General features: G+C 71.7%; 52 protein-coding genes and 2 pseudogenes. 30 read left to right on the forward strand and 24 right to left on the reverse strand.

The features are described from left to right. Positions 1–371 precede the first annotated feature (371 nt). The 4 genes and pseudogenes from ABZ117_RS29115 (at position 372) to ABZ117_RS29130 (ending at position 6,242) form a co-directional block, all read left to right on the forward strand. Positions 372–2,228, forward strand: coding sequence for an NACHT domain-containing protein (locus ABZ117_RS29115; RefSeq protein WP_356824978.1), 1,857 nt, complete (start codon positions 372–374; stop codon positions 2,226–2,228). Continuing rightward, positions 2,185–2,874 (forward strand): annotated as a pseudogene (locus ABZ117_RS29120) (ATP-binding protein); the annotation flags it as partial. The gene ABZ117_RS29115 and the pseudogene ABZ117_RS29120, both read left to right, overlap by 44 nt. A 410-nt stretch (positions 2,875–3,284) precedes the next feature. Further along, positions 3,285–4,433 carry a hypothetical protein gene (locus ABZ117_RS29125; protein WP_356824839.1) on the forward strand — a complete coding sequence of 383 codons (1,149 nt, stop codon included), beginning with the start codon at positions 3,285–3,287 and terminating at the stop codon, positions 4,431–4,433. A gap of 745 nt (positions 4,434–5,178) precedes the next feature. Next, a pseudogene (locus tag ABZ117_RS29130) lies at positions 5,179–6,242 on the forward strand (site-specific integrase). Between the two features lie 73 nt (positions 6,243–6,315). On the opposite strand, the gene glnA reads toward ABZ117_RS29130, so the two are convergent. Continuing rightward, positions 6,316–7,677, reverse strand: a complete 1,362-nt coding sequence (gene glnA, locus ABZ117_RS29135; protein WP_121791281.1) for a type I glutamate--ammonia ligase — start codon at positions 7,675–7,677, stop codon at positions 6,316–6,318. A gap of 329 nt (positions 7,678–8,006) precedes the next feature. Between glnA and ABZ117_RS29140 the strand changes: the two genes are divergently transcribed. Continuing rightward, entirely contained in the window at positions 8,007–9,191 is a 1,185-nt protein-coding gene (locus ABZ117_RS29140; protein ID WP_356824841.1) for a globin domain-containing protein, read from the forward strand. A gap of 33 nt (positions 9,192–9,224) precedes the next feature. Here the strand turns inward: ABZ117_RS29140 and ABZ117_RS29145 are convergent, their stop codons facing one another. Then, entirely contained in the window at positions 9,225–9,668 is a 444-nt protein-coding gene (locus ABZ117_RS29145; protein WP_356824843.1) for an Rrf2 family transcriptional regulator, read from the reverse strand. Positions 9,669–9,806: 138 nt separating this feature from the next. On the opposite strand from ABZ117_RS29145, the gene ABZ117_RS29150 reads away from it, so the two are divergent. The 3 genes from ABZ117_RS29150 (at position 9,807) to ABZ117_RS29160 (ending at position 13,292) form a co-directional block, all read left to right on the forward strand. Continuing rightward, positions 9,807–10,484 carry a DUF3105 domain-containing protein gene (locus ABZ117_RS29150; RefSeq protein ID WP_356824845.1) on the forward strand — a complete coding sequence of 226 codons (678 nt, stop codon included), beginning with the start codon at positions 9,807–9,809 and terminating at the stop codon, positions 10,482–10,484. After that, the gene (locus tag ABZ117_RS29155) at positions 10,481–11,113 is read left to right on the forward strand and encodes a DUF305 domain-containing protein (RefSeq protein ID WP_356824847.1); all 633 of its coding nucleotides are present in this window, start codon (positions 10,481–10,483) and stop codon (positions 11,111–11,113) included. The genes ABZ117_RS29150 and ABZ117_RS29155 overlap by 4 nt, the downstream gene beginning before the upstream one ends. Before the next feature lie 235 nt (positions 11,114–11,348). Further along, positions 11,349–13,292: a S53 family peptidase gene (locus tag ABZ117_RS29160; RefSeq protein ID WP_356824849.1), complete on the forward strand. Its 1,944-nt coding sequence runs from the start codon at positions 11,349–11,351 to the stop codon at positions 13,290–13,292. A gap of 63 nt (positions 13,293–13,355) precedes the next feature. On the opposite strand, the gene ABZ117_RS29165 is transcribed toward ABZ117_RS29160, so the two are convergent. After that, positions 13,356–13,616 (reverse strand): DUF397 domain-containing protein, encoded by a 261-nt coding sequence (locus ABZ117_RS29165; RefSeq protein ID WP_356824851.1) that lies wholly within the window; start codon positions 13,614–13,616, stop codon positions 13,356–13,358. Further along, complete coding sequence (locus ABZ117_RS29170) at positions 13,609–14,469, reverse strand: helix-turn-helix transcriptional regulator (RefSeq protein WP_356824853.1); 861 nt, start codon at positions 14,467–14,469, stop codon at positions 13,609–13,611. Before ABZ117_RS29170 ends, ABZ117_RS29165 begins: the two co-directional genes overlap by 8 nt. Before the next feature lie 115 nt (positions 14,470–14,584). Between ABZ117_RS29170 and ABZ117_RS29175 the strand changes: the two genes are divergently transcribed. From ABZ117_RS29175 to ABZ117_RS29185, 3 genes are all read left to right on the forward strand, one after another. After that, complete coding sequence (locus ABZ117_RS29175) at positions 14,585–14,806, forward strand: hypothetical protein (RefSeq protein WP_356824855.1); 222 nt, start codon at positions 14,585–14,587, stop codon at positions 14,804–14,806. Next, positions 14,806–15,177, forward strand: coding sequence for an ATP-binding protein (locus tag ABZ117_RS29180; protein ID WP_356824857.1), 372 nt, complete (start codon positions 14,806–14,808; stop codon positions 15,175–15,177). The genes ABZ117_RS29175 and ABZ117_RS29180 overlap by 1 nt, the downstream gene beginning before the upstream one ends. Positions 15,178–15,348: 171 nt before the next feature. After that, positions 15,349–16,563, forward strand: a complete 1,215-nt coding sequence (locus ABZ117_RS29185; protein ID WP_356824859.1) for a cytochrome P450 — start codon at positions 15,349–15,351, stop codon at positions 16,561–16,563. On the opposite strand, the gene ABZ117_RS29190 is transcribed toward ABZ117_RS29185, so the two are convergent. The 5 genes from ABZ117_RS29190 to ABZ117_RS29210 form a co-directional block, all read right to left on the reverse strand. Further along, entirely contained in the window at positions 16,553–16,972 is a 420-nt protein-coding gene (locus ABZ117_RS29190) for a hypothetical protein (RefSeq protein WP_356824860.1), read from the reverse strand. The two genes, ABZ117_RS29185 and ABZ117_RS29190, sit on opposite strands and share 11 nt — an antisense overlap. A gap of 93 nt (positions 16,973–17,065) precedes the next feature. Then, entirely contained in the window at positions 17,066–18,283 is a 1,218-nt protein-coding gene (locus tag ABZ117_RS29195) for an MFS transporter (RefSeq protein ID WP_356824862.1), read from the reverse strand. Positions 18,284–18,425: 142 nt separating this feature from the next. After that, a complete protein-coding gene (locus ABZ117_RS29200) occupies positions 18,426–19,463 on the reverse strand; it encodes an endonuclease/exonuclease/phosphatase family protein (protein ID WP_356824864.1) in 1,038 nt (345 codons plus the stop codon). Positions 19,464–19,654: 191 nt separating this feature from the next. Then, positions 19,655–20,281 (reverse strand): TetR/AcrR family transcriptional regulator, encoded by a 627-nt coding sequence (locus tag ABZ117_RS29205; protein WP_356824866.1) that lies wholly within the window; start codon positions 20,279–20,281, stop codon positions 19,655–19,657. A 76-nt stretch (positions 20,282–20,357) separates the two neighbouring features. After that, positions 20,358–21,944 (reverse strand): MFS transporter, encoded by a 1,587-nt coding sequence (locus ABZ117_RS29210; protein ID WP_356824868.1) that lies wholly within the window; start codon positions 21,942–21,944, stop codon positions 20,358–20,360. Positions 21,945–22,114: 170 nt separating this feature from the next. On the opposite strand from ABZ117_RS29210, the gene panB reads away from it, so the two are divergent. The 6 genes from panB to ABZ117_RS29240 all read left to right on the forward strand — a co-directional run bounded on the left by panB (position 22,115) and on the right by ABZ117_RS29240 (position 27,834). Beyond that, the gene (gene panB, locus ABZ117_RS29215) at positions 22,115–22,981 is read left to right on the forward strand and encodes a 3-methyl-2-oxobutanoate hydroxymethyltransferase (protein WP_356824870.1); all 867 of its coding nucleotides are present in this window, start codon (positions 22,115–22,117) and stop codon (positions 22,979–22,981) included. 223 nt (positions 22,982–23,204) lie between these two features. Beyond that, the gene (locus ABZ117_RS29220; protein ID WP_356824872.1) at positions 23,205–24,740 is read left to right on the forward strand and encodes a zinc ribbon domain-containing protein; all 1,536 of its coding nucleotides are present in this window, start codon (positions 23,205–23,207) and stop codon (positions 24,738–24,740) included. 37 nt (positions 24,741–24,777) lie between these two features. Continuing rightward, the gene (locus ABZ117_RS29225) at positions 24,778–25,161 is read left to right on the forward strand and encodes a hypothetical protein (protein ID WP_356824874.1); all 384 of its coding nucleotides are present in this window, start codon (positions 24,778–24,780) and stop codon (positions 25,159–25,161) included. A gap of 15 nt (positions 25,162–25,176) precedes the next feature. Continuing rightward, on the forward strand, positions 25,177–25,881 hold the full coding sequence (locus tag ABZ117_RS29230; protein ID WP_356824876.1) for a hypothetical protein: 705 nt from the start codon (positions 25,177–25,179) through the stop codon (positions 25,879–25,881). 109 nt (positions 25,882–25,990) lie between these two features. Further along, a complete protein-coding gene (locus tag ABZ117_RS29235) occupies positions 25,991–27,016 on the forward strand; it encodes an ATP-binding cassette domain-containing protein (RefSeq protein ID WP_356824878.1) in 1,026 nt (341 codons plus the stop codon). Then, positions 27,013–27,834, forward strand: coding sequence for an ABC transporter permease (locus ABZ117_RS29240; protein WP_356824880.1), 822 nt, complete (start codon positions 27,013–27,015; stop codon positions 27,832–27,834). The genes ABZ117_RS29235 and ABZ117_RS29240 overlap by 4 nt, the downstream gene beginning before the upstream one ends. Positions 27,835–27,847: 13 nt before the next feature. On the opposite strand, the gene ABZ117_RS29245 is transcribed toward ABZ117_RS29240, so the two are convergent. Further along, positions 27,848–31,102, reverse strand: coding sequence for a BTAD domain-containing putative transcriptional regulator (locus tag ABZ117_RS29245; protein WP_356824882.1), 3,255 nt, complete (start codon positions 31,100–31,102; stop codon positions 27,848–27,850). Between the two features lie 22 nt (positions 31,103–31,124). Beyond that, positions 31,125–31,652, reverse strand: a complete 528-nt coding sequence (locus ABZ117_RS29250; RefSeq protein ID WP_356824884.1) for a DUF6578 domain-containing protein — start codon at positions 31,650–31,652, stop codon at positions 31,125–31,127. Positions 31,653–31,759: 107 nt separating this feature from the next. Here ABZ117_RS29250 and ABZ117_RS29255 point away from each other — a divergent pair, with 107 nt between their 5' ends. After that, positions 31,760–32,560 carry a site-2 protease family protein gene (locus tag ABZ117_RS29255; protein ID WP_356824886.1) on the forward strand — a complete coding sequence of 267 codons (801 nt, stop codon included), beginning with the start codon at positions 31,760–31,762 and terminating at the stop codon, positions 32,558–32,560. Here the strand turns inward: ABZ117_RS29255 and ABZ117_RS29260 are convergent. From ABZ117_RS29260 to ABZ117_RS29270, 3 genes are all read right to left on the reverse strand, one after another. Next, positions 32,550–32,741, reverse strand: a complete 192-nt coding sequence (locus tag ABZ117_RS29260) for a hypothetical protein (protein WP_356824888.1) — start codon at positions 32,739–32,741, stop codon at positions 32,550–32,552. The two genes, ABZ117_RS29255 and ABZ117_RS29260, sit on opposite strands and share 11 nt — an antisense overlap. 64 nt (positions 32,742–32,805) lie before the next feature. Next, the gene (gene npdG, locus ABZ117_RS29265) at positions 32,806–33,510 is read right to left on the reverse strand and encodes an NADPH-dependent F420 reductase (protein WP_356824890.1); all 705 of its coding nucleotides are present in this window, start codon (positions 33,508–33,510) and stop codon (positions 32,806–32,808) included. A gap of 37 nt (positions 33,511–33,547) precedes the next feature. Continuing rightward, positions 33,548–34,621, reverse strand: a complete 1,074-nt coding sequence (locus tag ABZ117_RS29270; RefSeq protein WP_356824892.1) for a sialidase family protein — start codon at positions 34,619–34,621, stop codon at positions 33,548–33,550. 108 nt (positions 34,622–34,729) lie between these two features. On the opposite strand from ABZ117_RS29270, the gene ABZ117_RS29275 reads away from it, so the two are divergent. Then, a complete protein-coding gene (locus tag ABZ117_RS29275) occupies positions 34,730–35,332 on the forward strand; it encodes a hypothetical protein (protein ID WP_356824894.1) in 603 nt (200 codons plus the stop codon). Between the two features lie 588 nt (positions 35,333–35,920). On the opposite strand, the gene ABZ117_RS29280 is transcribed toward ABZ117_RS29275, so the two are convergent. After that, positions 35,921–36,154 carry a hypothetical protein gene (locus tag ABZ117_RS29280; protein ID WP_356824896.1) on the reverse strand — a complete coding sequence of 78 codons (234 nt, stop codon included), beginning with the start codon at positions 36,152–36,154 and terminating at the stop codon, positions 35,921–35,923. 58 nt (positions 36,155–36,212) lie between these two features. Here ABZ117_RS29280 and map point away from each other — a divergent pair, with 58 nt between their 5' ends. After that, positions 36,213–37,070: a type I methionyl aminopeptidase gene (gene map, locus ABZ117_RS29285; protein ID WP_356824898.1), complete on the forward strand. Its 858-nt coding sequence runs from the start codon at positions 36,213–36,215 to the stop codon at positions 37,068–37,070. Between the two features lie 97 nt (positions 37,071–37,167). Here map and ABZ117_RS29290 read toward each other — a convergent pair whose 3' ends face one another. Next, a complete protein-coding gene (locus ABZ117_RS29290) occupies positions 37,168–37,365 on the reverse strand; it encodes a hypothetical protein (RefSeq protein ID WP_356824900.1) in 198 nt (65 codons plus the stop codon). Positions 37,366–37,481: 116 nt separating this feature from the next. After that, positions 37,482–38,129 carry a PhzF family phenazine biosynthesis protein gene (locus tag ABZ117_RS29295; RefSeq protein ID WP_356824902.1) on the reverse strand — a complete coding sequence of 216 codons (648 nt, stop codon included), beginning with the start codon at positions 38,127–38,129 and terminating at the stop codon, positions 37,482–37,484. A 133-nt stretch (positions 38,130–38,262) separates the two neighbouring features. On the opposite strand from ABZ117_RS29295, the gene efeO reads away from it, so the two are divergent. From efeO to ABZ117_RS29315, 4 genes are read left to right on the forward strand one after another with little or no spacing between them, the layout of a single operon-like run. After that, positions 38,263–39,408 carry an iron uptake system protein EfeO gene (gene efeO, locus ABZ117_RS29300; RefSeq protein ID WP_356824904.1) on the forward strand — a complete coding sequence of 382 codons (1,146 nt, stop codon included), beginning with the start codon at positions 38,263–38,265 and terminating at the stop codon, positions 39,406–39,408. Between the two features lie 16 nt (positions 39,409–39,424). Next, a complete protein-coding gene (gene efeB / locus ABZ117_RS29305) occupies positions 39,425–40,684 on the forward strand; it encodes an iron uptake transporter deferrochelatase/peroxidase subunit (RefSeq protein ID WP_356824906.1) in 1,260 nt (419 codons plus the stop codon). Positions 40,685–40,687: 3 nt separating this feature from the next. Continuing rightward, positions 40,688–41,560 (forward strand): iron uptake transporter permease EfeU, encoded by an 873-nt coding sequence (gene efeU, locus ABZ117_RS29310; RefSeq protein ID WP_356824908.1) that lies wholly within the window; start codon positions 40,688–40,690, stop codon positions 41,558–41,560. Beyond that, complete coding sequence (locus ABZ117_RS29315) at positions 41,520–42,512, forward strand: hypothetical protein (RefSeq protein WP_356824910.1); 993 nt, start codon at positions 41,520–41,522, stop codon at positions 42,510–42,512. The genes efeU and ABZ117_RS29315 overlap by 41 nt, the downstream gene beginning before the upstream one ends. Before the next feature lie 45 nt (positions 42,513–42,557). Here the strand turns inward: ABZ117_RS29315 and ABZ117_RS29320 are convergent, their stop codons facing one another. The 5 genes from ABZ117_RS29320 to ABZ117_RS29340 all read right to left on the reverse strand — a co-directional run bounded on the left by ABZ117_RS29320 (position 42,558) and on the right by ABZ117_RS29340 (position 47,591). Continuing rightward, entirely contained in the window at positions 42,558–43,295 is a 738-nt protein-coding gene (locus ABZ117_RS29320; protein ID WP_356824912.1) for a bifunctional DNA primase/polymerase, read from the reverse strand. 152 nt (positions 43,296–43,447) lie between these two features. Beyond that, entirely contained in the window at positions 43,448–44,062 is a 615-nt protein-coding gene (locus tag ABZ117_RS29325) for a TetR/AcrR family transcriptional regulator (RefSeq protein WP_356824914.1), read from the reverse strand. A gap of 31 nt (positions 44,063–44,093) precedes the next feature. Next, complete coding sequence (locus ABZ117_RS29330; protein WP_356824916.1) at positions 44,094–45,095, reverse strand: small ribosomal subunit Rsm22 family protein; 1,002 nt, start codon at positions 45,093–45,095, stop codon at positions 44,094–44,096. 85 nt (positions 45,096–45,180) lie between these two features. Further along, the gene (locus tag ABZ117_RS29335) at positions 45,181–46,350 is read right to left on the reverse strand and encodes a serine hydrolase domain-containing protein (RefSeq protein WP_356824918.1); all 1,170 of its coding nucleotides are present in this window, start codon (positions 46,348–46,350) and stop codon (positions 45,181–45,183) included. After that, a complete protein-coding gene (locus ABZ117_RS29340; protein ID WP_356824920.1) occupies positions 46,302–47,591 on the reverse strand; it encodes a multidrug effflux MFS transporter in 1,290 nt (429 codons plus the stop codon). Before ABZ117_RS29340 ends, ABZ117_RS29335 begins: the two co-directional genes overlap by 49 nt. Positions 47,592–47,678: 87 nt before the next feature. On the opposite strand from ABZ117_RS29340, the gene ABZ117_RS29345 reads away from it, so the two are divergent. Both ABZ117_RS29345 and ABZ117_RS29350 read left to right on the forward strand, forming a co-directional pair. Further along, positions 47,679–48,767: a Gfo/Idh/MocA family oxidoreductase gene (locus ABZ117_RS29345; RefSeq protein ID WP_356824922.1), complete on the forward strand. Its 1,089-nt coding sequence runs from the start codon at positions 47,679–47,681 to the stop codon at positions 48,765–48,767. Between the two features lie 56 nt (positions 48,768–48,823). After that, a complete protein-coding gene (locus ABZ117_RS29350; protein WP_356824924.1) occupies positions 48,824–49,582 on the forward strand; it encodes an SDR family oxidoreductase in 759 nt (252 codons plus the stop codon). 253 nt (positions 49,583–49,835) lie between these two features. On the opposite strand, the gene ABZ117_RS29355 is transcribed toward ABZ117_RS29350, so the two are convergent. Beyond that, positions 49,836–51,035 carry a serine hydrolase gene (locus ABZ117_RS29355; protein WP_356824926.1) on the reverse strand — a complete coding sequence of 400 codons (1,200 nt, stop codon included), beginning with the start codon at positions 51,033–51,035 and terminating at the stop codon, positions 49,836–49,838. Positions 51,036–51,190: 155 nt separating this feature from the next. Beyond that, on the reverse strand, positions 51,191–51,517 hold the full coding sequence (locus ABZ117_RS29360; RefSeq protein WP_356824928.1) for a nuclear transport factor 2 family protein: 327 nt from the start codon (positions 51,515–51,517) through the stop codon (positions 51,191–51,193). A 136-nt stretch (positions 51,518–51,653) separates the two neighbouring features. Between ABZ117_RS29360 and ABZ117_RS29365 the strand changes: the two genes are divergently transcribed. The 4 genes from ABZ117_RS29365 to ABZ117_RS29380 all read left to right on the forward strand — a co-directional run bounded on the left by ABZ117_RS29365 (position 51,654) and on the right by ABZ117_RS29380 (position 54,872). Beyond that, positions 51,654–52,199, forward strand: a complete 546-nt coding sequence (locus ABZ117_RS29365) for a DoxX family protein (protein ID WP_356824930.1) — start codon at positions 51,654–51,656, stop codon at positions 52,197–52,199. Positions 52,200–52,252: 53 nt separating this feature from the next. After that, the gene (locus tag ABZ117_RS29370; RefSeq protein WP_356824932.1) at positions 52,253–52,591 is read left to right on the forward strand and encodes a MazG-like family protein; all 339 of its coding nucleotides are present in this window, start codon (positions 52,253–52,255) and stop codon (positions 52,589–52,591) included. Positions 52,592–52,848: 257 nt separating this feature from the next. After that, positions 52,849–53,862 carry a hypothetical protein gene (locus ABZ117_RS29375; protein ID WP_356824934.1) on the forward strand — a complete coding sequence of 338 codons (1,014 nt, stop codon included), beginning with the start codon at positions 52,849–52,851 and terminating at the stop codon, positions 53,860–53,862. A gap of 179 nt (positions 53,863–54,041) precedes the next feature. After that, positions 54,042–54,872, forward strand: a complete 831-nt coding sequence (locus tag ABZ117_RS29380; RefSeq protein WP_356824936.1) for an SDR family oxidoreductase — start codon at positions 54,042–54,044, stop codon at positions 54,870–54,872. Positions 54,873–55,667: the final 795 nt, after the last annotated feature.

The raw sequence follows: 55,667 nt of genomic DNA on the forward strand, positions 1-55,667 counted from the left end.
CCCGCTGAACCTGGTGCCGGCCGCCGCGGGCATCATCATCGGCGTCGGCAACGTCACCATGAAGTTCACCGGCACCTTCAGCCTCAGCGGCATCGAACAGCCGGAACGCCGATCGACTGATGGAAGACGCTGCATTTGAAGAGAGATATCTCGCCTATGTGGCGCATAAACATTCCCAGCTTACGATTTACGGGATCGACCTAACTGAAGCTCCGGGACAGTGGCCGATCGACACTGCCTACTTGACCCTGCATGCCGGGTCGAGGCAGCTCCATGCCGCAGGCAGCGACGATGCGTCGACTGATTCGCGTTACGTTACAGTTCACACTGATGTTCCCTCGGATCAAGTGCTCGCGGAAAAGCCTCGGGTGATGCTGCGGGGAGTGGCAGGGTCAGGAAAGACCACGTTGATTCAGTGGCTCGCCGTCACCGCCGCCACTCAACAATTGGATGGTCCGCTTGAATACCTAAGAGGGCGAATCCCTCTCGCACTGTCGCTGCGTAGCGTTAGTCGTGCGGGGAAGGATTTGCCGCTGCCTAGTCAGTTCCTGTCTTCAGTGAACTGCCCCTTGTCAGGCATGCAGCCCGATGGGTGGATGGAGAGGGTTTTAGCGGCCGGCCGGGCGTTAGTAATGATTGACGGGGTCGACGAAATCCCGGAGGCGGAACGCGACAAGACGCATACCTGGATCAATGATTTGCTTGGTAGCTTCCCTGGGAACCTCTGGTTAACAACGTCGCGCCCTTCAGCCGTTCCGGAAGACTGGCTGAAGGCTCAGGGTTTTGCCGAGCTGATACTGGCCCCTATGGGATACAGCGATGTTGCTTCATTTATTCAGCGGTGGCATGCGGCAGCGGGCGCCTCGGACTCGTTCAGAGATTCGCTCCTTGCGGCCGTAAGGTCTAAACAGGACTTGAGTCGCCTTGCAACCAACCCGCTGATGTGTGGTCTCATTTGTGCGCTCCATCGCGACCGGCGCGCCTTTCTTCCCGAAGGGAGGAAGGAGCTCTACGAAGCCGCGCTCTCTATGTTTTATCGGCGAGACCGAGAGCGCAACATGGGCGAGCCAGACGGGATCCACCTCAGAGAGGAGCCGAGGATTCAGCTCCTTCAAAAGCTCGCCCACTGGCTGATCCGCAATAATCGCGCTGAAATGGATCGCAGTTTAGCTGAGCGGATCATTTCAGACGCGCTGCCCTCTGTCGCCTCAGCTGCCGCCCAAGGGGACGCTCAACAAGTTTTTCGTCACCTGCTTATGCGCAGCGGACTTCTCCGTGAACCGAGTGCTGGTCGCATCGATTTTATTCATCGCACATTTCAGGACTACTTAGGGGCGAAAAGGGCCGTAGAGCAGTGGGATATTGGCCTTCTTGTCTCCAATGCTGGCGCCAGTCAGTGGGAAGACGTTCTTCGAATGGCGGTGGCGCACGCTCGTCCGCATGAGCGAGCCGAGCTAATCGGGCACATAATTGCAGACGGAGATGCCAGTCCCTCTCGGGCCGCCCGGGCTCGACTTCATCTCTTGGCAATGGCCTGCCTTGAGCACGCAACTGAACTGGATCCACGAGTGCGCAGTGCTGTGGAGAAGAGGGCCGCCGCCCTATTTCCGCCTCAGGACATGGATGACGTAATGGCGCTTGGCGAAGTCGGGCCGATTGTGCTTGAGTTCCTGCCTGTCGACTCTCACGACGTCGGTGAGCAGGCTCGCTACACTATTGCGATTGCTTCCACGGTTGGAACCGATCAGGCAATCCCTATCATGGCTGCATATCGCCGTTCGCGCGATGTAGTGATTCGCACGCAACTCGCTAACTCGTGGCATCGATTCGACACGAAGCGGTATGGCGAAGAGGTGATTTCACACCTGAGTGTGGAGGATCTTTTCTTCTCTGTGTCAAGCTTGCAAGAAGTTGAGGTGCTAAACCGCATGGGTGGTAGACCTATGATCCGCGTTGACGCCCCGATGTCGGCCGAGCAATTGAGCGAGAATATTGATCCTTCGACGCTTTGGCAGCTATGGCTCACTAGAGATACTTGGGGAGGCGACCTGGGTTGGCTCACATGCTTCAATAATCTAAGAGTGCTGCACCTGACCGATAAGGATGCCGAGGTGGACGTTGCAGGCCTTGCCGGAATGGACAGACTCCGCACCATTCACAGCAACTGTAGACTTGTGGTAGGCGTCGACAAGCTCCCGCCTTCGGTTGCGTTTCGTGCATATTCTTGACGGGGAACGCAGGTTTTCAGGTCGGTGGAGCGGATTTAGGGCCATGATCTGCGAGGCTCGCGCCAAAGTGGCTCGCGCTCTCTTCACCGACGGGGACGTCGTCCGCTCCCGCTATCGGCGCCCCATGCTCCTGACCGGCATCGACGTCGGCATCATCCGGCCCGACCTCGCCGAACGCCTCCTCCCGCTCCGCCTCGTGCGGCCCCGGGTACGGCGAACCGAGGCAGAGCTATGGAGGGAATACGCGGAGATCCTGCCGATCGTTCTCGGCTCCCTGCTGGACCTGACAGTGAAAGTGCGGGCCGCGCACGCGGACACCCCCACCGACCTGCGGATGGCCGACTTCGCCCACCTATGCGCAGACCGTCCTTCGGCACGCCGCAGACATCGAACCGGGCGCAGAGCAGCGGATGACCTCACGGAGTGGCTGCACTGCCTCACCCGCCTCTACACCGGCGAGGACTTCCACCCCCTGCCCAAAGGCTGGCCCACCACCGGCAAAGTCCTCTCCGACCGCCTCAAGCGGCTACAGCCGACCCTGGCCGCCCGCGGCGTCCTCATCGATTCGGGCCGCACCAGGGAGGGCCGCTACATCGAGATGACCCGGTCGCCGGCCCCCACTCCATACGAGCAGCAGGCGTTCTGACCGACGACCGGCACCGCCCCGAACGCACGAGCAATAGGAGCACCCCCGGCCAGGCGTGCTGCTCTTGCTGTTCGGCGGCGGCGCCGCCCGCGAGGTCGCGCCGCGAAGCGGCTCCTTCTTCACGCCCTGAGCCGCACTACACCACCACTGACCGGTGACAGCGAACCTGGACCGATTGCCATCGAAGTCGGACCACTGCCGTCGGGCGACATCAGGATGTCAGTGGTTCCGACACCAGGGGTGCCAGTAGTAGGTAAGCGCCTCGTCGGAATCGGGGAGACGAAGGTCGTAGTGGACGTCGTCGGTGAGAACGGCAGTGACCTACGCGTGGCCGATGCGGCTGCCCGAGGCGTCTAGCGCGGCTGGCGGCTGCTGTGGTTCTCTCAGTGCCCGGACACGCAGGGGGACGCATGGACGCAGCGGGCAGCATGGCGTTATCGGCTGTACAGGTACTGACCGCCATGGCGACAGGGGCAGGCACCGAGGCAGGCCGAGCGTTGGGAGACGTGGTACGGGCACGGTTGGGCACTTCGGAGGAAGGCCGGGCCGCTCTGGCCAGGGTGAGCGCTGCCCCGGCGGATCCAAATGCAACACAAGGGCTCCAGGAAGCGATCCGCGAGGCCATTGAAGCCGACCCCGACTTCCAACACCGTGTGGCTGCAGCATTGGCCGGGTCGTCTCAAGCCGCTCCCCCCGCCTACACGATCAGCCACTCGTATGAGGACAGCATCGTCATCGGCGCTGGCGCCAAGGTGCGGCGGAGCCAGATCTCACTGGGCCCGCTGACGATCAACAACACCCGGAGCGCTCGCGTATCTCTCACCGCGGCCGCGGCGCTGCTGCTTGCGCTGCTAGCCCTGGCCGCATACGGCGGGGCGCAGGTGATTGCCGGCGACGACTCTCCGGGGGTGGTGTCCAGCGGTACTTCTCCGCGAAGTCCCCGCACGGCGTCCTCCGCCCCATCGGCGCCGTCCGGTGGCGCGCCCGTCCCGGTAGTGAGCGACGCGGCCCTGGCGGAGCAGATCCTTCCCGGTCCGGAAAGCCTGCCGGACGGCTGGACTTTCGCCAGCGGCTCACCACAGAAGGAAACATGCCTTAACGGCCGTGTGGGCGTCGAGAAGGACGGGACGCTCCGCGACATCTGCAAGCACTCGCTGCTAGACCTGACAGCGTGGTACAACGCGGGACCTGAGGCCGGTTTCGACAAGGTGCACATCGAGGTCGTGACGTACTCCAGCCATGACGCCAGCGCGCAGGGATACCTCGGCCAGAGAGCAGAGGAGGCCAGCAGCCCGCCCAGCGGCGTGACGGAAGAAACGCTGCCCTCCTACTGCGAGGATTCAGCCTTCTTCAGCGTGATCTATCCCGGCATCCTCACTGGCGTGGACAAAGGGGAGGCACGGAGCGTCGTCCACTGCGGGACCGTCATGTTCAACATCTACGCCCGGAACGAGCACGGGACCAGCGTCGATCTCGACACGCTCAGCAACCTCACCCACACGGTTGCCACCCGAGCCCAGCAGGCGCTGAAGGGCGAGACCCCTACCGCTGCCTACTGACAACGTCCACGTCGCCGGGCACTGACATGTCCGTATCATCGACAACTGTGCGGTTCGTGACAGCGAAGATGCACCGGCGCAGGTCAGCGCACTGCCGGAACCTCCATTGAATCGGCCGGCGCTCAGACGGCCCCGGAGCGAACCGCTGAATCGCCCTCATCAATGGGGGTCTGCACCGTCCGTGACCTCTCGCGACAGCCGCACACCCGACCTGCGGCGGCCCATCTTCGTTGTCGCGAACTGTGTTCGGTCCAGCTTCGATGACATTCGGTCCAAGTTCGGTGACACGGGACAACCACAGACGCCTCCTCCTTTTCCTTAAGTAGGAAACGCTGCGTCACCTGCGTCACAGAGCCCCGAAAAACGGTGGGTGACCTGGGCATACAGCCGTGACGCAGACGGCCGCTCGCTGCGTCACCCCGCGTCACCCGTGACGGACAGCCTGCGTCACCGGTGACGCACCCCCACCCCGCTGCGTCACCCAAATCCGCAGGTCAGGGGCCTGAATGACGCAAATGACGCGGTGACGCAGAAATCCGCGCTTCGGACGGACGCGGTCCCTTCGCCCCATGACCAGCCCTGACTACCGGAGGGCGTAGTGGCCCCACCTCGAGTCCTTTGATACGGCACGGGCATGCGGTACCGCGCTCGGTACATCGGCCCCGACGGAACCGAGAAGAGCAAGTCGTTCCCTGACGGTCAGAAGCGTCTCGCTGATCAGTAGCTGGCTCACGTCGAGGCAGACATGTCGCGCGGCCAGTACGTGGACCCCGCCGCCGGCCGCGTGACGTTCCGGCAGTACGCCGAGAAGTGGCTGAAGACCCAGACCACCGACATGACAACGCGGGAATCGGTCGAGTCTGCGATTCGGGGGCACGCCATTCCCTACTTAGGGCCGCGCCCCTTGGGGTCCTTCAAGCCGGAGCACATCCGGGACTGGCTGAGTGAACTGGAACGGATCGTCCCTGCATCGTCGTATCGGCGCGTGATCTATAACAACGTCTCGTCTATCCTCAGCGCGGCCGTCGATGATGGTCACCTGTCGAAGAACCCATGCCGCGCTCAGTCCGTTCGGCCCCCTGCCCCTGGCACGGGACGGGTTGTCCCTGGAGTGCGGAACACGTCTTTGCCGTCCGGGCAGCCCTGCCAGAGCGATTTCGCGCGATTGTTGATCTGGGCGCCGGGTGCGGTCTTCGTCAGGGGGAGATCTTCGGACTCGCCGCTGATGCCATCGCCTTCGACTCTGGATGGCTGCACGTCGGGAACCAGGTGAAGGTGACCAGGGGACGTCTCGTGTTCTCGCCGCCGAAGCGAAACAAGGTGCGCGACGTCCCCCTACCGGACCGCTTGGCACACCTCCTGAAGAGGCATATGGAGGCGATTCCCCCGGTACAGGTCGCTCTTCCGTGGCTTCGGCCCGACGGGCCACTCATCACGAAACGACTCTTGTTCACCCGGCCGGATGGTGCCGGCGCCATTCGGCGAACCGACTTCAACGTCCACGCGTGGAAACCCGCTCTCGTGGCGGCCGGTGTGATCCCGCAGCCGGAGCCGGGCCAGAGGCACCAAGCCGCCCGCGAGCACGGCATGCACGCCCTGAGGCACTTCTACGCCTCGGTCCTGCTGGATGCCGGCGAGAACATCAAGGCCCTGAGTCACTACCTGGGACACACCGACCCGGGCTTCACACTCCGGGTCTACACCCATCTCATGCCGAGCAGCGACGCACGGGCCCGGAAAGCCGTGGACAGCCTCTACGAGGGCGCCGACCCGGCGCCGGACGGCCCAGAGACGGCCCAGAGGCGCTGAGACGCCGTGTGGCCGACCACGACGAGCGGTCGGCCACACGGGTGTCAGAGCCTGATATCGGTCTGACCTGCTGCTACAGCACCGGCAGGTTCTTGCGCAGCTCGAAGGCCGTGACCTCGGAGCGGTACTCCTCCCACTCCGACTTCTTGTTGCGCAGGAAGAAGTCGAAGACGTGTTCGCCGAGGGTCTCGGCGACCAGGTCGCTGCTCTCCATGAGGGTCAGGGCCTCGCCGAGGTTCTGCGGGAGGGGTTCGATGCCCATGGCGCGGCGCTCGGCGTTGGAGAGGGCCCAGACGTCGTCCTCGGCGCCCGGCGGGAGTTCGTAGCCCTCCTCGATGCCCTTCAGGCCGGCGGCCAGCAGCACCGCGTACGCCAGGTACGGGTTGGAGCCGGAGTCGATGGAGCGGACCTCCACGCGGGCGGAGCCGGTCTTGCCGGGCTTGTACATGGGGACGCGGACGAGGGCGCTGCGGTTGTTGTGGCCCCAGCAGATGTACGAGGGGGCCTCGCCGCCGGCGCCGGCGGTGCGCTCGGAGCCGCCCCAGATGCGCTTGTAGGAGTTCACCCACTGGTTGGTGACCGCGGAGATCTCCGCCGCGTGCCGGAGCAGGCCGGCGATGAAGGAGCGGCCGACCTTGGAGAGCTGGTACTCCGCGCCGGACTCGTAGAAGGCGTTGCGGTCGCCCTCGAAGAGGGAGAGGTGGGTGTGCATGCCCGAGCCGGGGTGCTCGGAGAACGGCTTGGGCATGAAGGTCGCCTGGACCCCCTGCTCCAGCGCCACCTGCTTCATGACCAGGCGGAACGTCATGATGTTGTCGGCCGTGGAGAGGGCGTCGGCGTAGCGCAGGTCGATCTCCTGCTGGCCCGGGGCGCCCTCGTGGTGGGAGAACTCCACGGAGATGCCCATCGACTCCAGCATGGTGATCGCCTGGCGGCGGAAGTCCATGCCGACGTTGGTGGGCGTGTGGTCGAAGTAGCCGGAGTTGTCGGCGGGGGTGGGGCGGGAGCCGTCCAGCGGGCGGTCCTTCAGCAGGAAGAACTCGATCTCCGGGTGGGTGTAGAAGGTGAAGCCCAGGTCGGAGGTGCGGGCGAGGGCGCGCTTGAGGACATAGCGCGGGTCGGCGAAGGACGGGGAGCCGTCCGGCATGAGGATGTCGCAGAACATGCGGGCCGTGCCGGGGGTCTCCGCGCGCCAGGGCAGGACCTGGAAGGTGGACGGGTCCGGCTTGGCGATCATGTCGGACTCGTAGACCCGGGCGAAGCCCTCGATGGCGGAGCCGTCGAAGCCGATGCCCTCGTCGAAGGCCTGTTCCAGCTCGGCGGGGGCCACGGCGACGGACTTGAGGAAGCCCAGCACGTCCGTGAACCACAGGCGTACGAACCGGATGTCGCGCTCCTCCAACGTCCGGAGCACGAACTCCTGCTGCTTGTCCATCTTCCGCTTCCCCATCCTTGCTGGTCAGGCCGCCTGTCTCCCGTATCACGGGAGGCGGTCGGGCACCTGAGCATCCCACCACAACACCATTTCGTGCGCGTTGCGGACCTTGATCGCCCGAGCGTCCTGGAACTGAACGCCTCTCTTACGGCCGGTGTACCGCTCTGCCGCCCATCTTGCCTGCTCGGGCCGTCATCCGTAATGGCCGGTCCGCTCGGCGCCGATGGCCGGTCCGCCGCCCCGGTGAGCGACACCACGGCCGCTTAATTTGCATCTCATATGCAAGTTTTCATAGCGTGCCGGTCAGCCGAGTCCTCCGAGGAGTCCCGATGCTGACCGAACAGTCCGCAGCCACCGTCCGCGCCACCCTGCCCGCCGTCGGCGCGGCCATCGGCGAGATCACCGAGCGCTTCTACGGCCGCCTGTTCGCCGCCCAGCCCGAACTGCTGCGGGACCTGTTCAACCGCGGCAACCAGGCCTCCGGCGCCCAGAAGCAGGCCCTCGCCGGTTCGATCGCCGCCTTCGCCACCCACCTGCTGGACCACCCGGACCGGCGGCCCGACGCGATGCTGGCCCGGATCGCGCACAAGCACGCCTCCCTCGGGGTGAGCGCCGAGCAGTACGAGGTCGTCCACGAGCACCTCTTCGCCGCCATCGCCGAGGTTCTCGGCGACGCCGTCACGCCCCAGGTGGCCGCCGCCTGGGACGAGGTGTACTGGCTGATGGCGCACGCCCTCGTCGCCGTCGAGAAGCGGCTGTACGAGGAGAGCGCCGGCCGGGGCTTCAGGGAGTTCGAGGTGGTCGAGCGGGTGGCGGAGACCGCGGACGTCGTCACCTTCCGGCTGCGGCCGGCCGACGGCGGCCCGGTGGCCGGCTTCCGCGCCGGGCAGTACGTCTCCGTCCGCGTCACCCTGGACGACGGGGCCCGGCAGATACGGCAGTACAGCCTGTCCGGCGCGCCGGGCGAGACGGTGCGGCAGATCAGCGTCAAGCGGGTGGACGGCGGTACGGCGCCCGACGGCGAGGTCTCGAACCACCTCCACGCGCGCGTGCGCCCCGGTGACCTGCTGGAGCTGTCCGAGCCGTACGGCGATCTCGTCCTGGCCAGCGGACCGGACACGCCGCTGCTGCTCGCCTCGGCGGGCATCGGCGTGACCCCGATGGTCGCGATGCTGGCCGATCTCGCCGCCTCGGGCCACCGCGGCCCGGTCACCGTCGTGCACGGCGACCGCTCCCCCGCCGACCACGCCCTGCGCGCCGACCAGACGACGTACGCCGGCAGGCTGCCGGAGTCGGCCGTGCACCTCTTCTACGAGCGGGACGCCGAGCCGGGCACCCGGACCGGTCTGGTCGACCTGGCCGGTATCGCCGTGCCGCCCGGCACGCGCGCGTACCTGTGCGGCCCGCTGCCCTTCCTGCGCGCGGTCCGCGCCCAGCTGATCGCGCGGGGCGTGGCTCCGGCGGACGTGCACTACGAGGTGTTCGGCCCCGACCTGTGGCTGGCCCAGGACTGAGCGGCGGCAGCGCCGGGGCCGGCCGCGGAGCGCTCAGGCCGGTCCCGGCCCCCGGGTCAGGCCCAGCAGCAGCGGCCCGGTCGGCTCGGTGACGATCTCGGCGACCGTGACGGAGTCCAGCGTGGCGAAGAAGGCCTCCTGGGCGCGGCGCAGGGCACCGCGCAGGCGGCAGCCGTCGCGCAGCGGGCAGGGGGCCGTGCCCTCGCACTCGACCACGTCGCCGTCGCCCTCGAAGGCGCGCACCACCGCGCCGACCGACGCCGTCCGCCCCCGTTCGGACAGGGCCAGGCCGCCGCCCCGGCCGCGGCGGGCGTCGACGAGGCCGAGGTGCTGGAGTTCGGCGACGACCTTCGCGGCGTGCGTGTAGGGCACGTCCATGTCCGCGGCGACCTGGCGGGTGGTGGGCGTGGCGCCGGCGGCGACCGCGAGTCGCATCAGGACACGCAGAGCCAGGTCGGTGGAGCGCAGCAGCCGCATACCGCGAGGGTAGGTAACGCGCATCCGCGCTTCAAATCAGCCGGTTCCCGCGCCCTCCCTACGGAACCACGGCCCCCGCGCATTACGATCAGCGGGCCCCACCGTCCACGTCCCCCCTTCCGCAGAAGGACACGCCTCATGGGTTCCGGCAAGAACAGCAGCACCGCGGCGCGCAAGGCGCGCATAGAGGAGATGCGGCGCGCGGAGCGTGTCCGCGACCGCCGCAACCGGGTGCTCACCATCGCCGCGAGCGTGGTGGTCGTCGCCGGTCTCGTCGTCGGCGGTGTGGTCCTCGTGCACAAGCAGTCCGGCGACAAGGACGCGGCCGCGAGCGGTGACGCCAAGAGTGCCGGGGTCTCCGGCCACTTCACCACCGGCAAGGACGGGGTGCGGACCTGGTCGGGCAAGCTGTCGCGGACGCACGTGACGACCAAGGTGTCGTACCCGATGCACCCGCCGGTCGGCGGCAACCACAACCCGGTCTGGCTGAACTGCAACGGCGACGTGTACACCAAGCCCGTGCAGGACGAGAACGCCGTGCACGCGCTGGAGCACGGCGCGGTCTGGGTGACGTACACGGGCAAGGCGCCGAAGGCGGACGTCGACGCGCTGGCGGCGAAGGTGAAGAAGACGCCGTACTCGCTGATGAGCCCGTACGAGAACCAGGCCGCCCCGCTGATCCTGTCGGCGTGGGGCCACCAGGTGGCGGTGAAGAGCGCGGGCGACCCCGAGGTGGACAAGTTCTTCTCCACCTATGTGCAGGGCCGCCAGACGCCCGAGCCGGGTGCCTCGTGCACCGGCGGGGCCATGAAGTGAGGCGCCGGCACGTCGGCTGGACCGCGGGGGCCGCGGCAGCGGTGCTCGTCGCGGCCGGTGCGATCACGTACGCGGTGGCCGAGGACACGGGCGGGGCGGGCACGCGCGCGCCGGGCGCGGAGTCGGCGGACGCCGGGTTCGCCCGGGACATGGCCGTCCACCACCAGCAGGCCGTCGAGATGTCGTACATCGTGCGGGACCGCACGAAGAACGCCGAGGTCCGGCGCCTCGCGTACGACATTGCGCAGACCCAGGCCAACCAGCGCGGCATGCTGCTGGGCTGGCTGGACCTGTGGGAGCTGCCGAAGGTGTCGGCGCAGCCGCCGATGACCTGGATGGGCATGGGGGACATGCCCGCCGGCAAGGACGGCGCGCTGATGCCGGGCATGGCGACCAACTCCGACCTGAGGAAGCTCGGCACGCTGAGCGGGAAACGGGCCGAGGTCTTCTACCTCCAGCTGATGACGGACCATCACAAGGGCGGCGTCCACATGGCCGAGGGATGTGTCGCCAAGTGCGCCGTCGGCGTGGAGAAGCGGCTCGCCCGGGGCATGGTGGAGGCCCAGCGGTCGGAGATACAGCTGATGGCCGACATGCTCAAGGAGCGGGGCGCGCACGCCCGTTCGTGAGCGGGGCGCGCACGCCTGTTCGTAACACCACCGTCGGGACGAAAGACTCAAAGCGCCCTGCATGACGGCTCCTTGGGCTTCTCTTGACTTTTACGTTCCCCTGACATGAACGGTTCATCGCAAGAGTGACCCCCATCGTGTGATCCCTTCGCCGGCCGACACCGCCGCGGGCCGGCGCGCGGAACCACGACGTACCGACCACTACATGCATGCGAAACGCATCGCAGGGGGTTCTATGAGATCCAACCGTGCCACCGTGCGCGCCGGTGTGAGCATGGCAGCGACACTGCCCATGATCGCCGGCGCGCTGGCGCTCGGCATGCCCGCGGCCCACGCCGCGGACTCCCCGGCCCGCGACACCCTCAAGGGCTCCAGGCCCGCGTGGGCCACGGCCAAGGCGGACAAGGGCGCGACGTCCGACCGCGCCCAGGTCAAGGCCCGGGTCTACCTGGCCGGCCGGGACGCGGCGGGCCTCGCCGCCTACGCCAAGGCGGTGTCCGACCCCGGCTCACCGCTGTACGGCAAGTACCTCAGCGCCAAGAAGGCACAGGCCCGCTTCGGGGCCACCAAGGCGCAGGTGGCCGCGGTCACGTCCTGGCTGAAGTCGGCCGGTCTGACCGTCACCGGGGTCACCCCGCACTACGTCGCCGTCTCCGGTGACGTGGCCGCCGCCGAGAAGGCGTTCGGCACCCAGCTGCACAACTTCGCCAAGGGGTCGAAGACGTACCGCGCCCCCGCGCGGACCGCGTCGGTGCCGGCCGGCCTGAAGGGCGCCGTCCTCACCGTCACCGGCCTGGACAACGCCCCGCACAAGGCGACCCACGAGGACCAGCTGCCGCCGCCGGACGCCGTGTTCAAGAACTCCGGGCCGTTCTCCTCGTACTACGGCTCGAACACCGCGAGCACGCTGCCGGACGCCTACGGCCACAAGATCCCGTACGCGATCAAGGGCTACACCGGCGAGCAGCTGCGTGCCGCGTACGGCGCCGGCGCGTACACCGGCAAGCACGTCCGCATCGCCATCACGGACGCCTACGCCTCGCCCACCATCGCCTTCGACGCGGGCAGCTACGCCAAGAAGCACGGTGACGCGGCGTGGAAGACCGGCCAGCTGCACCAGTCGCTGCCGGCGAACTACACCAGGACCGAGGAGTGCGGCGCGGCCGGCTGGTACGGCGAGGAGACCCTCGACGTCGAGGCCGTGCACGCGGTCGCGCCGGCCGCCGACGTCACCTACGTGGGCGCCGCGTCCTGCTACGACGAGGACCTGCTCGACTCGCTCAACAAGATCGTCGACAACCACCTGGCCGACATCGTCTCCAACTCCTGGGGCGACATCGAGGCCAACCAGACGCCGGACCTCGCCGCCGCCTACGACCAGGTCTTCCAGCTGGGCGCGGTGCAGGGCATCGGCTTCTACTTCTCCTCCGGTGACGACGGCGACCAGGCCGCCAAGAGCGGTACGAAGCAGGTCGACACCCCCGCCAACTCGGCGTGGGTGACGGCGGTCGGCGGCACCTCGCTCGCGGTCGGCAAGGGCGACGCCTACCAGTGGGAGACCGGCTGGGGCACCCAGAAGGCCGCGCTGTCGGCCGACGGCAAGAGCTGGACCAACTTCCCCGGCGCGTTCACCTCGGGCGCGGGTGGCGGCACCAGCAAGAACGTCGCCGAGCCGTACTACCAGAAGGGCGTCGTCCCGGACTCGCTCGCCAAGGCCAACAACGCCACCGGCAACCGCGTCGTCCCGGACATCGCGGCCATCGCCGACCCCAACACCGGCTTCCTGGTCGGCCAGACCCAGTCCTTCCCCGACGGCACCCAGCAGTACAGCGAGTACCGCATCGGCGGCACCTCGCTCGCCGCTCCGGTGATCGCGGCGGTCCAGGCCCTGGCCCAGGAGGCGCGCGGCGGCGAGGCGATCGGTTTCGCCAACCCGACGATCTACGCCAAGTACAACAAGAAGGGCGTCTTCCACGACGTCACGGACAACCCGACCGGCTCCGGCCTGGCGGTCGTCCGCGTGGACTTCGCCAACGGCCTCGACAAGTCGGGCGGCCTGCTGTACTCGGTGCGCAGCCTCGGCAAGGACAGCTCGCTGTCCGCGGTCAAGGGCTACGACGACGTGACGGGCGTCGGCTCACCGGCGGACGGCTACGTGAAGTCGTACGGCAAGCACTGACGCTCCGCTGAACGGCAGGGGGCGTGTGGTCCGGGTGGACCGCACGCCCCTTCGCGTTGCCCGCTACGCCGACTTCAGGGAGGCGATGAAGGGGGCCCAGGCGGTGGCGGGGAGGACGAGGGCGGCTCCGTCGGGGCACTTGGAGTCCCGGACGGGGACGAGACCGGGGATGTTGTCGGCGACTTCGACGCAGTCACCGCCGGTGGCGTTGCTGTGGCTCGACTTGCGCCAGAGGGCAGCGCCGGGGAAATCGCTGCCGATCTCGACACAGTGTCCGCCGTCACCGTTGCTGTAGGTGGACTTGATCCAGAGGGCGTCAGTCAAGTTGGGGAAGCTGCTTGCCATTTCGGAAGTCCTCAGCTGCTCGCTCGATGAGTCGCAAGGACGCCTTGGTATCCAGTGCGGCGGCCCTCAGACGACCGTAAGCCTTCGCGTACTGCTTCACGAGCACCGGATCGTCGATCAACTGGCCGCTGTACATCCCCTCCGTATACATGAGCGGCGGTGCGTCGCTGAAGGTCATGAACCTCGAGGTGCCCATCATGAAGGGGTACGTCCCGGCGTTCCGCAGCACGAGTTGCGCAAACGCCCGACGCTTGGCCAGCACCTCCACCAGGTGGGCCAACTGTTCCGCCATCTCGTCCGGGGGCAGGATCGGGTTCCAGATGACCTGCTCATGCAGTACGACCCAGGTCTCGGGCGAGGCCTTGTCCTCGAAAAGCCACGCCCGCTCACGTCTGTCGGCCACCTTGGCAGCCAGCACCTCCTCGGATTCCGCAGGGTACGCCGAGAGGATCACAGCCCGGATGTACGGCTCCGATTGCAACGGACCCGGGATCAGCATCGGATCCCACTCTTCGATCTCCAAGGCCCGCTTCTCCAGGTCGGGCACATCGGCGAAGTACTCGGCGTGCGTACCCTTCCTGGCCTTCCGCACATCCTCACAGTGCCGCTCGAAGAACCCGTCCGTGCCCAGTACCCGGTCCGCGTGCCGGGCCAGTTCGACCGGCATCCTCCGCTCCCCGTGTTCGATGTCGCTGAGGTACGTCTTGCCGTAGAAGCTGCCCTCCAGGAACGTCTCCAGCGACATCCCCGCCGCCTCCCGCTTCCACCGCAACTCCTTGCCGTAGAAGGTCGGGACGCTGACCGAGCCGTCGATGTCCTTGCCGCGAGCCACCACTCGCCCTCCTCCGCTGCCCTGGTCGCGAACGCGAAACCTCTTTCACCGTAGCGAGCCGGGCGACACTCTGTGAGGTGTTCGTCACACACCGCACAGAAGGTCAACACCCCCTATGCAAGACCGCTCCCCCACCGCCTACGACGTCACCCTCTGCGTCGAGGAACTCCGTACCGCCCTCGCCCTGCACGACATCACGCTGCCCTCCCTCCGCGCCGACCTGCCGAGCTTCGCGGGGACGTACGCGCCGCCCGCCGGGCTGGTCGCGCTCGGCAGCTGCAACACGGCCACGGCCCGCGCCCTCGCCGCCGCGCTGCGGAAAACGGCGGCCGGCTGATGACGCCGCTGGAAGTGCATCTGCTCGCCACGCCGAAGGCCGCGCCGGAGCTGCGCCGCCACCTGCGTGAGCACGGCTTCGACGTCCGGCTCTGTGCCACGGAGCTGCTGACGAACGTCATCGACCACCTGGGTGAGGGCACCCCGGTGACCGTACGGGTCACGGGGGCGGCGGCCGCGGGCCGTACCCGCGTCGAGGTGACCGACCCCGATCCGCGCGCGTTGCCCGTCCTGCTGTCCGCCGCGGCCACGGCGGAGTCCGGCCGCGGTCTGGCCCTCGTCGACGCGCTCGCCGAGCGGTGGGGTGTGGACCGGGGGCCGGACCGCAAGACGGTCTGGTGCGAGTTGCCCGAACCGGAACAGCTTGCCTGAAGCTCCTGTTCTGCGAGGCGCGCCGAACTGTCGCATATTGGCTGGTGATGACGTTTTCCAGGGACGGGTGGCACCCTGTGGCGGCGCCTTCCCGTATCGCCCCCGGGGTCCACGGCCGTCCCCCTCGCACCCTCGCAAGTGATGCGCCCAGCGGCGCGCCAAGGAGGCTGTATGTCGTTCCATGACCCGGCAGTGCTCGACTGCCCCTTCGACTTCGCCGACGCGCTGGAATACGACCCCTCACTGGCCTCGCTGGCCCAGCGGGGCCCGGTCAGCCGGATCCGGCTGCCCTACGGTGAGGCCGAGGCGTGGCTGGTGACCAGCTTCGCCGGAGTGCGCCAGGTGACGTGCGATCCCAGGTTCAGCCGGGCGGCGATCATCGGGCGGGACTATCCGAGGATGACGCCGGAGCCGATCGTGTCACCGGAATCGATCAACGTGACGGACCCGCCGTACGTGACCCGGTTGCGGCAGGCGGCGGCCCAGGCGTTCACCCGGGAGCGGGTGGCGGCGATGCGGCCGGCTGTGGACGGGGTCGCGGCGAAGCTGCTGTCGGCGGTGGCCGAGTCGGGGCCGCCCGCGGACCTGGTGACGTCCCTGTCGGTTCCGCTGCCCCACCTGACGATCTGCGAGCTGCTGGCCGTACCGGAGGCCGACCGCGAGCGGCTGCGTACGTACACGATGCGGCTGCTGGTCACCTCGCCGGCCGCCCGGAAGGACGCGGCCGACGCCAAGGCGGCCCTGCGGGAGTACTTCGCCGGGCTGATCCCGGCCCGGCGCGAGGCACCGGGTGAGGACCTGCTCAGCGCGATGGTCACCGCCCCGGTGCCGCCGGGCGAGGAGCCGCTGACGGACGACGAGTTGGCGGTCATGGCCGTGACGCTCATCCTCAGCGGCAACGACACCGCGACCTGCCAGATCAGCAACATCGTCTACCTGCTGCTGACCCGGCCCGAGGAGCGTGCCGCGCTGGCGCGCGATCCCGGCCGGTTCCCCGATGCGCTGGAGGAGTTGCTGCGGTTCATCCCGTTCCGCAAGGGCGTGGGCATCCCGCGGATCGCCCTGGAGGACGCCGAGGTCGAGGGGACCGCCATAGCGGCCGGTGACTACGTGCACGTGTCCTATCTGGCGGCCAACCGCGATCCGGCCGTCTTCCCCGATCCGCACACGCTGGACCTCGAACGGCCGGTGCGCCCGCACATGACGTTCGGGTGGGGCGGGCACCACTGCCTCGCCGCGCCGCTCGCGCGGGCGGAGCTGGAGAGCGCGGTCACCGGCCTGCTGACCCGCTTCCCCGAGCTGCGCCTCGCCGTCGCACCGGAGGACGTCGAGTGGGACACCGGGACCATCCGCCGCTTCCCGGTGCGGCTGCCGGTCACCTGGTAGCCGCAGGGCGCGCTCGGCGGCCGGAGCGGCGGCCGAGGAGGACGAAGAGGAGGACGCCGGCGGCGGACAGCAGCACGCCGCCGGCCAGGAACGGCACCGGGGCGTACTCGTCGGTGCAGGTCTGCGCGGCGGCCGTGGTGGCGCACACGGTGCCGGGGCCGCCCCGGTTGGAGTAGGCGAGGTAGAGGAGCGGCAGGGCCAGGCCGGTGAGGCTCCCGGTGACGGCGGTCCGGGGTCCCCGGCGGAGCAGGAACACGGCGGCCGCCGCGGCCAGGACGATCAGGATCACGCCGACCGACAGCAGGGCGGCCAGTCCCAGGGCGAAGGCCCCGCCGACGGCCAGCCAGGCCAGGAACCAGCCCCACCGCACACCCGGCCGGTCCTCGGCCGCCACCGTCGTCCGTTGCACCGTGCCTCCCGTAGAGGGGTGAGCCTGCGCGCACCTCCGGCACGGCGCCGGCGGCCGGTCCAGCGTACCGCCGGGCTGCGGCCGCGGGACGGGTCAGTGGTGCAACATCCCTGATCCCTCCGGCACATGGGAGGTGACCACGCGGCCCGCCGACGGAGTCGCCCGGCGCCGGTCCACCACCTGGGCCACGCCCGCGACCCCCAGGCCCAGGACGGCCAGGGCGGCACCGGCCGGCGCCGGGGAGGTCGCGCCGAAGCCGGCCGCGAGGGCCAGGCCGCCGATCCAGGCGCCGCCGGCGTTGGCCAGGTTGAAGGCGGCCTGGTTGGCCGAGGAGGCGAGGGAGGGTGCCGCCGACGCCTTCTCCATGACCATCAGCTGGAGCGGGGAGCCGGTGACGAACGCCGCCGCGCCGAGCAGGGTCACGGCGAGGGCCGCACTCCACTCGGCGCGCATCAGCAGCGGGAACAGCCCGAGCACGACGGCCAGGGAGGCCAGGCCGGCGAAGAGGGTGCCCCGCAGGGAGTGGTCGGCGAGCCGGCCGCCGAGGAGGTTGCCGGCGGTGGCGCCGACGCCGAAGAGCGCGAGGAGCAGGGTGACGTTCGTCTCGGCGAAGCCGGCGGTGTCCGTGAGCATCGGGGTGACGTAGCTGTAGGCGGCGAAGAGCGCGCCGAAGCCGGCCACCGTGGTGCCGAGGGCCAGCCACACCGGCAGGGACCTCAGGGCCGCCAGTTCACCGCGCAGACCGGCCGACGGCGCCGTGTGCGTGCCGTCGCGCGGTATGAGGAGGGCCAGGGACGCGATCGCGACCAGGCCGATCGCGCTGACGCCGAGGAACGTGGCCCGCCAGCCGAGGTGCTGGCCCATGAGGGTGGCGGCGGGCACGCCGGCGATGTTGGCGACGGTCAGGCCGAGGAACATCAGGGACACCGAGCGGGCCTTGCGCTCCGGCGGGACCATGGCCGTGGCGACGACCGCGCCGACGCCGAAGAAGGCGCCGTGCGGCAGTCCGCTGAGGAAGCGGGCGGCGAGCAGGGAGCCGTTGCCGGGGGCGAACGCGGAGAGCGCGTTGCCCACGACGAACAGGGCCATCAGGGCGATCAGTACCGTGCGCCGGGACATCCGGGCCGTGACGGCGGCCAGCAGCGGGGCGCCGATGACGACGCCCAGCGCGTACGCCGAGACCAGGTGCCCGGCGCTGGGGATCGAGATGTGCAGGTCGTGCGCGACGTCGGGCAGCAGGCCCATCATCACGAACTCGGTCGTACCGATGCCGAAGGCGCCCACGGCGAGGGCGAGCAGGGCCAGGGGCATGAAGGGCCTTTCAGAGAGGTGGTGCCGTACAGATCCGCGGGTATGTTCCCGTACGGAACAAATCCTCTCCGGCCCAGTATTCCAGCAGGTGACGTCCTGGTTGCCACTGTGAGTGCCGTCACCGGCCGAGCTGTGGGACGGCTCACACCCTCACGCGGGCCGCCACCGGCAGATGGTCGCTGTTCGTGCGGGGCAGCGTCCAGGAACTCTGCGGCTGCACGCCCTTGACCATGATCTGGTCGATCCGCGCCATCGGGAACGACGCCGGCCAGCTGAACCCGAAGCCGCTGCCGGCCGCGCCCTGGGTGGAGCGCAGCTGCGAGGTGACGGCGTTGAGCGAACGGTCGTTCATCGTGCCGTTCAGGTCGCCGAGCAGCACCACGCGCTGGAGCGGCTCGTCGGCGATGGCCTCGCCGAGCGCGTCGGCGCTCTTGTCGCGCTGCCGGGCGGTGAACCCGGCCTTCATCTTCACCCGCACCGAGGGCAGGTGGGCGACGTAGAACGCGACCGGGCCCTTGGGGGTGGTGACCGTGGCGCGCATCGCCCGCGTCCAGCCGAGCTTGATGTCGACGGCCTCGACGCCGGCCATCGGATACCGGCTCCACAGGCCGACCGTGCCGGCCACCGCGTGGTACTTGTACGTCGCCGCCAGCGCCTTCTCGTAGACGGGGACGGCGGAGGCGGGCAGCTCCTCCAGGGCCAGGACGTCCGCGCCGGAGGCGGCCACGTCGCGGGCGGTCGCCGCCGGATCGGGGTTGTCGGCGTTGACGTTGTGGGTGGCCACCATCAGGTCGCCGCCGCCGCCCGACCGGTCGGTGAGCAGTCCGCCGAACAGGTTCAGCCAGACGACCGCCGGGAGGAGCACGGCGACGAGCGCGGTCGCCGACCGGCGCAGCACGCCGAGGACCAGCAGCACCGGGACGGCCAGGCCCAGCCAGGGCAGGAAGGTCTCGGTGAGACTGCCGAGGTTGCCCACCCGGTTCGGGATGCGGGAGTGCACCAGCATCACCAGGCCGAGGAGCAGGGCCAGCGCGGCCAGCACGAGGCCACGGCGCCAGACGCGTGGATCGCCTCTCCAGCCCGCGGTCAGCCGGTGCGCGAGGCGCCGAAGCCGGGATCCCGGTCGCTCGGGCCCCGAGCCGCCGTTGCCCGTCTCCGTCATGTACGCCTGCTGCGCCATACCGTCTGCCTCACTGCCTGCCGTGCACACCGTTCGTCCCCCGTCCGCTTCCGACCCTAGGGGATGATCGGTCCCGTTCCCGCCGTCCCGTGACGGCCTTACGGAAGAGGACGACGAACGGTGCGGGGCGCAGAGTTCCGTTTAGTCCCCGTCCGGGCATGGTCTGTGACGAAACGCGCACATCGGCGTGACTAGGCTGTGGAGCTGACGGGCCGTAGGCCGGCCAGGACCGTGTCGACGATCTGCGCCGCCAGTCCCTCGGGCAGGTCCCCGTCCGGGCGCAGGACGGCGCGGACGAGCATGGGGCCGACGAACATGTCGTTGGCCAGCTCCAGGTCGACGTCGGCGCGCAGTTCGCCGTTCTCCCGCCCGCGGCGCAGCACGTCCAGGCCGAGGACGCGGCGGGGCTCTATGACGCTGGCGTGGTAGGCGGCCCAGATCCGCGGGCTGCTCTTCATCTGCGCGTACACGTTGTGCAGGATCGCCGAGGAGCGGCTGGCCAGACCGCGCCGGCGCAGGGACTCCAGCAGCACGACGAGGTCGTCGCGCAGGGAGGTGCCGGGGAGTTCGGGGTCGGGGGGTTCGGCGGCGCGTACGACGTCGACGAAGAGTTCCTCCTTGCCGCTCCAGCGGCGGTAGATGGTGGCCTTGCCGACCCCGGCCGTGCGCGCGACGCGCTCGATGGACAGCTCGGCGAGGGGGACGCCCTCCTCCAGGAGCTTCATCACGCCTTCCAGGATGGCGTGTTCCACCGCTTCGCTGCGCGGCCGGCCCCGTGCGGGTCCCTCCGGCCGGGGCCGGCTGTCGGCAAGGCTCACGTCGTACCGTCCTTTCACTGGCTGCGGAGATTGTCCCGCAGCGGGCTCCTTCCCCCGTGAAAGTCGCGCCGGACCGTCAGTCCTTGGCGCCGACCAACTCCGTTTCCCTGTCCTTGCGCTGCCCGGCGGGCGGCCTGCCCGGCAGGAACAGGGCCACCACCACGGCTCCGACCAGCGCGACACCCGTACCGCACAGGGCGGTGACGTGCATGGCGTGCAGGAAGGCGTCGTCGGCGGGGGTGACCAGGGCCTGGCCCCGCGGGCCCAGCTTCTCGGCGATGCCGAGGGTGGCTTGGATGGACTCGCCCGCGGTGTCGCGCAGGGCCGGCGGCAGCGCGCCGAGCTTGCCCTCGATCCCGTCGCGGTACGAGGTGGCGAGCACCGAGCCGAGGACGGCGATGCCGAGGGCGCCGCCGACCTGGCGGAAGGTGTTGCTGAGCGCGGAGGCGGAACCGGCCTTCTCGCGCGGCAGGGTCTGCATGATGACGACCGAGGTGGGGGTCATGATGTGCGCCATGCCGGTGCCCATCAGGAAGAACACGACTTCCAGCAGCCAGATCGGGGTGTCGGCCTCGAAACCGGCGAACGCGGCCAGCGTCGCCGCGATCAGCAGCAGACCGGCGGTGGTGGTGGCCTTGTTGCCGAACCGGTCGACCACCAGGCGGGCACGCGGCGCGAAGACCAGCTGGGCGACGGCCAGGGGCAGCATCAGCACGCCCGACTCCAGCGGGGAGTAGCCGCGCACGCTCTGGGTGTAGAAGACACCGAAGAACGTGACGCCCATCAGCGCGAAGAAGACCAGCGCGATGGCGCTCATGGCGGCCGAGAAGGCCTTGTTCCTGAAGTAGCTGACGTCCAGCGACGGGTGGTCGCTGCGCTTCTCGAAGACGACGAACCCGGCGAGCACGACGAGGCCGGCGATGATGGTCGCCAGGACCTTCGCGTCGGTGAAGTCGGCCAGCTCGCCGCCCTTGATGATGCCGTAGACCAGCAGGACGAGGCCGACGACGGACAGGACCACGCCGATGGGGTCGAGGCGGCCGGGGCTGGGGTCGCGGGAGTCGGGCACCAGCCACACCATCAGCACGAGCGCGAGGATCACGATCGGCACGTTGACGAAGAAGACCGAGCCCCACCAGAAGTGGTCGAGGAGGGCTCCGCCGGTGATCGGGCCGATGGCGATGGCGAGGCCGACGCCGCCGGCCCACATGCCGATGGCCTTGGGCTGCTCGTCGCGCTCGAAGACGTTCATCAGTACGGCGAGGGTGGCGGGCATGACGAAGGCGGCGCCGACGGCCATCAGCGCGCGGTAGGCGATCAGCTGGGACGGGGAGCCGGACTCGGCGGCGAGCGCCGAGCCGATGCCGAACACGGCGATGCCGCCGAGGAGCACCTTCTTGCGGCCGATCCGGTCGCCGACGAGGCCGGACGTGAACAGCAGGCCGGCGAAGACGAGGGTGTAGGCGTTGATCGCCCACTCGATCTCGCTCTGGGTGGCGCCGAGGCCGGTGGGCGCCGGGGTGGAGATGGTCTTGATGGCGACGTTCAGGATCGAGTTGTCGAGCACCACGATGAGCAGGCTCAGCATCAACACGCCCAGGATCGCCCAGCGGCGCCGGTGCACCGCCTCCGGTATCCGGGGGGCAGGGACGGGACTTGTCATGGGTCCGAGCCTATGACCATTCCGATACGGAACCGTCTCGTATCTTATTTTCTTTGCCAAGGTCTTAATCACAGGGACCCCCTCTGGCCGTGTCTGGCACGAGGTGCCACCATGGAGACGGTCCGGGGACGCCGTCAGGGCGCCTCGAGATGACTGAAGGAGCCGTTGCCATGACGCAGCTCTCGGCTGCCCAGAACAAGCCCTCCGACGGCAGCAAGGCGCTGTACGGGGGGAAGGGCACGCGTCGCATCACCGTCCGCGACATCGCCCTCGCCAAGGAGCGGGGCGAGAAGTGGCCCATGCTCACCGCCTACGACGCGATGACCGCGTCCGTCTTCGACGAGGTCGGGATCCCGGTGATCCTCGTCGGTGACTCGGCGGGCAACTGTCACCTCGGCTACGAGACCACCGTGCCCGTCACCCTCGACGAGATGACCATGCTCTCGGCGGCCGTCGTCCGCGGGACGACCCGCCCCCTGATCGTCGGCGACCTGCCCTTCGGCTCCTACCAGGAGGGTCCGGTGCAGGCGCTGCGCTCGGCGACCCGGCTGGTGAAGGAGGCCGGGGTCGGCGCGGTCAAGCTGGAGGGCGGCGAGCGCTCGCACGAGCAGATCCGCCTCCTGGTGGAGTCCGGCATCCCGGTCATGGCCCACATCGGCCTGACCCCGCAGTCCGTCAACGCGATGGGCTACCGCGTGCAGGGCCGGGGCGAGGAGGCGGCGCAGCAGCTGCTGCGGGACGCGAAGGCCGTGCAGGACGCGGGTGCCTTCGCGGTCGTCCTGGAGCTGGTCCCGGCGGAGCTGGCGGCCGAGGTGACCCGGGTGCTGCACATCCCGACCGTGGGCATCGGAGCCGGCCCGGAGACGGACGCGCAGGTGCTGGTGTGGACCGACATGCTGGGTCTGACGTCCGGCCGGATGCCGAAGTTCGTCAAGAAGTACGCCGACCTGCGTGAGGTCATGGGCACCGCGGTGAAGGCGTTCGCGCAGGACGTCGTCGGCGGAACGTTCCCGCTGGAGGAGCACTCCGTCCACTAGCCACTGCGGCACCACCCCGGGCAGCCCGCCGATCGTCCCCCGTCGGCGGGCTGCCCCTTTTCCGGACGGCATCGTGAACCTCTGGCCCCAACTTCCCCTCGGGTAAGGGGAATCGTCGAACCCCACGTAACGGAGTGGCCTCGAAAGCGCTGCCGGGGCCTCCCGGACCCGCGTGAGTGGTGCACTTGACGATGTGGGACGTCTCACATCCGGGGGAGCGACGATGGCCCAGACGCAGACCACCTGTCCCGACTGCTCCGCCGCCACCGTGCCGGAGGCCGCCTTCTGCGGCGGCTGCGGGGCCACCCTGGCCGTCGCCGGACCGGCGCCCACGGCGCGCCCGGCACGCGGCCTCGCCGTTCCCCGCTGGACCGGCGGCCGGGACCTGACCCGGTACATGTGCGCGGCCGTCTTCCTGGACCGGAGTTATGCCGACTCGCTGATCAGGGACATCGCCGCCGAACCCCATCTGGGTGTGGCACCGGCTCCCGGGTGCGACGTGCCCGTGGTCCTGCGGTACGCCTACGAGGCCAACGCGCGGCGGCACGCCAGGGACCTGCTGCTGGCGGCCGAGTTGTTGATCCTGGCCATCGGGCTGCTGGTGCTGCACAGCGGCACGGCCGTCCTCCTGATGCTCCTGTTCGCCTGGCTGACGACGCTGGTCTTCGCCCTGTCCACCCAGTACGGCGAGCGCCTCCAGCGGCTGCGGCCGGACCGGTTCGACCCGGCGCAGGCACCCCCGCCGCCCAACGAGTCCGCCACCCGGCGGCTGCGTCAGATCGACGAGTACGCGCACGGCAACCTCACCGTCTACAGCGGCTACTCCCCGTTCACCGGCTACGGCCAGGAACTCGACTCGTGGTCGCTGATCTTCGACGTGACCGCCTCCGGACGCGAAGGCGTACGGCCACGGGAGTTCGACGTCGCGGACCTGTACGCCCACATCGCCCGGCGGGTCGGCGAACTGTCCCTGCCCTGCCTGGAACTGGAGGAGCGGGTCTTCGTGGAGGGGACGGCGCTGCTGGGCGACACCCGCTTCCTGCCGGACCCGCTCGGCCGCCCCGCCGCCCGGATCGGCCCCGACCGGCTGGACGCGCTGAAGCGGGCCCCGGAGGAGACCGCGCGCGTCTACCTCGTCACGCACTCCTCGGGCTGGGGCGGCGAGCTGATCACCTCGATGTTCCTGCGGCTCGTGCGCTCGGACTCCAACCTGTTCGTGGAGGCCCTGCCCACCGTGCTGTGCCCGCTGCTGGACCGCTACCGGACCATCGACAGCCTCATGCCGTACCCCTCGCCACGCCAGTTCCTCACCATGGTGTTCCAGGCCCTGGCCAGCACACCGTTCGTGCTGCTCGCCTCGCCGCCGCGCGCGGTCATGGGCTTCTTCCCGGACTTCCGGCTGCGCGGCCGGCTGAAGAAGCAGCACCGGCAGATCACCCGGCTCAGGATGTTCGACTACGGGGCGCGCGACAGCGTGCGGCAGCTCGCCTCCGCCACGGACCACCGGCGGTACTTCCAGAAGGTCGACTCCGGCATGGTCCTCAAGACCGTCGAACGGCGGATCCTGGACGCCCTGGTGGAGTTCGCCCTGGAGCACGACATCGACGCCGGCGACCTGATCAGGCGTCAGGAGACCATCATCAACAACGGCATCATCGCCACCGCGGGGGCGAAGGTCGAGTCCAGCTCGGTCGCCTCGGGCGACAGGTCCCGCATCTCGACCATCCTCAGCAGGATCCCGCGGCCCAACACGGACTGACGGCGACGGCACACCGAACGGACGAACGGGGACCGGCATGGACGGACGCAGCAACGACGGCGTCATCGCGACGGGGAACGCGCAGGTCAAGAACGCGGTGGTCGCGAGCGGCAGCAACGCGCGCGTCGACTTCCGGGTCACGGAACGGGCGGCGGCCGAGGCCGCCGACGGCCCGGTGGCGACCCCGCAGGAGATCAGCGAGCTGCTGGCCCGGTTCATCGAGGAGCTGCGCGGCTCGGACCACCCGGAACGGGAGGACCTGGCCGAGTTCGCCGAGGACGCGCGCGAGGAGCTGGCCGCGCCGGAACCCCGCAGGGGAAAGCTCCGCCGGGTCGCGAGGGCGCTGGTGGAGGCCGTGCCCGGCGTCACCGCGCTGGCCTCCCTCGCGGTGACGATCGAAGAGGCCGTCCGGGGCCTGTAGACGGAGGACGGGGTCATGCACTTCTGCGTTCACTGCGGCGCGCGTGTCGAGGACACCGCGCGGCCGGACTGTCCCCGCTGCGGGGCGCCGTACGCCGCCGGGGAACCGGCCGAGGCCGCCGGCCGGGGCACATATCTGCGGGTGGGCGCCACGCGGCTGCCGGGCTGGCTGCCCTGGGCCCTGGTGGCCGTCCTGGCGGCCGGTGGCGTGACGCTCGCGGTGACCGTCGCCGACCGCCCCGGCACCCCCTCGGCGGGCGGCTTCCCCGCCGCCGTGGTCTCCCCCGGCTCCACCTACGACGGTCCGGACGCCACCCCGTCCCCCTACGACGGCGGGAACGGCACGGCGGAGACCTACCCCGCCGACAGCTCCCCCTCCTACGGCGGCGGCGCCTCGGACACCGCGACACCCGAGCCCACGGCCGGCGTCCAGGACGCGCGCACGGTCGTGACGACGTACTACGACTACATCAACGCCGGGAACTACTCGGCGGCCTGGGACATGGGCGGTTCCCACCTGGCCCCGGGCACCTACTCGGACTGGGTGGCGGGCTTCGCCTCCACGGCGCACGTGGACGTCACCGCCACCGACGACGGTTACGGCGAGGTGAGCGTCGACCTCCGGGCGAGCCAGCACGACGGCAGCGTGCGCGAGTTCCGCGGCACCTACACCGTGGCGGGCGGGGAGATCGTCAGCGGCCACATCCAGCAGGTGCCGTAGCGGGTGCCGTGGCGGCCGGCGGAGCGCCTGCAGGCCGCCGACAGACGCCGGGCGGGAGTGTAGGCCCTCTGTCGGCCGTTTGTCGGTGGGCCCTGGCACTGTCCTCCCCATGACACGCATCGACGACAACCCCGCAGGCGTGGCCCACGCCGTGACCGTACGGGGACTGGTCAAGCACTACGGCGAGACCAAAGCGCTGGACGGTGTCGACCTGGACGTGCGCGAGGGCACCGTGATGGGTGTGCTCGGGCCGAACGGCGCCGGCAAGACCACCCTCGTACGCATCCTGTCCACCCTGATCACCCCCGACGCCGGACGGGCCACCGTGGCCGGTTACGACGTCGTCCGCCAGCCCCGGCAGCTGCGCCGGGTCATAGGCCTCACCGGCCAGTACGCCTCGGTGGACGAGAAGCTCCCCGGCTGGGAGAACCTCTACCTGATCGGCCGGCTGCTGGACCTGTCCCGCAAGGACGCCCGCACCCGCGCCGACGAACTGCTGGAGCGGTTCTCGCTGACCGAGGCGGCCCGGCGTCCGGCGAGGACCTACTCCGGCGGCATGCGGCGCCGGCTGGACCTCGCCGCCTCGATGATCGGCCGCCCGGCCGTGCTGTACCTGGACGAGCCGACGACCGGCCTGGACCCCCGCACCCGCAACGAGGTGTGGGACGAGGTCAAGGCGATGGTCGGCGAGGGCGTCACCGTGCTGCTCACCACCCAGTACATGGAGGAGGCCGAGCAGCTCGCCTCCGAGCTGACCGTCGTGGACCGCGGCCGGGTCATCGCCAATGGCGGGATCGAGGAGCTGAAGGCCCGCGTCGGCGGACGCACCCTGCGGGTCCGCCCGCTGGACCCGCTCCAGCTGCGGCCCCTCGCCGTCATGCTGGACGAGCTGGGCATCACCGGGCTCGCGACCACCACCGTGGACAGCGAGACCGGCACCCTGCTGGTACCGGTCCTGAGCGACGAGCAGCTGACCGCGGTGGTCGGCGCCGTCACCGCACGCGGCATCACGATCTCCGCCATCACCACCGAACTGCCCAGCCTGGACGAGGTGTTCCTGTCCCTCACCGGCCACCGTGCCAGTGCCCCGCAGGACGCCGTACCCGCCGACGACCGTCAGGAGGTCGCCGTATGAGCGCCGCCACTCTCGCGCCGGCCGCGCACCCGGCCGACACGCCCATCTCGCTCCGCGCCCATCTGCGCCACACCGGCGCGCTGATCCGCCGCAACCTGCTGTGGATCCGGCAGGACCCGGAGTCGATGTTCGACGCCATCCTGTTCCCGGTCGTCTTCACGCTGCTGTTCGTGTACGTCTTCGGCGGTTCCATCGGGCAGTCGCTGGGCGGCGGCCAGGACCGGTACGTCCAGTACGTGGTGCCCGGACTCATGGCCATGATGGGCATGAACATGGCCCAGGGCGTGGGCACCGGCTTCAACCAGGACTTCAACTCCGGTGTCATGGACCGTTTCCGCTCGCTGCCCATCGGGCGCGGCTCCGTGCTCTTCGCGAAGATCGCGGTGGAGCTGATGCGGATGCTGTTCGCGACGGCGGTCCTGATGGTGGTCGCCGTCCTGGTCGGCTACGACATCAAGCACTGGAGCGGCCTGCTCGCCTCCGTGGCGCTGTCCGCGCTGTTCGGCTCGGCGCTGATGTGGGTGTTCCTCACGCTCGGCGTGATGATGAAGAGCGCGCAGTCCGTGCAGGCCATGGGCTTCCTCGTGCTGATGCCCTTGCAGTTCGGCTCGTCGATCTTCGCGCCGACCGCCTCCATGCCGGGCTGGCTCCAGTCGTTCACCGACTACAACCCGCTCTCCGCGCTGGCCGACACCGCCCGCGGCCTGATGGAGGGCGGCCCGGTCGCCCACCATCTGTGGGTGACGCTGATCTGGTCGGTGGGCCTCACCGCGGCCATGGCGCCGGTCGCGATCCACAAGTTCCGTACGAAGAGCTGACGTTCACCGGCGCTCACACCAGGGCGGTGGCCTCCACGAGGGAGAGGCCACCGCCCTCGGCGTACGCGGCCGCGTACCCGGGGCCGAGCGCATCGCGGACGCGGGCCTCCGTCATGTCGTACGCCCGCTGCTCCGCGCGGGAGGCGACATGGCCGGGCGGCAGCAGTGCCCGGGCCGCGCCCAGACAGCGGGCGGCGTCCGAGGTGCGGCTGCCGCCGGCGCCCTCGCCGGCGCCCGTGAGGGCCATCGCGGCGAAGGTCAGGCACAGGGATGCCTGATGCGGGGCGATGGCCTGGGAGAGCGGGTCGGCGGCCAGCCGCAACGCCCTGCGGACCCGGGTGAGGGCCTCCTCGGTGCGCCCGTCCAGGGCGTCCAGCCAGGCCTGCTGGCCGACGATCATGGCGTCGAACACGACGAAGTGCGCGACCGGCAGCTCCTCGCGCAGCAGCCGCAGCTGTTCGCGCGCCTCGGCGGTACGGTCGGTCAGACCGAGCCAGGCGGCGAGGAGCAGCCGGGCGGCGGGCATCGCCTCGTGCAGGGTGCCGGCCTCGCTGTCGATGACCTCCCGGAGCAGCCGCTCGCCGCGCTCGGCCTCGCCCGACTCCAGGAGCACGCCGCCGAGCCGGGCGCGGAGCACGGCCATCTGGGCGGGGGCGCCGAGGCGTTCGGCCTGCTCGATGGCCGCCCGGTAGTCGGCGGCGGCCTCCTGGCAGGCGCCCTTGCGTTCGTGGGCCTCGCCGCGGGCGGACAGGGCCTCGGTGGTGCCCCAGGCGTCACCGAGGCGGCGGTAGATCTCCAGGGACTCGTCGGCGTCACGGGTGGCGTCACCGGCCCAGGCGGTCCGGTTGGCGAGAAGACCCGCGCGCATTTGCAGCGCGCCGGCCAGCTCCCACTCGTAGCCCGGGGTGTCGCGGCAGGTCCGCACGCAGGCGTCGACGATCGTGAGCAGGCGCTCCGCGTGGCCGGTCAGCAGCTCGGCGAAGAACCACAGCATGCCGGGGGCCCGGCAGGTCTGCGGCAGGCCGGGCTCGTAGACCCGGGTGACCGCGTGCAGCTTCGCCTGCGCCGCGGGCGTCTGCCAGGTGTCGATCTCGGTGTCCATGCAGGCCAGGTGGGCCAGATGGACACCGCGCCGGGCCTCGGCGAGGTCCTCGCCGGCGTACGGGGGCGGGGTCTCGGTGCAGCGCCGCCACACCGGCCGGGCGCGGCGCACCGGCTCGGCGAACGGGTCGGGGCCGAGCGCCATGACCTCCTGGCACCAGGTGCGGGTCTCGATGCGCTGGTCGCGCATCTGCCAGAACCACACCAGGGACAGCACCAGGCACAGCCCCTCCTGCTCGTCGCCCAGGGCGACCGCGAACCGGAAGGCGGTGCGCAGGTTCTCGTACTCCAGCTCCAGCCGGTCGATGGCGGCCCGCTGTTCGGGTCCGCGCAGCAACGGATCGGTGGTGCGGGCGAGTTCCCGGTAGTACGTCAGGTGTGCGCGGCCGGCCCCGGAACGGCGGCCGGTCTCGGCGAGCCGCTCCGCGGCGTACTCGGCGACCGTCTCCAGCAGCCGGTAGCGCATGCCGCCGCCGGGCGACGGGGCGGCCACCACGAGGGACTTGTCGACCAGGGAGCCGAGGGCGTCCAGGGCGACGGGCCCGCACACGGCCTCGGCGGCGGCCAGGTCGCAGCCGCCGGCGAAGACCGACAGCCTCGCCAGCACGTCCCGTTCGTCCGCGTCCAGCAGCTCCCAGGACCAGTCCACGACGGCGCGCAGGGTCTGCTGGCGGGGTAGCACGGTGCGGCTGCCGGAGGTGAGCAGCCGGAAACGGTCGTCCAGCCGGTCCGCTATCTGGCGAGGGGTCAGCATGCGCAGCCGGGCCGCGGCCAGTTCGATGGCGAGGGGCAGCCCGTCCAGCCGGCGGCAGATCTCCGCGCACGCCTCGGGGTCGTCCCCGACCCGGAATCCGGGGCGGGCCGCCGCGCCGCGCTCGGCGAGCAGCCGCAGCGCGACCGGCTCGGGCAGCGGCTCCACCGGCCGGACCAGCTCCCCCGGCACGCCCAGGGGTTCGCGGCTGGTGGCGAGGACGATCAGCTCCGGGCAGCGGGCCAGCAGCCGTTCGGCCAGCCGGGCGGCGGCGTCGACGACGTGCTCGCAGTTGTCCAGGACGATCAGCATCCGGCGCCGGGCGCAGTGCTCCACGAGCCGTTCGAGGGGGTCGCCGTGCCGGTCGGCGACCGCGCGCATGGTCTCCACGCCGGCGCCGTGCAGCACGGTCTCGCGGGCGCCGATCGCGGTGAGCACGGCCTGCGGCACGGCGTCCGGGTCGTCCACGGGGGCCAGTTCGGCGAGCCAGACCCCGTCCCGGACGGTGTGCCGTACCGCCGCCCCGGCCTCCTGGGACAGCCGGGTCTTGCCGGCGCCGCCGGGCCCGAGCAGGGTGACCAGGCGGTGCCTGCCGAGGTCGGCGCCGAGGGCCGCGAGGTCGGCTTCCCGGCCGACGAAGGAGGTGAGCCGGGCGGGCAGGTTGCCCGGGCCCGCCGCGGGCCGCGCGTCCACGGGCTCCTCCACCAGCAACTCGGCGTGCAGAGCGCGCAGTTCGGGGCCGGGGTCGGAGCCGAGCCGGTCCGCGAGGAGCCGTCGTACGTCCTCGTAGGCGGCGAGTGCCCGGGCCGGGCGGCCGGTGTCGCGCAGGGCGCGCAGCCGCAGCGCCTGGAGCGGCTCGTCCAGCGGGTGGGCGTCGCACAGGGCGGTCAGCTCGGGCAGCGACCGCTCGGCCCGGCCGAGAGCGAGGGCGGCGGTGTGCCGGGCGCGCAGGGTGTCGAGGCGGCGGGCGTCCCAGCGGGCCGCCTCCGCGGTGCGGTCGGGCAGGTCGGCGAGGGCCGGGCCGCGCCACAGGGCGAGGGCGTCGTCGAGGACGGCGGCGGCCTTGGCCGGGTCGCCGTCGGCGAGCGCGCGCAGCCCGTCGCCGGTCAGCCGGTCGAAGCGGGCGAGGTCGATGTCGTCGGGCGCGGCGGTGAGCCGGTAGCCGCCGTCGGCGGAGGCGACGGCGGAGGCGCCGAGGGCCCGCCGCAGCCGGCCGACGAGCGCCTGGAGGGCGCCGGCGGCGTCGGCGGGCGGATCGTCCCCCCAGACCTCGTCCACCAGCACGGCCACGGGCACGGTCCGGCCGGCCCGGAGCGCGAGCACGCTCAGCAGGGCACGCAGCCGCGCCCCGCCGACCGGGACGGCCGTACCGTCGGGGCGGTGGGCCTGGGTGGTGCCGAGCAGCCGATAGCGCACGGGTCCATTGTCCCTGCGGCGATCAGCGGCGGTCACCGGGTTCGTCCGGCGTGGCGCCGGGGTCCTCGGGGGTGACGTCCCCGACCCCCGTGACGTCCAGCGTGACGAGGACGCCCTCGGTGCGCCGGACTCGGTGAGGGCCCGGTTCCCGGCCGGGTTCCTCGCTCTCGAACCACTTCGGGCAGGCGGTGACGGGCTCCAGGGTCCATGCGCCGGGCACCTCTTCCATCCGGTAGGGGGACGGCAGCAGGACCACTCCCCCGGACTCCGGGTCCGGATCCAGGGCGCGGTCGAGCCGCTCGCGCAGGCGCGGGTCGGTGTGGACGAGGTACTCCTGGTGCACCAGCTCGATGGCGTGGACGCGGCCGAGCGCCTCCCACTCGGGGCCCAGGTGGTTCTCCACCCGGGCCTCGGCGCCGTACCCGGTGTTCTCCCGCCGCTCAGCCTCGCCGTAGGCGGCGAGCCGCCAGGCCACCTCGTCCCCGACCGCGAACGGCGTGCCGCAGCACTCCATCTGCCAGTTCTCGTAGAACACCCTCGCGCGCGCCATTCCCCCACCTTCCAGGAACCGGACGGCCACCGCGAGACGTTTTCCCCACGGGCCCGCGGCCGGTACGGTCGCCTGACCGACCGTCCCCGCCCTCCAGGAGCGCGCCCATGACCACCGTCACCACCCGCCACGGCGACCGCAGGGTCAGTCCCGTGTTCGTCGGGATCCTGGCCGTGACGGCGGTGACCGGCTGGGCCACCTGGACCGGGTTCGCCGCGCAGCCGGGCATAGCGGTGTTCCTGTTCGTGACCGCCGCCTGGATCGTCTCCCTGTGCCTGCACGAGTACGCGCACGCCCGCACCGCCCTGCACAGCGGGGACATCTCGGTCGGCGCGAAGGGTTATCTGACGCTCAACCCGCTGAAGTACACGCACGCGCTGCTGAGCATCGTGCTGCCCGTGGTGTTCGTGATCATGGGCGGGATCGGTCTGCCGGGCGGCGCGGTGTTCATCGAGCGGGACCGGATCCGGGGCCGGTGGCGGCACAGCCTCATCTCGGCGGCCGGCCCGCTGACGAACGTGCTGTTCGCGGCCGTGTGCACGGCCCCGTTCTGGCTGCACGCCCTGGACGGCGTGCCCGGGACGTTCCGGAACGCGCTGGCGTTCCTGGCCCTGCTCCAGGTGACGGCGGCGATCCTGAACTTCCTGCCGGTGCCGGGCCTGGACGGCTACGGCGTGATCGAGCCGTGGCTGTCGTACGGCGTCAAACGCCAGGTGGCGCCGTTCGCGCCGTTCGGGCTGCTGTTCGTGTTCGCGGTGCTGTGGCTGCCGTCGGTCAACGGCGCGTTCTTCGACGTGGTCGACACGATCCTGCGCGGCCTGGGCGTGGACGGCTTCTCCCGGTACTGCGGCGAGGTGGTCTACCGCTTCTGGGAGGACAGCCCGGAGATCTGCACGCTCAGCTCGTGACGGACGTGCCGCCGCCCCCGGCGGGCCGGCCGCGCTTCACGTAGTACCAGGTCATGTTGGACGTCACACCCGCCAGCAGCACCCAGACGACGCCCAGCCAGCTGCCCTGGACGAACGAGACGACCGCCGCGGCCACGGCGAGGAGGCAGACGATCAGGGAGTAGAGGGCGATGCGGGGCATGGGGGTCGGCTCCTTGCGGGGGACACTGCTTCGACGACCAGTGTCCCCCATGGGCCGCCCGGTCTCACACGTCGGTGATGCGGAGCCCGGCGTGCGCCTTGTACCGGCGGTTGACGGAGATCAGGTTCGCGACCAGCGACTCGACCTGGTGGGCGCCCCGCAGGCGGCCGGCGAAGACACCGCGCATGCCGGGGATGCGCCCGGCCAGCGCCTGCACGATCTCCACGTCGGCGCGCTCCTCGCCGAGGACCATCACGTCGGTGTCGATCCGCTCGACCTCGTCGTCCTGGAGCAGGACGGCCGACAGGTGGTGGAAGGCGGCGGTGACCCGGGAGTCCGGCAGCAGGGCGGCGGCCTGCTCGGCGGCGCTGCCCTCCTCGGGCTTGAGGGCGTAGGCACCCTTCTTGTCGAAGCCGAGCGGGTTGACGCAGTCCACGACGAGCTTGCCGGCCAGTTCCTCGCGCAGGCCCTTCAGCGTGTCGCCGTGGCCGTCCCACGGCACGGCCACGATCACGATGTCGCTGCGGCGCGCGGTCTCGGCGTTGTCCGCGCCCTCGATGCCGTCGCCGAGTTCCGCGGCGGCGGCCTCGGCACGCTCGGCGGACCGGGAGCCGATGATCACCTTCTGGCCGGCCCGGGCGAGCCGGTGGGCGAGGCCCTTGCCCTGCGGTCCGGTGCCGCCGAGCACGCCGACGACGTACCCGGAGACGTCGGGCAGGTCCCAGGGGTCCTTGGCGGGGGCCTTCTGTGCGCTGTCGGTAGAGGTCATGGCCCGACTCTACGTCCGCCTCCGGGCCGCCAGCGGCTCAGGTCAGCCGCTGTACGGGCACCCGGCGGAAAGTGATCGTCTCGTAGGCGCCGAAGTCGCCGGTCTCGTACAGGAGCCCGACCGTGTGCCGGTCGACGCGGACCAGGTCGGAGTAGGCGGCGGGCAGCCCGTCGACGGTGAACGCGGTGCGCCAGGTGGTGCCGCCGTCGGCGGAGGCGCGGATGGTCATCAGGGCGCGGGCGGCCGGGTCGGCCGGGCCGGAGAAGAGGAGCAGGTCGGGGTCGCGGAGCTGGAGGACGGAGGCCTCGCAGACGGGTGCGCTCAGCCCGGCCTGCGGGCGGAAGGGCTTCACGAGGGTCCGGCCGCCGTCCCTGGAGTGTGCGTCGGCGCGGTTGCCGGGCGAGGGCGAGTCGTTGCGGGTGTTGAGGTAGACGCGGCCGTCGGGGAGTTCGGCGGCGGTGGTCTCGTTGACGTTGACGTAGCCGTCGGTGTTCTCGTCCACGTAGCCGAGGTACCAGCTCGCGCCGCGGTCGTCGCTGAGCAGGCAGTGTCCGCTGTTGTACCGGGCCTCGGCACCGGTGTCGGTGCCGGTGGGCGGCAGGGTGTGGTTGGCGGGGACGAGGACGCGTCCGCCGCTCAGCTGGAGGGCGTGCCCGGGGGTGGTGGCGTACCAGCGCCAGCCGGGCTTCTTCACCCGCGCGGTGATCTCCGTCGGCGCGGACCAGGTGAGGCCGTCGTCGTCGCTGTGCCGGACCCAGACGCGGCGTCCGTCGGCGTGCTTGACCTGCCCGCGCAGGATGGCGGCCTCGGTGGCCGAGGCCGCGGCGCGGATGTGCACGAGCAGGATGCGGCCGGTGTCCAGCACGACGGGCGCGGGGTTGCCGGCGAGGTTCTTGCCGTTGCTCGCCGCGACCAGCAGCGGCCCCCAGCTCCGGCCGCCGTCCGTGGACCGCTTCAGCACGATGTCGATGCGCCCGTGGTCGGCCGGGGAGTCGGCCCGGCCCTCGCAGAACGCGAGGAGGGTGCCGGCGCCGGTGGCGACGACGGCCGGGATGCGGAAGGCGGCGTACCCGTCGTGGCCCGCGCGGAAGGGGACGGTCGCGTCGGTCATGGACGGCTCCTCACTTCTGACGGAACGGGCCCCGTCCCCTTCCCCGGTCGGGCGAATTCCGGGTGAACTCCATGTCACGAACGGCCCGTTCCGGCAGGATGCGGTCGCATGGACGCCGTACGGGTCGCGCTGCTGCGGGAAGTGCTCGCCGGAACCGAGTGGCTGGGCGCCACCCGCAGATTCGCGGGGCTGCTGCGCGGGTCGGTGGTGGCGCACGGGGGCGGGCTGCTGCTGGTGGGCACGCCGGCGTACGAGCCGTGGCATCTGGCCGCGCATCTGGTGGACGAGGCCGCGTGGTCGGGCACACCGGAGTTGGCCCCGACGCTGGTACGGCACCAGGTGCGCCCCTGCGATCCCGCGCACCTGGCCGTCGGGCCGGGCCGGATCGCGGCGGCGCGGCGCGGCGACACCCTGCTGGTCGTGGCGCCCGAGGAGCCCGCGCCGCTGCTGGAGCAGGTGCACGACGCCCGGCGGGCCGGGGTGACGGTGCTGGCGCTGGGCGCGGGCGGGGGCGAGCTGGCCGCGATGGCGCACGACACGCTGGCCGTGCCCGAGGGGGCGGAGCTGGACCTGGACAGCGTGCAGCACCTGGTCAGCGCGGCGGCCGGGGAGAACCCGGCCGGGGACCGCCCGCGGGCCCGGCGTCATCTGCGGGACCGCCTGTCGAGACTGGCGGAGGCGCTGACGGCACCCCCGCCGGCCCCCTGGTGAGCCACTCGGCCCGTCGGCCGGCCGGCCGCGCGCACCGGAACCGGTCGGGCGGGGAGCGGGTGCGCGTCCGGGCACAGGACGACCCTGGTCCGGTCGCGGGGCAGATCGGGGCGCAGGACCGGGCCGGGTGTGGTCCGGCCCGGGCGGCTCCGGATGCGAGGCCGGTCAGGGCGCGCGGGCCGGAACCGGCCGGGTGCGGAGCGGGTGCGCATCCGGGCACAGGACCGGACGCGCACCGGGTGCGGGACGGGTCCCGGGTGCGGGGCCAGGCCGGGGATGGTCCCGGCCCGGGACGGCCCCCGTCCGGGCGACTCCGGATGCGAAGCCGGTCAGGCGCGCGGGCCGGAACCGGTCGGGTGCGGGGCGGGTGCGCGTCCGGGCACAGGACCGGACGCGGTCCGGGTGCGGGACGGATCCCGGGTGCAGGGCCGGGCCGGGGATGGTTCCGGCCCGGGGCGGCTCCCGTCCGGGCGGCTCCGGATGCGAAGCCGGTCAGGCGCGTGGGGCGGAACCGGCCGGACGCCATGCGGGTGCGGAGCGGGTGCGCGTCCGGCCCGGGGTGCAAGGCCGGGCCGGGGGCGGGGCGGGTCAGTCGTCCTGGGGGTTCGTGTCGGCCGGCTTGTCGTGCCAGCGCGGGTCGTTCTCCCACTGGAGGTTGCGCTCGCGGGCGGCCTCCATCGCGTGCCCGGCCTCCTGGGCGGAGGCGTACGGGCCGAAGCGGTCCTTGCCCGGGCAGTCCGGGCCCTCCTCGACCTTCTGGTGCTCCAGGCAGTAGTACCACTCGCCCGGCTTGCCGGCGGTGCGCTTCTTGAACAGGGCCATCGACAGCTCCTCTCGCCACCGTCATGTTCCCCCATGTCGGCTCGCTAGACTCGCCGGTATGTCTGGCCAGTCGCTGCTCGTACCGGGGGAGCTGTCCCCCATCCGTCCGGTCCCCGGAAACATCCGCCGCCCCGAGTACGTCGGCAAGCCCGCGCCGGCGCCGTACACCGGGCCGGAGGTGCAGACGCCGGAGACCGTCGAGGCCATGCGGACCGCCGGCCGGATCGCCGCGCGGGCGATGGCGGAGGCCGCGAAGATCATCGCGCCCGGGGTCACCACGGACCGGCTCGACCAGGTCGCGCACACGTACATGTGCGACCACGGCGCCTACCCGTCCACGCTCGGCTACCGCGGTTTCCCCAAGTCGCTGTGCACCTCGGTGAACGAGGTCATCTGTCACGGCATCCCGGACTCGACGGTCCTCAGGGACGGCGACATCGTCAACCTGGACGTGACGGCGTACATCGGCGGGGTGCACGGCGACAACAACGCCACCTACCTGGTCGGCGAGGTGGACGAGGAGTCACGGCTGCTGGTGGAGCGGACGCGGGAGGCCCTGGACCGCGCCATCAGGGCCGTCAGGCCCGGCCGGCAGATCAACATCATCGGCCGGGTCATCGAGTCGTACGCCAAGCGCTTCGGCTACGGCGTCGTCCGGGACTTCACCGGACACGGCATCAACTCCTCCTTCCACTCCGGCCTGATCGTCCCGCACTACGACAGCCCGCACGCGACGACGGTCATGCGGCCCGGGATGACCTTCACGATCGAACCGATGCTGACGCTCGGGACGCACGAGTACGACATGTGGGACGACGGCTGGACGGTCGTGACCAAGGACCGCAGGCGGACCGCGCAGTTCGAGCACACGCTGGTGGTGACGGAGACCGGCGCGGACATCCTGACCCTGCCGTGACGCCGCGCACCCGCCCTCCCCGTGAAGGCGGGCCCTGTCCTGGAGGAGGAGGGACGGCCGGGTCCCCCGCCGCGTGCGGGAGGGGACCCGGGCCGGTTCAGCGCAGGTTGTCCCTGCAGTGGGCACCGGACCACGAGATGTGGTTGTACAGCGAGCTGAGTTCGCCGGCGTACGGGCTGCACACGGCCTCGTCCTCGTCCCGGGTGTCGTGGCCGTAGGCGCTGGCCGTCGTCGCGCCGGTGGCGGCCAGGGTGACGGCAAGGGCGGCCGTGGCCAGGACTGATCTGATGCGCATGGTGCTCCTCTCGGAGGGGCGGAGTGGTCACGCCCAGAGGTCCCCGTTCGTCATCGTGCGCACACGCGGATCCACCCGAACGGGGGCGCGAAGGGCCCCCCGGACGCGCGCACGGGTCAGCGTTCGAGGAGCACGCGCCCGCCGATCTCGGTCCAGCCGTGCGGCTGCGGGGCGGTGAGGATCTGGGAGCCCGCGCCCTGGGCGATGTTCAGGGCACGGCCCAGCCGGTCGGTGAGCAGCAGCGCTGCGGCGCCCGTCGCCTCGTCCTCCCCGGCGTCCGCCTCCCCGTCCAAGAAGGCGCGGGCACGCACCCGGCCGGCCGCCTCGTCCTCCCAGGCCCAGGCGTAGAGCCCCGCCCCGGCCGGCGCGGGCGCGCCGAGCGCGTCCACCTCGGCGGCGCCGGCGTACCGGCGCAGGGTGCGCGGCGCCGCCCACTCGGCGCGGGCCTCGATCCAGCTGAACTCGCCGTCCAGCCGGGCCCCGACGGCACCGGCGGGCGTGACCAGCTCCGGCACGTCGAGCAGCCAGGCCGTGCCGACGCAGGCGTGCACGGCGAACGGCGGGCGCCGGGCGGGGGTGTAGAGGTCGATCACCCCGCGCTCGGGATCGTCCACGAACACGGTCGTACCGAAGCCGAGTTTGGCGGCGAAGGCCTGCCGCTCGTCGCTCTCCGGCATCCTCGAGCCGTCGCGGACGACACCCAGCTCCTTGCCGTACCCGCCGTACGGCCCGCAGAAGACCCGGAGTACGTCGTATGCAGTCACCGGGAGATTCAATCACCGACTCCGTACCGACCGTGATCTTCCGGTGAGAGCTGAATCACGACCCGCACGGTTCTGAGTGAGGTAAGCCTCATGTAAGTTAGGGCAGCCTCACCAATGAGATCCGGGAGCCTGCATGCGAGCCGTCCGACTGACCGTCACCGCCGCCGCCACCGCGGCCGCTCTGACCGCCCTCTCGGCCTGCACCGCGAAGAGCGAAGCCAAGGACGGCGAAGCCGTGCGGGTCACGGCCGCCGACTCCACGTGCGAGACCTCCACCAAGTCCGTGCCGGCCGGCCAGGTGACGCTGAAGATCGAGAACAAGGGCTCCCAGGCGACCGAGGTCGAGATCCTCTTCCCCGACGACCGCATCGTCTCCGAGAAGGAGAACATCGGGCCGGGCACCCGGTACACGCTCACCGCCGAGGTGAAGGCCGGATCGTACGAGGTCGCCTGCCGGCCCGGCATGAAGGGCCACGGCATCCGGCAGAAGCTCACCGTCACCGGTGCCGGCGGCAGCGCGCGGCGCGACCCGAAGCTGGACACCGCGGTCGCCGAGTACCGCCGGTACGCCCAGGACCAGGCCGACGAGACGCTGCCGCGGACCGAGACGTTCGTGAAGGCGGTGAAGGCCGGCGACCTGGACGCCGCGAAGAAGGCCTTCGCCCTCTCCCGCCTCGGCTGGGAGCGCACCGAGCCGGTCGCCGAGTCCTTCGGCGACATCGACCCGAAGGTCGACGCCCGCGAGGACGGCCTGGAGGACGGCCAGAAGTGGACCGGCTGGCACCGGCTGGAGAAGTCCCTCTGGCACGACAAGAAGACCGGCGCCGAGGAGAAGGCCCTCGCCGACCGGCTGGTGACGGACCTGGAGGACTGGCAGAAGCGGGTCGGCAAGGCCGAGATCACCCCGACGTCCATGGCCAACGGCGCCAAGGAACTGCTCGACGAGGTCGCCACCGGCAAGGTCACCGGCGAGGAGGACCGCTACGCGCACACCGACCTCGTCGACTTCAAGGGCAACGTCGAGGGCGCCCAGAAGGCGTACGAGCTGCTGAAGCCGGTCGCCGCGCACAACGACCCGGCGCTGACCCGGGAACTGGACAAGCAGTTCAGGACCCTGGACGCGCTGCTGGACACCTACCGCACGAATCCGGCCGACAGGACGGGGTACGACTTCGTCTCCTACGACAAGGTCGGCAAGGACCGCCGCAAGGAGCTGTCGGACGCCGTCAACGCGCTCGCCGAGCCGCTGTCCAAGCTCGCCGCCGCGGTCGTGAAGTAAGCAGAGGGGCAGGGCGATGACCGAGACCCAGGGCAGCACTCCGTCGCGTCGCGCGCTGATCGGCTGGGGCGGGGCCGGGCTCGCGCTCGGGGCCGCCGCGGCCGGCGGCACGGTGGCGATGACCAGGGCGGGCGACGACGTGGACCCGGTGGCCGCCGAGACCGGCGGCGCGGTGGAGTTCCACGGCGTCCACCAGGCCGGCATCGCCACACCGGTCCAGGACCGGCTCCACTTCGCCGCGTTCGACGTGAAGACCGACGACCGCGACGCGTTCGTGCAGATGCTGAAGGACTGGACGGCGGCGGCCCGGCGGATGACCGCGGGCAAGGCGGTCGGCGAGGGCGCCTACGGCGGGCTCGCCGAGGCCCCGCCGGACGACACCGGCGAGGCACTCGGGCTCAAGCCGTCCCGGCTGACGCTGACCATCGGGTTCGGGCCCTCCCTCTTCGACCGGTTCGACCTGAAGGACAGGCGGCCCGAGGCCCTGGTCGACCTGCCCGCGTTCCCCGGCGACAACCTGGACAGGTCCCGCACCGGCGGCGACCTGTGCGTCCAGGCCTGCGCCGACGACCCGCAGGTCGCCGTGCACGCGATCCGCAACCTCGCCCGCATCGGCTTCGGCAAGGTCGCCATCCGCTGGTCGCAGCTGGGCTTCGGCAAGACGTCCTCGACCACCCCGGGCGCGCAGACCCCGCGCAACCTGATGGGCTTCAAGGACGGCACCCGCAACATCGCGGGCACCGAGACCGACCGGCTGAAGAAGTTCGTGTGGGTCGGCGACGGCGACGGCGACACGCGGACGGACTGGATGACCGGCGGCTCCTACCTGGTCGCCCGGCGCATCCGCATGAACATCGAGACCTGGGACCGCAGCTCCCTCCAGGAGCAGGAGGACGTGTTCGGCCGGGACAAGCGCGAGGGCGCCCCCGTCGGCAAGGCCCACGAGCACGACGAGCCGTTCCTGAAGGCGATGAAACCGGACGCGCACGTGCGGCTCGCCCACCCCGACTCCAACAACGGGGTCACCATCCTGCGCCGGGGCTACTCGTTCACCGACGGCACCGACGGCCTCGGCCGCCTCGACGCGGGCCTGTTCTTCCTGGCCTACCAGCGGGACGTGCGCAAGGGCTTCATCCCGCTCCAGCGCAAGCTGTCGGCGCACGACGCGCTCAACGAGTACATCCAGCACGTGGGTTCGGCGGTCTTCGCGGTGCCCCCCGGCGTCCGGGACTTGGGCGACTGGTGGGGCCGCACGCTGTTCTCGAAGGAGGCGTAGCCCGTGTTCTCCAACTACCTGATCGGCCTGCGCGAGGGACTTGAGGCGTCGCTCGTCGTCTGCATCCTGATCGCCTACCTGGTCAAGACCGGCCGCAGGGACGCCCTGAAGCCCATCTGGACCGGCATCGGCATCGCGATCGCCATCGCCATGGGCTTCGGCTTCGCCCTGGAGTTCGGCTCCCAGGAGCTGACGTTCCAGGCGCAGGAGGCGCTCGGCGGCTCCCTGTCGATCCTCGCCGTGTGCCTGGTGACCTGGATGGTGTTCTGGATGCGGCGCACCGCCCGGCACCTGCGGTCGGAGCTGCACGGCAAGCTGGACGCGGCCCTCGCCCTCGGCACGGGCGCGCTCGTCGCCACCGCGTTCCTCGCGGTCGGCCGGGAGGGCCTGGAGACCGCGCTGTTCGTGTGGGCGTCGGTGCACGCGGCCTCCGACGGCACCCCGCGCCCGCTGGCCGGCGTCGCCCTCGGCCTCGCCACGGCCGTCCTCCTGGGCTGGCTGTTCTACCGCGGCGCCCTGAAGATCAACCTGGCGAAGTTCTTCACGTGGACCGGCGGCATGCTCGTCGTCGTCGCGGCGGGCGTGCTGGCGTACGGCTTCCACGACCTCCAGGAGGCCGGCTGGGTCCCGGGCCTGACCCACCTGGCCTTCGACATCAGCGACACCATCCCGCCGGACAGCTGGTACGGCACCCTGCTGAAGGGCGTGTTCAACTTCCAGCCGGACCCGACGGTCGTCCAGGTCTCGGTGTGGGCGCTGTATCTGGTCCCGGTGCTCGCGCTGTTCCTCTCCCCGGTAGGGTTCGCCTCCGGAAAGGGGAAGGTGAAGCAGCCGGATGACCAGGGAACGCAGCCGTCGACGGCTTCGCAGGCGTGACCGGAACGCACTCATAGCGGCCTCACTGACCGCTATGTCGGTGACGGCGAGCGGCTGTGTGGTGGTGCACGGGGAACGTGTGGTGCTGCCGGCCGCCACCCGCGCCGAGGCCGCCAGGGCGCTGACCGCGTTCACCGACGCGTACAACAAGGCCGACGAGGCCTACGACAGCTCCCTGGACGCGCCCTACGTCACCGGTGCCGTCGCCGACATCGACTCCGCGCGTTTGAGGGCCGGGCACACCAACAGCCCCTCCGGGAACGCCCGGCACGCCCCGCTCGCTCTGACGGACGTCACGTACACCATCCCGAAGAAGGCCGGCTGGCCGCGCTGGTTCGTCGCCGACGCCCGGAGCAACAAGGGCGGTGCCGTCCGCTGGGTGCTGGTGTTCACCCGCCACGGCCAGGGCGAGCGGTGGCAGGTGGCGTACCTGACGCTCATGGCGCCCGGCGCCGTACCGAAGTTCCGTACGGACGAGGACGGCTGGGCCGAGGCCGTACCGGCCGGCTCCGCGGGGCTGGCCGTGCGGCCGGACGCGTTGAGCGCCGCGTACACGTCGTACCTCAAGAGCGGCGGCGGGACCTTCGCGGACGGCCGCGACACCAGCGTGCTGCGCGCGGAACGCAAGAAGGCGGCCGAGAAGCCCGGCCTGGTCCGCCAGTTCATCGACGAGCCGCTCACCCACGGCGACTACGCGCCGCTCGCGCTGCGCACGTCGGACGGCGGGGCGCTGGTGTTCTTCACCACCCACCACTTCGAGAAGCGGACCGCCTACCCGGGCGCGAGCGTGCCGATCCCGGGCAAGGACGTCCGGGCCCTCGTCAAGGGCGAGGTGAAGCAGTCCCTGACGCTGGAGTCGATGGCCGGCGAGGCCGCGCTGGACCCGCCCGCCGGCGGCCCGGTACGGCTCCTCGGCCGCGTCCAGGGCCTGACGGGCGGAGAGGGGTCCTGACCGCGCAGGGCCCGTGCACGCCGGCGCGGGACACGGCCGGTGGGGTCAGTGGCGCGGGGGCCAGGCCGCGGCCGGGTGGGCGGGCTCCTCGGCCGCGTAGCGGGCGCACGCGTCGGTGAGCGCCTCCAGCAGGGTCAGCGGGTCGGGCAGCGGCTGCTCCGGGCCCCGCACCCAGCGCACCCGGAGGTCGTCACCGGGGAGCCGGGCGGGCGGCACGAGGACGTAGGAACCGCGGCAGTGCCAGCGCAGGCCCGGGTGCTCGTCCATCGTCTCGGGGTGGCAGTCCAGCTCGCAGGGCCACCACTCGTCCTCGACCTCGGGGGTGCCGCGGGTGAGGGTGAAGAACAGCATGCGTCCGTCGTCGCTCTCGGCGACCGGGCCGACCTCCACATTCTCGCCGAGCAGCCGCTCCATGGCCTCGCGGCCGGCCTCCAGGGGCACGTCCAGGACGTCGTGCACCATGCCGGTGGCGGTGATGAAGTTGGCCTGCGGCTGGTGCCGGGCCCAGCGTTCGATCTGGCCGCGCTCGGTGGTGGACTGGGTCTGCCAGGCGAACGACACGGGGTGCCGGGCCGGGGTGGGACAGCCGACGCGGTCGCAGGAACAGCGGTAGCCGGGGGCGGGGTGCGCGGCCGGGGCCAGCGGGAGGCCCGCTCCGGCGGCGGCGAGCAGCAGGGCCTCACGGCCGTCGTCGCCGGCCGCGGCTCCCTTCGGGCGGCGCCCCGGCAGCCACCGGGAGAGTTTGCCCTGGAGACCGGTCCGGCCGCCGAACGTCGCGCTCATCTGTCCCCTTCGCCTCGCTGTGTGCGGACAGCATGCCTCATCGCCCTATCTTCCCTCCGCCCCGGGGGCCCCGGGGACAGTTCCGGCCCAACCGGGCGAGACAACCCTCACAGCCCGCCCGGACCCCGCCCCGGCGGGGCGGATGCCGCGGCTCAGCGGGGTGCGATGCCGTGCAGCGCGTACTCGACCAGGGTGTCCGTGTACGCGTACGAGAGCGGCCCGGTCCGCTGGAGCCAGCGCTGCGCCAGCGGCGAGACGAACAGCTCCAGGGCGATCCGCGGGTCGACGTCGGCCCGTACCGCTCCGGCGTCCCGGGCCGAGCGCAGCCGGTCGGCGTACAGCCGGAGCTGCGGTTCGAGGAGCTTCGCCACGAACTGGCGGCCGAGCTCCTCGTTGACCAGGCCCTCCGCGGCCAGCGCCCGCGAGGGCGCCTCGAAGCGCGGGTCGAGCAGTTCGTCCACCGTGGCCCGGAGCACCGCCTTGAGGTCGGCGGCCAGGTCACCGGTGTCGGGGATCGCGTACGGCTGCTGCCCCGCCGCCTGGGCCGCCTGCCCGGTGAGGTCCAGGAACGCCTCCAGCAGCACGTCCGCCTTGGACGGCCACCACCGGTAGATCGTCTGCTTGCCGACGCCGGCGCGGGCGGCGATCGCCTCGACGGTGGTCCTCGGGTAGCCGACCTCCCCGACCAGGGCGAGGGCGGCGGCGTGGATCGCCCGGCGGGACTTCTCGCTGCGGCGGGCGGCGTCGGGGACGGACTTGTCGACCATGGGACCGAAAGTAACAAGGGGCGGCGGCGGACTACGACACGGAGCCGTCCGGCGGCCACGCATCGCCCCAGTCGGTGTCCCGGGCCGCCCGGTACAGCTCGCCGTGGCGCTTGGTCACCGTCGTCCGGGTCAGCCGCTCGTCGGCCTCGCACAGATCGAGCAGCACCTGCCCCTTGCGGATCTGCGGGCGCCGGACCACGCGGGCGGGGGCCGGTGCGGCGGGCAGCCGGGTGGCGGCGACGTAGGCGAACTTCTCGTCCTCGTACGCCAGCGAGCCTCCCTTGACCTGGCGGTGCAGGGAGGAACGGCCGACCCGGGCGGAGAAGTGGCACCAGTCGGTGCCGGGCGCGATCGGGCAGGCGGCGCTGTGCGGGCAGGGCGCGGCGACACGGAAACCGGCCCCGATGAGCCGGTCGCGGGCCTCGATGACCCGCTCGTAACCGGCGGGGGTGCCGGCCTCGACGATCACGACGGCCTGCGCGGCGCTCGCGGCGGCGTCGACGAGGGCGGCCCGGCCGGCCGCGTCGAGTTCGTTGAGGACGTACGACACCGTGACCAGGTCGGTGTCGTCCAGGGCGAGGCCGGCGCCGATCCGGGCGCGCTGCCAGCGGGCGCCCTCCAGGGCCGGGTTCGCGGCGGCCAGCTCCCGGCCGAGGGCGAGCGCGGGCTCCGCCCAGTCCAGCACCGTCACCGGGCGGGTGCCGTCCCAGGTGGCGGTGACGGCCCAGGTCGCGGCGCCGGTGCCGCCGCCGACGTCCACGTGCCCGGCGGGCACCCAGCCGGGCACGGCGTCGGCGAACGCCGCCAGCGCCGAGCGGACCGCCTCGAAGGTGGCCGGCATCCGGTAGGCGGCGTACGCGGCGACGTCGGCGCGGTCGCGGAGGATCGGCGCGTGGGTGGGGGTGTCGCCGCGGTAACTGGCGATCAGCCGCTCCACGGCTCCGGCGGCCCGCGAGGGCGGCAACCCGGCCAGCAGCCCGGCGAGGGCGGCACGCAGAGTCTCGGCCGGGGACGGGGATACGGGGTGGTTCACCTGCCGATTGTACGAGGGCGGGGGGTGGGGGCGGGGCGGGCGGGGCGGGGTGGGAGGGGACGGGAAGGCGGGGCCGGCGCCGGGGTCAGATCACCGCGCGGGCCAGTCGGGTCGCCAGGGCCGCTCTCGGGGCGCTGTCCGCCGGGCGGCGGCGTGGGTGGACCGTGTTCGCCAGCAGGACGAGGAACGTGTCCGTCGCCGGGTCCAGGACCAGGGACGTGCCGGTGAAGCCGGTGTGGCCCGCCGCGCCGTGGCCCGCCAGTTCGCCCATGAACCACGGCTGGTCCAGGGCGAAGCCCAGCCCGGGCGGGGTGAACAGCAGCTCCACGAAGTCGGCGCCGAGGATGCGCGCGGGGCCGTAGGAGCCGCCGGCGAGCAGGGCGCGGCAGAAGACGGCCAGGTCGGGCGCGGTGGAGAAGAGGCCCGCGTGGCCGGCGACCCCGCCGAGCGCCCAGGCGTTCTCGTCGTGGACCACACCGCGCAGCATGCCCCGGTCGGCCTTGGCCCAGGGCCGGCGCTGGTCCTCGGTGGCCGCGGCGCCGGGGCAGGGCCCGAAGGCGGTGGCGGTCATGCCGAGCGGGCGGGTGATGCCCTCCTGGACGAGGACGTCGAGGGGGCGGCCGGTGATGCGCTCCAGCACGAACTGGAGCAGGAGCATGTTCAGGTCGGAGTACCGGTAGGTGCCCGGTTCCGCCGTCGGGGCGGTGTTCCGCAGGAGGGCGAGGCGGGCGCGCTCGTCCCGGCAGTCGTACAGCGGGAGTTCGGGGCGCAGCCCGGAGGTGTGGGTGAGCAGCTGGCGCACGGTGACGCCGTAGGCGGCGGCTCCGGTGAACTCGGGCAGGTAGGCGCCGACCCGGGCGTCCATGCCGAGGGTGCCGCGTTCGATCTGCTGCACGGCGGCGACGGAGGTGAACAGCTTGGTGAGGGAGGCCAGGTCGAAGGGGGTGTCGACGGTGGCCGGGACCCGGGAGTCGGACGGCAGGGCGACAGCGTTGTCGGTCTTCGGGTCGTAGGCGCTGTAGCGCACGGCCCAGCCCGCGGCCTCGGCCACGGCGACCACGGGGCCGCGTCCGGCCACCACGACGGCGCCGGCCGCCCAGGGGCGGGCGCCGGTGGTCAGGGCGTGCACGTCGTCGGTCAGACGCTCGAGTTCCGTGGGGTCGAGCCCGGCTCGCTCGGGCGTGCCGGTACGCAGTCTCGGTGCGCTCAGTTGTCCGCTCCCTCCGGCGCCGTACGAGTGTTCCAGGGACGGCACATTCCCACGAAGCAGGCCGCGGCGACCAGTGCGCCCGCCAGTTGGACGATCGCCATGGGAACGGCGGTGTGCTCCCCGGCGACGCCGACGAGCGGGGAGGCGACCGCGCCGACGAGGAAGGAGGTGGTGCCGAGCAGCGCGGAGGCGGAGCCGGCGGCGTGCCGGGTGCGCAGCAGGGCGAGGGACTGGGCGTTGGGCAGGGTGATGCCCATGGCCGACATCAGGACGAACAGGGCGGCGGAGACGGGCGCCAGGCCGACGTCGCCGAAGGTGCCCGTGGCCATGAGGAGCAGGGCGGTGGCGGCGAGCACGATGATCGCGAGGCCGGTGGCGAGGACCTTGTCCAGGCTGACCCGGCCCACGAGCACCTTGCCGTTGATCTGGCCCGCGATCATCAGGCCGACCGAGTTGACGCCGAACAGCAGGCTGAACGTCTGCGGGGAGGCGCCGTAGATCTCCTGGATGACGAACGGCGAGGCGGATATGTAGGCGAACAGCGCGGCGAAGGCGAAGCCACCGGCCAGCGTGTAGCCGGTGAAGGGCAGGTCGGCGAGGAGGCCGCGCATGGCGCGCAGGGCCTGGCCGATGCCGCCGCCGTGGCGGTCGGCGGGCGGCAGCGTCTCGGGCAGCCGCCACCGGACGACGGCGGCGAGCAGGGCGCCCACGACGGTGAGGACGGCGAACACGCCCCGCCAGTCCGTCACCCGGAGGAGCTGCCCGCCGATCAGCGGCGCCACGATCGGGGCGACCCCGGAGATCAGCATCAGGGTGGAGAAGAAGCGGGCCATGGCCACACCGTCGTACAGGTCGCGTACGACGGCCCGGGCGATGACGATGCCGGCCGCGCCCGCGAGGCCCTGGGCCAGCCGGAAGGCGACCAGGGTCTCGACGTTCGGGGCGAAGGCGCACAGGGCGGTGGCGAGGACGTACACGGCGAGGCCTGCCAGGAGCGGGCGGCGGCGGCCCCAGCGGTCGCTCATCGGGCCGACGACCAGCTGGCCGAGCGCCATGCCGGCCAGGCAGGCGGTGAGGGTGAGCTGGACGGTGGCGGCGGGGGCGTGCAGGGAGCGGGTGACCGCCGGCAGGGACGGGAGGTACATGTCCATGGCGAGCGGGGGTGTGGCGGTGAGGCCGCCGAGGACGAGGGTGACGAGCAGGCCGGTCCGGCGGTCGGCGGGTGGGCTCGGCGCGGTGGGCGGGTGCTCCGTCCCGGGTGTCTGTGCCGCCGCGTGCTCGGGCATGTGTCCCTCCCTCTCGTACTGGACCGGCACCTATGCTCTCAGCTCGTACACACTGCCGGGGTACACGTGAGCGAGGGTGGGGCGGGTATGGCGGAGCGGGGCGTGCGGTGGGGGATCCTGGCGACCGGCGGGATAGCGGCGGCGTTCGCGGCGGATCTGGTGGCCGCGTCGGGCGACGGCTCCGCGGCGGGGCCGGCGCCGGAGCTCGTGGCGGTGGCGTCGCGCCGGCCCGAGTCGGCGCGGGCGTTCGCCGACCGGTTCGGGGTGGCGCGGGCGTACGGCGACTGGGAGTCGCTGGCGGCGGACGAGGACGTCGACGTGGTGTACGTCGCCACTCCGCACACCGCGCACCGGGCGGCGGCCGGGCTTTGCCTGGCGGCGGGGCGGAACGTGCTGTGCGAGAAGCCGTTCACGCTGAACCTGCGCGAGGCGGAGGAACTCGTCGCGCTGGCGCGGGAGCACGACCGCTTCCTGATGGAGGCGATGTGGATGTACTGCAACCCCCTGGTGCGGCGGCTGAAGTCGCTGGTGGACGACGGGGCGATCGGCGAGGTGCGCACGGTGCAGGCCGACTTCGGGCTGGCCGGCCCCTTCGCCGCGGACCACCGGCTGCGGGACCCGGCGCTGGGCGGCGGGGCACTGCTGGACCTGGGCGTGTACCCGGTGTCCTTCGCGCAGTTGCTGCTCGGCGAGCCGGACGGCGTCACCGCGAGCGCGGTGCTGTCCCCGGAGGGCGTCGACCTCCAGACGGGGGCCGTGCTGTCCTGGGACGGCGGCGCGCTGGCCTCGCTGCACTGCTCCATCGACGGCGCCACGGCGGCCACCGCCTCGGTCACCGGCTCACGCGGCCGGATCGACGTCCCGTCCGGCTTCTTCCACCCGGACCGGTTCGTGCTGCACCGGGACGGCCGTGACCCCGAGGAGTTCACCGCGGACCCGGCCGACGGGCCGCGCGACAGCATGCGGCACGAGGCGTGGGAGGTCATGCGGGCGCTGCGGGCGGGCGAGAAGGAGTCGCCGCTGGTGCCGCTGGAGGGCACGCTCGCGGTGATGCGCACGCTGGACGCGGTGCGGGAGCGGACCGGGGTGCGGTATCCGGGTGAGGCCGGGGCGCGGTATCCAGGTGAGGCCGGGGCGCGGTATCCGGGGGACGAGCCGGCCGGCGTCGCCGGATAACCGTATGGCGGACACCTGATTCCGTATGACGGACCTGCCGCCTAGGCTGCGGAGCCATGACCGACAGGCAATCGAAGATCGCGGTGGTGACCGGGGCGGGCTCCGGCATCGGACGGGCCGTCGCCGTGGAGCTGTTGCGCCACGGCTGGTCGGTGGCGCTCGCCGGCCGGCGCGCCGGAACGCTGGAGGAGACGGCGGCGCTGGTGCCGGAGGGCACCGCGCTCGCCGCGCGCACCGACGTGTCCCGCCCCGAGGACGTGGACGCGCTGTTCGCGGCGGTGGTGGAGCGGTTCGGGCGGGTGGACCTGCTGTTCAACAACGCGGGGACCTTCGGGCCCGGCGGGGTGCCGGTCGAGGATCTGCCGTACGACGCCTGGCGGCACGTGGTGGACACCAACCTCAACGGCGCGTTCCTGTGCGCCCAGGCGGCCTACCGGCGGATGAAGGAGCAGGACCCGCGGGGCGGCCGGATCATCAACAACGGTTCCGTCTCGGCCCACAGGCCCCGCCCGCACTCGGTCGCCTACACCGCGACGAAGCACGCGCTGACCGGGCTCACCAAGTCGCTGTCGCTGGACGGGCGGCCGTACCGCATCGCGGTCGGGCAGATCGACATCGGCAACGCGGCGACCGACATGACGGCCCGGATGGGCACCGGCGCGCTCCAGGCGAACGGGGAGGTGATCCCGGAACCGGTGATGGACGTGGCCGATGTGGCGCGCACGGTGCGGCACATGGCGGAGCTGCCGCTGGAGGCGAACGTGCAGTTCGCGACCGTACTGGCGACCGGGATGCCGTACATCGGGCGGGGCTGAGCGGGCGGCGACCGCCCGCCTGAACATGCGCGCTATTGCGGCCGGTCACGCCCGTGTGCTCAACTTTCTCCACCAGAGCTTCACAGTTGGCGTACCGACGTTCCGCAGCCACTCCCCGGGGGGAAGGCGGCGGCCGTTCCGCCGGACCGGAGTGGGGGCTGGGCCTCGCGGCCAACCGCGGGGCACACGCCGGTGGGTGGAACGACCGCCGCACACCGCTCGGCTCCGCTCCGGTGACCGCCGCACCCTTCGGTCAGCTTCGGTGACGGGCTCCCGGCGCGCTGCCGCCGTTCTCGGCGGCCTCGCCGTTCACCGTCGTCCGCGCCCGGCGCCGGCGCAGGGCCCAGGCGCCGGCGCCCAGCAGGGCCGCCGCCCCGGCCGAGCCCTCCGCCAGCCCCCACCCCGAGCCGCCCCCGGACCCCGTACCGGGCGCGCCGGCCGCCGCCCGTACCGGCTTCCGCGCGGGCCGCGGACTCGCCTTCACCCCGCCCTCGCTGAGCGGTGCGACCAGCAGACCCACCGCCTGCGCCGAACGCCCGTGCCCGAAGCCCCAGTCGAGCAGCGCGGCGGCCTCCTCGTAGACGGCGTTGCCGCCGGCCCCGGGATGCATCACGGTGACCAGCAGGGAGCGCCCGCCCCGGGTGGCGGCACCGGTGAAGGTGTTGCCGGCGTGGCTGGTGTAGCCGTTCTTGACCCCGATCAGCCCGTCGTACGTCTTCAGGCCCCACGCCCCGGTCAGCAGACGGTCGGTGTTCTGGATCTGGAAGGTCTTCTTCCCGCCCGCCGGGAAGTCGGCGGTCCGCGTGCCGCAGTACCGGCGGAACGCGGCGTCCTTCAGACCGTGGCGGGCGAAGAGCGTCAGGTCGTACGCCGAGGAGAGCTGCCCCTTGTGGTCGAAGCCGTCGGGGCTGACCACATGGGTGTCCAGCGCCTGGAGGTCCGCGGCCCTGGCCTGCATCTGGGCGACCGTCCGGGCGATGCCGCCGTTCAGGTGGGAGAGCACGTGCACGGCGTCGTTGCCGGAGCGCAGGAACACGCCCTGCCACAACTGATCGACCGTGTAGGTGATGCCGGGCTTGACGCCGACGAGGCTGGAGCCGGCCGGGACGTCCGCGAGGTCGGCGTCGGTGACCCGGTACCGCTCGGCGGGGTCCAGCCGCCCCAGCACGGTGTCCGCGAACAGCATCTTCAGGGTGGACGCGGGCGGCAGGCGCCGGTGCGCACCGAACGAGGCGAGGACCTCCCCGCTGTCGAGGTCGGCGACCAGCCACGAGCGGGCGGTGAGCTTTCCGGGCAGTCCGGCGGCGCCGCTCACCTGGACGCCGGGACGGGCCAGCCGCTCGCCGCCGACGACCCCGGTCGCGGCGGCGGCCCTGGTGGCCGTGGAGAGGGGGAGAGCGGCGGCCGTCAGCCCGAGGACGGCACGCCGGCTGAGCCGGGAACTTTCACGCACCCGGGGACCGTACACCGCGCCGGGCGGGGGTCCTGCGCGCAGGAGGGGTACGGGGCCGGGGAACGCGCCACCGGAGCAATGTCCGGTGCGTCACCGGCGTCTCACGGCACGGCAGTCCGGTGCGTCACCGGCGTCTCCCGGCACGCGGGCGCCTGTCAGGCCTGCCCGGTCTCGAAGCGCGAGATCCGCCCGTCGTCCTCGACCGTGAAGACCCACTTGGTGCGCATCTCGCCCCAGGTGTCGTTGCGGTAGCGGGCGAGGACGGTACGGCCGCCGTCCGACTCGTTGTCGACCTCCAGGTGCCCGTGGGAGGAGAAGATCTCCCGGTCGGTCCACTCGGCGAGGTCACGGTCGGAGCCGTCGTCGCACATGGTCGCACCGGGCGCCAGGAGCGACATGAAGCCCTCCAGGTCGTGGGAGTTGACGGCGTGCACGAAGGCCCTGACGGCCGGATCGCTGAGCCGGGTCGGCTGAATCGTCATGGCGTCAGACTCACACCGCTCCCCCGGGGCCGCCACCCGAACGGCAGCCAGCGGGGGCCGGGCGGTGCCGGGGGTGCCAGGCTGGAACACGGGAGGGAGCCTGTCCGCCTGTCCGCCTGTCTGCTTGGGAGTCACCGTGAGCTGTTACGACCGACGTGATCTGGGCCTGCTGCTGCTCCGGCTGGGCACCGGCGGTGTGATGGCCGCTCACGGCGCGCAGAAGCTGTTCGGCTGGTTCGGCGGCCACGGCCTGGAGGGCACCGGCCAGTTCATGGAGTCCGTCGGCTACGCGCCCGGCAAGGCCAGCGCCGCGGCGTCGGGCCTGGCGGAGACGGGCAGCGGCGTCCTGCTGGCGCTGGGCCTCGCGACCCCGGCGGCGGGCGCGGCGGCGGCCGGGGCGATGGCGGGAGCGGCGGCCGTCCACCTGCCCAACGGTTTCTTCGCCCAGGAGGGCGGCTACGAGCACCCGGTGAGCCTGGGCCTGGTCGGGGCCTGCCTCGCCGTCACCGGACCGGGCCGCCTCTCCCTCGACCACGCCCTGGGGCACGTCCTCGACCGCGACTGGATGGTGCCCGCCGCGCTCGGTGTGACGGCCGCGGTGACGGCCGTGGTCGTCGGCGCCCGGACCAGGCGGGTACGGGCGCGGGCGGCGGGCGAACAGGAGACCCTGTTCGAGGAGTGACCGCCGTCCGGGAACGGCCGGCACCGTCTTCCGGGCATGGCAGGCTGCGGGACATGAGCGATCAGAACTCCGCCGCCGGGCTCTGGCCCGCCGTCGACTCCCTGTGGGCCCGACTGGAGGCCGCCGGCGCCCAGGGCGGTCAGGACGGCGTGCTGCTGCGCATCCTCAAGCTGTCCGAGGAGGTCGGCGAGGTCGCCGAGGCGGTCATCGGCGCGACCGGCCAGAACCCGCGCAAGGGCGTCACCCACTCCTGGGAGGACGTACAGGCGGAACTGTGCGACGTGGCGATCACCGCACTGGTGGCACTGCGCACCCTGACCCCGGACGCCCGGCAGGTCTTCGAACACCACCTCGAGAAGGTCGGGTCCCGCCCGCTCGACCGCCCGGCCTGACGCCCGGTCCGCTCACGCGCAGGACCGCCCGTTCCCCGCTCCGGCCGGTGTTCTGGCCAGTGTTCTGGCCGGTGTTCTGGCCGGTGCTCCGACATCGCGCGACGGACGGGGCAACCTTGTGAGCGACTGGTGAGTCTTGTGATCGATCACACCGTGGTCGGATTCACGAGGAGACCATCATCAGTGCCATACGCAAGACCCTGACCGCCACCGCCGTCGTCGGTGCCGTCCTCGCGGGCTCCGCCGCCTGCGGAACGGTGGAGCAGCTCTCCGCCGGCAAGAAGCTCGACCGGGCCTTCGAGAAGCTCGGCAAGAAGAACACGCTCTCCTTCGAGCTCGACGTGGACACCGACGTCGCGTCCCTGAAGGCGCTGGACGCCAAGTCCCGGCCCGCGCCCGGCGACGAGATCCCGGACGACGCGGCCAAGCTGATCAGCGGCGCGAAGATCACGGTCACCGTGCAGTCGAAGAAGCCGATCGACGAGTCCGACGAGAAGGACCTCGTCGGCATGGCCATGAAGGTCAGCAGTCCGGACGGCGACCTCGCCGAGTACCGGGTGATCGGCGACACCGCCTACATCCGTGCCGACATGGACACCATCGGCAAGTTGTCGGGCAGCCCCGTACCGGCCGCCGCGGACCTGCCCCCGGAGGCCGGGGCGATCAAGAACGTCCTCGAGGGCAAGTGGGTGAAGTTCGACACCAAGGAGATGCAGAAGGCCACCGCCGACGGCAAGGGACCGAAGGACGGTCCCGCGCCCGGCCCGTCCCTCGACGCCAAGACGCAGAAGAAGCTCGTGAACGCCCTGCGTGACGTCGTCGCCCGTCACGTGCACCTCAAGACGGCCGGCGGCGGGAACGGCACCGAGCACGTCCTCGCCACGGCCCCCTTCCGCACGCTCGTCACCGAGCTGTTCGGCAAGATCCGCCCGCTGGTGAAGGACCTGCCGCCGGGCATGGAACTGCCCACGGCCAAGGACCTCAAGGACGCCCCCGCCGCCAAGGTGACGGCGGACTTCACGCTCAAGAACGGTGAGCTGACCGAGGTGGACGTGGATCTCGCCAAGCTGGCCGAGAACGCCAAGGTCAAGAAGCTCGGCCTGACACTGCGGCTGGGCAGGGGCACCAGGCCCACCGTTCCGGCCGGCGCCACGAAGCTGGACCTGAAGGCACTCATGCAGGGCTTCGTCGGCGGCGGCCCGGGGATGAGCGATGCGGAGTTCGCCGAGAGCGGCCTCTCCGGCCAGGACCTCCCGCAGGACGCCTCCTGATCACACCGGACGCGTACGGAGCGGGCGCCCCACCCGCACGGTGAGCGACCGTGCGGGCCGCCACCTGTCCGTGTTCTGTCCCTGCCCGCGCCCCTGGCCGGAAGTCGCCGGAGGTGGAGCCGCCGGTCCTAGAGTCGGATGCTCCAGGTGATCTCGGTACATGGGGGGGTTCGACCACGTTGGCGGACAAGCGGGTTGTCGTCGTGACCGGCGGAGGCACGGGCATCGGGGAGGCCACGGCCCGGCTGCTCCGCGAGGGAGGCCACCACGTGGTCGTCTCCGGACGCCGGCCCGAACCCCTGCGGCGCCTCGCCCGGGAGATCGGGGCACTGGCGTATCCGTCCGATGCCGGGGAGCCCGACGCGGCCGAAGGGCTCGTCCGGGCGGCCCTGGACGAGCACGGACGCGTCGACGGAGTGGTGCTGAACGCGGGGATCGGGCGCGGCGGAGCCGTGGGGGACCTGTCGCTCCAGGACTGGGACGACGTGATGCGCACCAACGTCACCGGTCCGCTCCTGCTGCTGCGCGCGGCCCTTCCGTACCTGCTGGAGTCCAGGGGAGCGGTGGTCGCCGTCGCCTCGGTCTCCGCCCTGCGCAACGGCGCGAGCAACGCCCCGTACGCCACCTCCAAGGCGGCCCTGCTCCAGCTCTGCCGTTCCGTGGCCGTCGACTACGGGCGGCACGGGGTGCGTGCCAACACCGTGTGCCCCGGCTGGGTACGGACCGAGATGGCCGACCGGCGCATGGCCCGGTTCGCCGAGGAGGCCGGTCTGCGCGGTGGAGTCGAGGCCGCCTACGAGGAGGTGACCAGGTCGCTGCCCGCGGGACGGCCGGGCGAGCCGCGCGAGATCGCGCAGGCCATCGACTGGCTGCTCTCCCCGGCGGCATCCTACGTCAACGGTGCGGTGCTCACCGTAGACGGCGGCACGACGGCCCTCGATCCGGGGACGCTGGCGTTCGACTTCCACATCACCCCACGCCACGACGACGGCTCCGACGCCGCCTGCTGAGCACCTCCCGCACGGGGCGGGCGGAGCTGCGCAAGATGAGGGCCGTTGTCCCCTCGGGGCGGCCGCCCTCCTTCGTCGTCGTAACCGCCTACGACGATTCGACGCACAGGATCACCAAGTTCATCAACGCGCCGACCTCGGCAGCGGCCTGCTCAGTACCCCGGCGGACGCCGGCCCGGGTTCACCTGGAGGCCCAGGGCTCCAAGTCCGCGCCGAGGCCCACGGCCTCGTGCGCCTTCTGGAAGAAGAACGGCCCCGGCTTGCCGCGCGAGCCGGCACGGTGACCTGACGCGCTCGGTCACGCGCGTGGGATCGCGGCAGCTGCGGACTTGGCCACCCGGCGGCTGCACGGCGACGGCATGGGGCGGGCGCGCTGGCCGCACAGGGCCACGCCCGGCCGCGTCCAGCCATGGCCGCCTGGCTGACGAACGGACAGTTCATCCGCTCCCCTCGGCGCGGCGGTGCCACGGGTGACGTACCGATCCACTGGCCCCGACGGTGCTCCCCCGGGAGTACAACGGCCTGGCACACGCGTCCTGGGGCCGTCGACCATGGCCACGGGCGGACACGAACCCGTCCCACTCCACGGTCGGGCGCGGGGCGTACGGGTCCATGTGTGCGGCTCGCTGGGGAGCGCCGCAGAGGTGGACGGCCTTTCGCGCCGGTGCCATGTTCCACGCTGGGATGCGAGCGGCCCCATGCTCCGCCTCCGCGGGGGCGTGCCCGTGCTTGATCAGCCAGATCTTGGTCGGCCTGACGGCCGCGGACGTCCTCGAACCCCACGAAATCCCCTCC

Origin of the sequence: Streptomyces sp. NPDC006309 (assembly GCF_040613095.1) — a bacterium.
Classification (GTDB): Bacteria; Actinomycetota; Actinomycetes; order Streptomycetales; family Streptomycetaceae; genus Streptomyces.

What these genes read in the sequence shown, in the direction of transcription:
- ABZ117_RS29325 (WP_356824914.1), bottom strand. Translation starts at nt 44,062, where the DNA reads ATGGTCGACAAGTCCGTCCCCGACGCCGCCCGCCGCAGCGAGAAGTCC.
- ABZ117_RS29350 (WP_356824924.1), top strand. Translation starts at nt 48,824, where the DNA reads ATGACCGACAGGCAATCGAAGATCGCGGTGGTGACCGGGGCGGGCTCC.
- ABZ117_RS29340 (WP_356824920.1), bottom strand. Translation starts at nt 47,591, where the DNA reads ATGCCCGAGCACGCGGCGGCACAGACACCCGGGACGGAGCACCCGCCC.
- ABZ117_RS29270 (WP_356824892.1), bottom strand. Translation starts at nt 34,621, where the DNA reads ATGACCGACGCGACCGTCCCCTTCCGCGCGGGCCACGACGGGTACGCC.
- ABZ117_RS29115 (WP_356824978.1), top strand. Translation starts at nt 372, where the DNA reads ATGCTGCGGGGAGTGGCAGGGTCAGGAAAGACCACGTTGATTCAGTGG.
- glnA (WP_121791281.1), bottom strand. Translation starts at nt 7,677, where the DNA reads ATGGACAAGCAGCAGGAGTTCGTGCTCCGGACGTTGGAGGAGCGCGAC.
- map (WP_356824898.1), top strand. Translation starts at nt 36,213, where the DNA reads ATGTCTGGCCAGTCGCTGCTCGTACCGGGGGAGCTGTCCCCCATCCGT.
- efeO (WP_356824904.1), top strand. Translation starts at nt 38,263, where the DNA reads ATGCGAGCCGTCCGACTGACCGTCACCGCCGCCGCCACCGCGGCCGCT.
- ABZ117_RS29240 (WP_356824880.1), top strand. Translation starts at nt 27,013, where the DNA reads ATGAGCGCCGCCACTCTCGCGCCGGCCGCGCACCCGGCCGACACGCCC.
- ABZ117_RS29315 (WP_356824910.1), top strand. Translation starts at nt 41,520, where the DNA reads ATGACCAGGGAACGCAGCCGTCGACGGCTTCGCAGGCGTGACCGGAAC.
- ABZ117_RS29175 (WP_356824855.1), top strand. Translation starts at nt 14,585, where the DNA reads ATGCAAGACCGCTCCCCCACCGCCTACGACGTCACCCTCTGCGTCGAG.
- ABZ117_RS29125 (WP_356824839.1), top strand. Translation starts at nt 3,285, where the DNA reads ATGGACGCAGCGGGCAGCATGGCGTTATCGGCTGTACAGGTACTGACC.
- ABZ117_RS29260 (WP_356824888.1), bottom strand. Translation starts at nt 32,741, where the DNA reads ATGCCCCGCATCGCCCTCTACTCCCTGATCGTCTGCCTCCTCGCCGTG.
- ABZ117_RS29255 (WP_356824886.1), top strand. Translation starts at nt 31,760, where the DNA reads ATGACCACCGTCACCACCCGCCACGGCGACCGCAGGGTCAGTCCCGTG.
- ABZ117_RS29290 (WP_356824900.1), bottom strand. Translation starts at nt 37,365, where the DNA reads ATGCGCATCAGATCAGTCCTGGCCACGGCCGCCCTTGCCGTCACCCTG.
- ABZ117_RS29160 (WP_356824849.1), top strand. Translation starts at nt 11,349, where the DNA reads ATGAGATCCAACCGTGCCACCGTGCGCGCCGGTGTGAGCATGGCAGCG.
- ABZ117_RS29210 (WP_356824868.1), bottom strand. Translation starts at nt 21,944, where the DNA reads ATGACAAGTCCCGTCCCTGCCCCCCGGATACCGGAGGCGGTGCACCGG.
- panB (WP_356824870.1), top strand. Translation starts at nt 22,115, where the DNA reads ATGACGCAGCTCTCGGCTGCCCAGAACAAGCCCTCCGACGGCAGCAAG.
- ABZ117_RS29345 (WP_356824922.1), top strand. Translation starts at nt 47,679, where the DNA reads ATGGCGGAGCGGGGCGTGCGGTGGGGGATCCTGGCGACCGGCGGGATA.
- ABZ117_RS29185 (WP_356824859.1), top strand. Translation starts at nt 15,349, where the DNA reads ATGTCGTTCCATGACCCGGCAGTGCTCGACTGCCCCTTCGACTTCGCC.
- ABZ117_RS29180 (WP_356824857.1), top strand. Translation starts at nt 14,806, where the DNA reads ATGACGCCGCTGGAAGTGCATCTGCTCGCCACGCCGAAGGCCGCGCCG.
- ABZ117_RS29220 (WP_356824872.1), top strand. Translation starts at nt 23,205, where the DNA reads ATGGCCCAGACGCAGACCACCTGTCCCGACTGCTCCGCCGCCACCGTG.
- ABZ117_RS29140 (WP_356824841.1), top strand. Translation starts at nt 8,007, where the DNA reads ATGCTGACCGAACAGTCCGCAGCCACCGTCCGCGCCACCCTGCCCGCC.
- npdG (WP_356824890.1), bottom strand. Translation starts at nt 33,510, where the DNA reads ATGACCTCTACCGACAGCGCACAGAAGGCCCCCGCCAAGGACCCCTGG.
- ABZ117_RS29225 (WP_356824874.1), top strand. Translation starts at nt 24,778, where the DNA reads ATGGACGGACGCAGCAACGACGGCGTCATCGCGACGGGGAACGCGCAG.
- ABZ117_RS29200 (WP_356824864.1), bottom strand. Translation starts at nt 19,463, where the DNA reads ATGGCGCAGCAGGCGTACATGACGGAGACGGGCAACGGCGGCTCGGGG.
- ABZ117_RS29320 (WP_356824912.1), bottom strand. Translation starts at nt 43,295, where the DNA reads ATGAGCGCGACGTTCGGCGGCCGGACCGGTCTCCAGGGCAAACTCTCC.
- ABZ117_RS29150 (WP_356824845.1), top strand. Translation starts at nt 9,807, where the DNA reads ATGGGTTCCGGCAAGAACAGCAGCACCGCGGCGCGCAAGGCGCGCATA.
- ABZ117_RS29195 (WP_356824862.1), bottom strand. Translation starts at nt 18,283, where the DNA reads ATGCCCCTGGCCCTGCTCGCCCTCGCCGTGGGCGCCTTCGGCATCGGT.
- ABZ117_RS29235 (WP_356824878.1), top strand. Translation starts at nt 25,991, where the DNA reads ATGACACGCATCGACGACAACCCCGCAGGCGTGGCCCACGCCGTGACC.
- ABZ117_RS29230 (WP_356824876.1), top strand. Translation starts at nt 25,177, where the DNA reads ATGCACTTCTGCGTTCACTGCGGCGCGCGTGTCGAGGACACCGCGCGG.
- ABZ117_RS29370 (WP_356824932.1), top strand. Translation starts at nt 52,253, where the DNA reads ATGAGCGATCAGAACTCCGCCGCCGGGCTCTGGCCCGCCGTCGACTCC.
- ABZ117_RS29145 (WP_356824843.1), bottom strand. Translation starts at nt 9,668, where the DNA reads ATGCGGCTGCTGCGCTCCACCGACCTGGCTCTGCGTGTCCTGATGCGA.
- efeB (WP_356824906.1), top strand. Translation starts at nt 39,425, where the DNA reads ATGACCGAGACCCAGGGCAGCACTCCGTCGCGTCGCGCGCTGATCGGC.
- ABZ117_RS29250 (WP_356824884.1), bottom strand. Translation starts at nt 31,652, where the DNA reads ATGGCGCGCGCGAGGGTGTTCTACGAGAACTGGCAGATGGAGTGCTGC.
- ABZ117_RS29360 (WP_356824928.1), bottom strand. Translation starts at nt 51,517, where the DNA reads ATGACGATTCAGCCGACCCGGCTCAGCGATCCGGCCGTCAGGGCCTTC.
- ABZ117_RS29275 (WP_356824894.1), top strand. Translation starts at nt 34,730, where the DNA reads ATGGACGCCGTACGGGTCGCGCTGCTGCGGGAAGTGCTCGCCGGAACC.
- ABZ117_RS29280 (WP_356824896.1), bottom strand. Translation starts at nt 36,154, where the DNA reads ATGGCCCTGTTCAAGAAGCGCACCGCCGGCAAGCCGGGCGAGTGGTAC.